Annotated in this window: 51 protein-coding genes, 1 tRNA gene and 1 pseudogene (1 of these 53 running past the window's edge); 23 read left to right on the forward strand and 30 right to left on the reverse strand. The window is 42.8% G+C overall.

Going from position 1 to position 57,671, the window contains the following annotated elements:
- Positions 1-262: 262 nt before the first annotated feature.
- Positions 263-334, reverse strand: a tRNA-Thr gene (locus NWP17_RS07775).
- A gap of 33 nt (positions 335-367) precedes the next feature.
- Between NWP17_RS07775 and NWP17_RS07780 the strand changes: the two genes are divergently transcribed.
- Complete coding sequence (locus NWP17_RS07780) at positions 368-637, forward strand: DUF3493 domain-containing protein (protein ID WP_280654344.1); 270 nt, start codon at positions 368-370, stop codon at positions 635-637.
- 147 nt (positions 638-784) lie between these two features.
- On the opposite strand, the gene NWP17_RS07785 is transcribed toward NWP17_RS07780, so the two are convergent.
- From NWP17_RS07785 to radA, 10 genes are all read right to left on the reverse strand, one after another.
- Entirely contained in the window at positions 785-2,503 is a 1,719-nt protein-coding gene (locus tag NWP17_RS07785; protein WP_280654345.1) for a DUF1565 domain-containing protein, read from the reverse strand.
- 266 nt (positions 2,504-2,769) lie between these two features.
- Positions 2,770-2,967 carry a hypothetical protein gene (locus tag NWP17_RS07790; protein ID WP_280654346.1) on the reverse strand — a complete coding sequence of 66 codons (198 nt, stop codon included), beginning with the start codon at positions 2,965-2,967 and terminating at the stop codon, positions 2,770-2,772.
- Positions 2,968-3,428: 461 nt separating this feature from the next.
- Positions 3,429-6,512: a translation initiation factor IF-2 gene (gene infB, locus NWP17_RS07795; RefSeq protein ID WP_280654347.1), complete on the reverse strand. Its 3,084-nt coding sequence runs from the start codon at positions 6,510-6,512 to the stop codon at positions 3,429-3,431.
- Between the two features lie 138 nt (positions 6,513-6,650).
- Positions 6,651-6,884: a hypothetical protein gene (locus tag NWP17_RS07800; RefSeq protein ID WP_280654348.1), complete on the reverse strand. Its 234-nt coding sequence runs from the start codon at positions 6,882-6,884 to the stop codon at positions 6,651-6,653.
- Between the two features lie 43 nt (positions 6,885-6,927).
- Positions 6,928-7,197, reverse strand: a complete 270-nt coding sequence (locus NWP17_RS07805; protein ID WP_280654349.1) for a YlxR family protein — start codon at positions 7,195-7,197, stop codon at positions 6,928-6,930.
- A 121-nt stretch (positions 7,198-7,318) separates the two neighbouring features.
- The gene (nusA, locus tag NWP17_RS07810; protein ID WP_280654350.1) at positions 7,319-8,593 is read right to left on the reverse strand and encodes a transcription termination factor NusA; all 1,275 of its coding nucleotides are present in this window, start codon (positions 8,591-8,593) and stop codon (positions 7,319-7,321) included.
- A gap of 234 nt (positions 8,594-8,827) precedes the next feature.
- Positions 8,828-9,289, reverse strand: a complete 462-nt coding sequence (gene rimP, locus NWP17_RS07815) for a ribosome maturation factor RimP (RefSeq protein ID WP_280654351.1) — start codon at positions 9,287-9,289, stop codon at positions 8,828-8,830.
- A gap of 213 nt (positions 9,290-9,502) precedes the next feature.
- On the reverse strand, positions 9,503-10,900 hold the full coding sequence (locus NWP17_RS07820) for a hypothetical protein (RefSeq protein ID WP_280654352.1): 1,398 nt from the start codon (positions 10,898-10,900) through the stop codon (positions 9,503-9,505).
- 167 nt (positions 10,901-11,067) lie between these two features.
- Entirely contained in the window at positions 11,068-13,692 is a 2,625-nt protein-coding gene (locus NWP17_RS07825; protein ID WP_342394002.1) for a WD40 domain-containing protein, read from the reverse strand.
- 27 nt (positions 13,693-13,719) lie between these two features.
- Entirely contained in the window at positions 13,720-15,255 is a 1,536-nt protein-coding gene (radA, locus tag NWP17_RS07830; RefSeq protein WP_280654354.1) for a DNA repair protein RadA, read from the reverse strand.
- Positions 15,256-15,410: 155 nt separating this feature from the next.
- On the opposite strand from radA, the gene rpaB reads away from it, so the two are divergent.
- From rpaB to NWP17_RS07850, 4 genes are read left to right on the forward strand one after another with little or no spacing between them, the layout of a single operon-like run.
- On the forward strand, positions 15,411-16,139 hold the full coding sequence (gene rpaB, locus NWP17_RS07835) for a response regulator transcription factor RpaB (protein WP_190409154.1): 729 nt from the start codon (positions 15,411-15,413) through the stop codon (positions 16,137-16,139).
- 34 nt (positions 16,140-16,173) lie between these two features.
- Positions 16,174-16,809 carry a cofactor assembly of complex C subunit B gene (locus tag NWP17_RS07840; protein WP_280654355.1) on the forward strand — a complete coding sequence of 212 codons (636 nt, stop codon included), beginning with the start codon at positions 16,174-16,176 and terminating at the stop codon, positions 16,807-16,809.
- Positions 16,810-16,830: 21 nt separating this feature from the next.
- Positions 16,831-17,472 (forward strand): Uma2 family endonuclease, encoded by a 642-nt coding sequence (locus tag NWP17_RS07845; RefSeq protein ID WP_280654356.1) that lies wholly within the window; start codon positions 16,831-16,833, stop codon positions 17,470-17,472.
- Positions 17,473-17,484: 12 nt separating this feature from the next.
- A complete protein-coding gene (locus tag NWP17_RS07850; protein ID WP_280654357.1) occupies positions 17,485-18,003 on the forward strand; it encodes a DUF456 domain-containing protein in 519 nt (172 codons plus the stop codon).
- A gap of 7 nt (positions 18,004-18,010) precedes the next feature.
- On the opposite strand, the gene nblB is transcribed toward NWP17_RS07850, so the two are convergent.
- The 7 genes from nblB to dpsA all read right to left on the reverse strand — a co-directional run bounded on the left by nblB (position 18,011) and on the right by dpsA (position 26,211).
- A complete protein-coding gene (gene nblB, locus NWP17_RS07855; RefSeq protein ID WP_280654358.1) occupies positions 18,011-18,667 on the reverse strand; it encodes a phycobilisome degradation protein NblB in 657 nt (218 codons plus the stop codon).
- 35 nt (positions 18,668-18,702) lie between these two features.
- A complete protein-coding gene (locus NWP17_RS07860) occupies positions 18,703-19,161 on the reverse strand; it encodes a CBS domain-containing protein (protein ID WP_280654359.1) in 459 nt (152 codons plus the stop codon).
- 56 nt (positions 19,162-19,217) lie between these two features.
- Complete coding sequence (gene mutT, locus NWP17_RS07865; protein ID WP_280654360.1) at positions 19,218-19,661, reverse strand: 8-oxo-dGTP diphosphatase MutT; 444 nt, start codon at positions 19,659-19,661, stop codon at positions 19,218-19,220.
- A 273-nt stretch (positions 19,662-19,934) separates the two neighbouring features.
- Positions 19,935-20,282 carry a DUF760 domain-containing protein gene (locus NWP17_RS07870; protein WP_280654361.1) on the reverse strand — a complete coding sequence of 116 codons (348 nt, stop codon included), beginning with the start codon at positions 20,280-20,282 and terminating at the stop codon, positions 19,935-19,937.
- Between the two features lie 256 nt (positions 20,283-20,538).
- Positions 20,539-21,495: an RNA polymerase sigma factor, RpoD/SigA family gene (locus tag NWP17_RS07875; RefSeq protein WP_280654362.1), complete on the reverse strand. Its 957-nt coding sequence runs from the start codon at positions 21,493-21,495 to the stop codon at positions 20,539-20,541.
- Between the two features lie 418 nt (positions 21,496-21,913).
- Positions 21,914-25,162, reverse strand: coding sequence for a carbamoyl-phosphate synthase large subunit (gene carB / locus NWP17_RS07880; RefSeq protein ID WP_280654363.1), 3,249 nt, complete (start codon positions 25,160-25,162; stop codon positions 21,914-21,916).
- Positions 25,163-25,662: 500 nt separating this feature from the next.
- Positions 25,663-26,211 carry a DNA starvation/stress protection protein DpsA gene (gene dpsA, locus NWP17_RS07885; protein WP_280654364.1) on the reverse strand — a complete coding sequence of 183 codons (549 nt, stop codon included), beginning with the start codon at positions 26,209-26,211 and terminating at the stop codon, positions 25,663-25,665.
- A gap of 530 nt (positions 26,212-26,741) precedes the next feature.
- On the opposite strand from dpsA, the gene NWP17_RS07890 reads away from it, so the two are divergent.
- Together NWP17_RS07890 and NWP17_RS07895 are read left to right on the forward strand one after the other, a co-directional pair.
- The gene (locus NWP17_RS07890) at positions 26,742-26,999 is read left to right on the forward strand and encodes an Asr1405/Asl0597 family protein (RefSeq protein WP_280654365.1); all 258 of its coding nucleotides are present in this window, start codon (positions 26,742-26,744) and stop codon (positions 26,997-26,999) included.
- A gap of 57 nt (positions 27,000-27,056) precedes the next feature.
- Positions 27,057-27,713 carry a (2Fe-2S) ferredoxin domain-containing protein gene (locus NWP17_RS07895; protein ID WP_280654366.1) on the forward strand — a complete coding sequence of 219 codons (657 nt, stop codon included), beginning with the start codon at positions 27,057-27,059 and terminating at the stop codon, positions 27,711-27,713.
- A gap of 204 nt (positions 27,714-27,917) precedes the next feature.
- Here the strand turns inward: NWP17_RS07895 and NWP17_RS07900 are convergent, their stop codons facing one another.
- Positions 27,918-29,045, reverse strand: coding sequence for a Rid family detoxifying hydrolase (locus NWP17_RS07900; RefSeq protein ID WP_280654400.1), 1,128 nt, complete (start codon positions 29,043-29,045; stop codon positions 27,918-27,920).
- Between the two features lie 46 nt (positions 29,046-29,091).
- The gene (locus tag NWP17_RS07905; protein WP_280654401.1) at positions 29,092-29,544 is read right to left on the reverse strand and encodes an NUDIX domain-containing protein; all 453 of its coding nucleotides are present in this window, start codon (positions 29,542-29,544) and stop codon (positions 29,092-29,094) included.
- A 55-nt stretch (positions 29,545-29,599) separates the two neighbouring features.
- On the opposite strand from NWP17_RS07905, the gene malQ reads away from it, so the two are divergent.
- On the forward strand, positions 29,600-31,108 hold the full coding sequence (gene malQ / locus NWP17_RS07910) for a 4-alpha-glucanotransferase (RefSeq protein ID WP_280654367.1): 1,509 nt from the start codon (positions 29,600-29,602) through the stop codon (positions 31,106-31,108).
- A 150-nt stretch (positions 31,109-31,258) separates the two neighbouring features.
- On the opposite strand, the gene NWP17_RS07915 is transcribed toward malQ, so the two are convergent.
- Together NWP17_RS07915 and NWP17_RS07920 are read right to left on the reverse strand one after the other, a co-directional pair.
- The gene (locus NWP17_RS07915) at positions 31,259-32,029 is read right to left on the reverse strand and encodes a helix-turn-helix domain-containing protein (protein ID WP_280654368.1); all 771 of its coding nucleotides are present in this window, start codon (positions 32,027-32,029) and stop codon (positions 31,259-31,261) included.
- Positions 32,026-32,820 (reverse strand): pseudouridine synthase, encoded by a 795-nt coding sequence (locus tag NWP17_RS07920; RefSeq protein ID WP_280654369.1) that lies wholly within the window; start codon positions 32,818-32,820, stop codon positions 32,026-32,028. The genes NWP17_RS07915 and NWP17_RS07920 overlap by 4 nt, the downstream gene beginning before the upstream one ends.
- Before the next feature lie 98 nt (positions 32,821-32,918).
- On the opposite strand from NWP17_RS07920, the gene NWP17_RS07925 reads away from it, so the two are divergent.
- Positions 32,919-33,626, forward strand: a complete 708-nt coding sequence (locus tag NWP17_RS07925; protein WP_280654370.1) for an LmeA family phospholipid-binding protein — start codon at positions 32,919-32,921, stop codon at positions 33,624-33,626.
- An 18-nt stretch (positions 33,627-33,644) separates the two neighbouring features.
- Here NWP17_RS07925 and NWP17_RS07930 read toward each other — a convergent pair whose 3' ends face one another.
- Positions 33,645-34,514: a phosphatidate cytidylyltransferase gene (locus tag NWP17_RS07930; protein ID WP_280654371.1), complete on the reverse strand. Its 870-nt coding sequence runs from the start codon at positions 34,512-34,514 to the stop codon at positions 33,645-33,647.
- Between the two features lie 56 nt (positions 34,515-34,570).
- Positions 34,571-35,173: a precorrin-6Y C5,15-methyltransferase subunit CbiT gene (cbiT, locus tag NWP17_RS07935; protein ID WP_280654372.1), complete on the reverse strand. Its 603-nt coding sequence runs from the start codon at positions 35,171-35,173 to the stop codon at positions 34,571-34,573.
- A gap of 157 nt (positions 35,174-35,330) precedes the next feature.
- On the opposite strand from cbiT, the pseudogene NWP17_RS07940 reads away from it, so the two are divergent.
- Together NWP17_RS07940 and NWP17_RS07945 are read left to right on the forward strand one after the other, a co-directional pair.
- Positions 35,331-35,498: pseudogene (locus NWP17_RS07940) on the forward strand (serine/threonine protein kinase); the annotation flags it as partial.
- Between the two features lie 27 nt (positions 35,499-35,525).
- Positions 35,526-35,699, forward strand: a complete 174-nt coding sequence (locus NWP17_RS07945; RefSeq protein ID WP_280654373.1) for a Sec-independent protein translocase subunit TatA/TatB — start codon at positions 35,526-35,528, stop codon at positions 35,697-35,699.
- Positions 35,700-35,739: 40 nt separating this feature from the next.
- Here the strand turns inward: NWP17_RS07945 and cphA are convergent, their stop codons facing one another.
- Positions 35,740-38,439, reverse strand: coding sequence for a cyanophycin synthetase (cphA, locus tag NWP17_RS07950; RefSeq protein ID WP_280654402.1), 2,700 nt, complete (start codon positions 38,437-38,439; stop codon positions 35,740-35,742).
- Between the two features lie 175 nt (positions 38,440-38,614).
- On the reverse strand, positions 38,615-39,478 hold the full coding sequence (locus NWP17_RS07955) for a cyanophycinase (RefSeq protein ID WP_280654374.1): 864 nt from the start codon (positions 39,476-39,478) through the stop codon (positions 38,615-38,617).
- Positions 39,479-40,108: 630 nt separating this feature from the next.
- Here NWP17_RS07955 and trmD point away from each other — a divergent pair.
- The 6 genes from trmD (at position 40,109) to argH (ending at position 45,955) form a co-directional block, all read left to right on the forward strand.
- Entirely contained in the window at positions 40,109-40,819 is a 711-nt protein-coding gene (gene trmD, locus NWP17_RS07960; protein WP_280654375.1) for a tRNA (guanosine(37)-N1)-methyltransferase TrmD, read from the forward strand.
- 63 nt (positions 40,820-40,882) lie between these two features.
- The gene (gene ispF, locus NWP17_RS07965) at positions 40,883-41,365 is read left to right on the forward strand and encodes a 2-C-methyl-D-erythritol 2,4-cyclodiphosphate synthase (RefSeq protein ID WP_280654376.1); all 483 of its coding nucleotides are present in this window, start codon (positions 40,883-40,885) and stop codon (positions 41,363-41,365) included.
- 152 nt (positions 41,366-41,517) lie between these two features.
- Positions 41,518-43,305 (forward strand): ABC transporter substrate-binding protein, encoded by a 1,788-nt coding sequence (locus tag NWP17_RS07970; RefSeq protein WP_280654377.1) that lies wholly within the window; start codon positions 41,518-41,520, stop codon positions 43,303-43,305.
- 50 nt (positions 43,306-43,355) lie between these two features.
- Entirely contained in the window at positions 43,356-44,129 is a 774-nt protein-coding gene (gene larB / locus NWP17_RS07975) for a nickel pincer cofactor biosynthesis protein LarB (RefSeq protein ID WP_280654378.1), read from the forward strand.
- Between the two features lie 130 nt (positions 44,130-44,259).
- The gene (locus NWP17_RS07980) at positions 44,260-44,466 is read left to right on the forward strand and encodes a hypothetical protein (protein ID WP_280654379.1); all 207 of its coding nucleotides are present in this window, start codon (positions 44,260-44,262) and stop codon (positions 44,464-44,466) included.
- 103 nt (positions 44,467-44,569) lie between these two features.
- Positions 44,570-45,955, forward strand: a complete 1,386-nt coding sequence (gene argH / locus NWP17_RS07985) for an argininosuccinate lyase (protein WP_280654380.1) — start codon at positions 44,570-44,572, stop codon at positions 45,953-45,955.
- Between the two features lie 139 nt (positions 45,956-46,094).
- On the opposite strand, the gene NWP17_RS07990 is transcribed toward argH, so the two are convergent.
- A complete protein-coding gene (locus tag NWP17_RS07990) occupies positions 46,095-46,262 on the reverse strand; it encodes a hypothetical protein (RefSeq protein ID WP_280654381.1) in 168 nt (55 codons plus the stop codon).
- Between the two features lie 474 nt (positions 46,263-46,736).
- On the opposite strand from NWP17_RS07990, the gene NWP17_RS07995 reads away from it, so the two are divergent.
- A complete protein-coding gene (locus NWP17_RS07995) occupies positions 46,737-47,231 on the forward strand; it encodes an NUDIX hydrolase (protein WP_280654403.1) in 495 nt (164 codons plus the stop codon).
- 36 nt (positions 47,232-47,267) lie between these two features.
- Positions 47,268-48,098 (forward strand): alpha/beta fold hydrolase, encoded by an 831-nt coding sequence (locus tag NWP17_RS08000; RefSeq protein ID WP_280654382.1) that lies wholly within the window; start codon positions 47,268-47,270, stop codon positions 48,096-48,098.
- Between the two features lie 98 nt (positions 48,099-48,196).
- On the opposite strand, the gene NWP17_RS08005 is transcribed toward NWP17_RS08000, so the two are convergent.
- Positions 48,197-49,054, reverse strand: a complete 858-nt coding sequence (locus tag NWP17_RS08005) for a pantothenate kinase (RefSeq protein ID WP_280654383.1) — start codon at positions 49,052-49,054, stop codon at positions 48,197-48,199.
- 110 nt (positions 49,055-49,164) lie between these two features.
- Here NWP17_RS08005 and NWP17_RS08010 point away from each other — a divergent pair, with 110 nt between their 5' ends.
- Positions 49,165-50,889, forward strand: coding sequence for a diflavin flavoprotein (locus NWP17_RS08010; RefSeq protein WP_280654384.1), 1,725 nt, complete (start codon positions 49,165-49,167; stop codon positions 50,887-50,889).
- A gap of 92 nt (positions 50,890-50,981) precedes the next feature.
- Positions 50,982-52,691, forward strand: a complete 1,710-nt coding sequence (locus NWP17_RS08015; protein ID WP_280654385.1) for a diflavin flavoprotein — start codon at positions 50,982-50,984, stop codon at positions 52,689-52,691.
- 44 nt (positions 52,692-52,735) lie between these two features.
- Here NWP17_RS08015 and NWP17_RS08020 read toward each other — a convergent pair whose 3' ends face one another.
- Together NWP17_RS08020 and NWP17_RS08025 are read right to left on the reverse strand one after the other, a co-directional pair.
- Entirely contained in the window at positions 52,736-53,320 is a 585-nt protein-coding gene (locus tag NWP17_RS08020; protein ID WP_280654386.1) for a Uma2 family endonuclease, read from the reverse strand.
- Complete coding sequence (locus NWP17_RS08025; protein WP_280654387.1) at positions 53,317-53,862, reverse strand: phycobiliprotein lyase; 546 nt, start codon at positions 53,860-53,862, stop codon at positions 53,317-53,319. Before NWP17_RS08025 ends, NWP17_RS08020 begins: the two co-directional genes overlap by 4 nt.
- A 356-nt stretch (positions 53,863-54,218) precedes the next feature.
- On the opposite strand from NWP17_RS08025, the gene NWP17_RS08030 reads away from it, so the two are divergent.
- Together NWP17_RS08030 and NWP17_RS08035 are read left to right on the forward strand one after the other, a co-directional pair.
- Positions 54,219-55,652, forward strand: coding sequence for an efflux RND transporter periplasmic adaptor subunit (locus NWP17_RS08030; protein ID WP_280654388.1), 1,434 nt, complete (start codon positions 54,219-54,221; stop codon positions 55,650-55,652).
- A gap of 153 nt (positions 55,653-55,805) precedes the next feature.
- Positions 55,806-57,671: the 5' portion of an efflux RND transporter permease subunit gene (locus tag NWP17_RS08035; RefSeq protein ID WP_280654389.1), read on the forward strand. 1,326 nt of this gene lie beyond the right edge of the window; 1,866 of the gene's 3,192 nt are visible here — the first part of the coding sequence; it begins with the start codon at positions 55,806-55,808; its stop codon lies beyond the right edge, outside the window.

Here is a 57,671-nt window from a genome sequence, read left to right on the forward strand (position 1 = left end):
ATAAGAAAATTCTACAACCCTTACTGTATAAGGCTTATAAGGTTTGACCCTCCCTATAAAACGCTGTAACTGTTATACAGTAAGGGTTCTAGCCTCTAATATTATTATGCCATATTTATATCAACTTGTTATAGTACTTATGTACGTATTAAACAAAATTACTTTACGTAGTATGTTGCTTTTTTATAAAAATGGTATAAACTCAGGTTATAGGGTTTTATGGCTATGCCTCTAAATGCCTGTAAGTCTTATAAACCTTATAAGCCGATGACGGGATTTGAACCCGTGGCCTGCTGATTACGAATCAGCTGCTCTACCACTGAGCCACATCGGCGTGTACAGTGAGATATTATAGCATTATTTACTTATGGTAAAACCAAATCGTCAAACTGGTCTGAATTCTGAACAGTATGCCCGCCTGAAAGCGGAAATGGCAGCCCCCTATCGTGGTTTGCGGCAATTTATTTATGTTGGTTTTGGTGCTTCTGCTTTGATTGGTGCATTTATTTTCTTCTTTCAGGTCTTGGCTGGAAGAGATGTTAATGGTACTTTGCCTAATTTGGCTCTTCAACTGGGCATTTTAGCTTTGATGATTGTTCTGTGGCGCAAAGAGCAAAAGGGGCATAAACGTTCTTGACATCTCCCCTGGTGGAGACAAAGGGGGTTTTAAGTAGTCGGTATGGGGCATGGGCAAGACTTTAAACGGATGGGCAGGCAATGTCAAGAATCACCGACCTAGAAGGTCGGTGAGTATGTCAAACCAGAAGGTGTCAAAGCTGAAAATTTACTGAACTTTTACCAAATAAGGAGAGGGAATTGCTTCCACACGTCCGGCATTCACTAGTGCTTGGTAAACAAAGGCAGCAATTTCTGCTCTACTTGCAGGACGGTTGGGGTTGAGTTCTCTGGTGGTGGGGTAGTTAATTACTAATTGCTTGGTAGTTGCAGCCGCCACGGGTTGAATTGCGTAATTAGGAATTTGCTTATTATCGCTGTACACGGAGAGAACACTCTGATCATTAACGGTGAAACCTAGACCGTTAGCTAAAGAAACTAGTGCTTGTACTCGAGGAATTTGTTGCTGTGGTTGAAATCTACCATCGGGATAACCTGCCAGAAATGTGCTGCGGTAGGCAGATTGAATAGCGTCGTAAGCCCAGAAATTATTGGCCACATCTTTAAAATTAAAACCCTGACGTTTAAATAGTGGTGTCAAAGCTTTGGTGATAATGGTAGCAAATTGAGCGCGAGTTACAGGGTCATTAGGTTTGAAAGTACCATCTGGAAAACCCGCAATGATATTCTGCTGTGCTAGGGCTTCTATATAAGCTTTTGCCCAATAACCTTCTGGTACATCTGCAAAAGTGTTTTGACCAGTGGGGAGGTTGGGGGGGTCAACGGTAGCAGCTGCAAAATTTACTTTTCCAGAAATGCGGTTTTTATCAATATCGTTGCCAATAGCGGAAATTGTACCAGATGCGGCATTATTTAGATCATAACGAGTGTTACCGCGAATCAGGTTGCCACCTGGACTGTCATTAGTACCAAGGTCAGGTTGAGCCTGGACGGTGGCAACAATACCATCTCGCTTGTTGTTTTGAATTACATTCTTACGTATGATGGGTTTGGCAGATTCTGAAATATACAGACCATCTTGGTTTTGGATGATTTGGTTAGACTCAACTAGAGGTGTGGAGGTCCCACCGATGGCTAGACCAAAACCTGTATCTTGAAACAAGTTATTGCGAATTTCACCTTGGGCGCTTTTAGTTATGGAAATACCGTTACCTTTGTTTTGGGCAAACAGGTTATTTTCCACTGTGGGCTTACTTGTCCCTGTAACAAAAACACCCTCTCTGGCACTGTTATTAAAAGTATTATTTTTAATGGTTGGGTTGCTAGATTCTACCCACACTGCGGTACCACGCTGATTTTGGTTAGTGACAGTTAAACCTGTGATGGTAGTATTTTCTCCTGCTAAGATGGCAATATTTTGGCTGGCAAAAGTACGACTGATGTAAGCACCACCACCAGTAATTAAGACTCCCTGACCTTTGCTAGATTCATTTCCCCGCAGGGTGACTCCTGGGTTAAGTAACAGAGGAAACTGTTCTCCAGATTCGCTGTTATAGGTTCCCGGTGCTAGTTGAATAATTGTACCTGGTTGAGCTTGTTTGAGAGCAAAAGTAATAGTTTTATAAGGGGTAGCTTCGCTAGTACCTACACCAGGGGTATCTACACCGTTTTGTGGATTAACGTAAATTACCGTTGCAGATGTGGGAACTTGTGCTATTAAATTCAAGGCTGTTGCTTTTTGGTGGCTAACAGGAGTATTGGCCTGAGTACTCGGTAATATAAAACCACCAGATAGAAGTAACAAGGCTGTGAGTCGAAATCCCAGGGATAAGGTAGATTTCCAGGGACTGCTCAACAAAAGGCGAAAATTTTTGGCTGAGAGATGGCGTGGCGCATCTGTGGAAATATGAAGACTGCGATATTTCATTTTATGTTGGTGTTTAGCTGAATTATGGTTAGTTAGCCCGGGTCAAATATAGTAGCTAAGAGCTATGCAAGCCATGGTTAACTATATCGGATGACTGGTAACAAATCAGCTAAGTTTCGCAAAAAAACATAAATAATTATTTTTTTAAGCAGCAGGGGCTGGTGAGGTTAACGGCCCGCTAGGAGTGAGAGGACAGGAGTTGACGGAAAGGGCTGGGAGAATGCTGACCATCAACTTTGCTGCTTACAAGTAGGTTTGCTAAGTTTTTAATAAGCTAAGGTTTCTAAAGTTTCTCTTAAATATATTTGCACCTGTTGTTCTATGTGAAGTTCCTGTAGTTGGCTATAGTGTTCTAATTGCCAGCGTTGAAAACCTGAACTTGTGGCGATGGCGCATTTCAGACCGTACCAAATTTCCGAGTCAGCAGAAAATTGGCGATCGCTAGCGGCTGGAATTTGAACCATAGTACTTTATCCTCCAGTTTTAATTTTAACATTTATGGCAGTTTTCTATTGGATTAAGACTTTACAGGGTCTAGTTTAAGGGTTTGTCCGAGTTTGGGTTAATCTCTCCTTGGTCTGAAAATAGCCAGATCATTGTTTGATTAACCCATAAGCTTAAAATAGTTCAATGCTGCTTAATCTTTTCTCAAGATAATCTTTATATTTGAACAATTCTGTGTGATTGGTCACTAAAATACCGTTACACCCACAGAAGTTTGTTAAAAATGAGTTAATGGTGGACACCTGTTTAAACTAAGGAACCGCAGGGGAGAGAGATAAAAAACTCAAGAGAGATATTTGGCTGAAGTTGATTAAGAAATGGTATGACTGCTGTTGAGTGGGGTGATGAGTTTTGGGTGAAAAAGCCGCAAAACTCATCATTTGTGGTTTTGTGGTGATGGTCCGGCAATTAGTAACCAGCACTATTTCGTTAGTGTGAGTGTACGACGCTTAGTTACCATCTGGAAGGCTTCAATGGTGTCTCCTTCAACCCAGTCATGAAATTTCTCAATGTTGATGCCGCATTCATAACCGGAGTTAACTTCTCGCGCATCTTCTTTCATTCGTTTGAGGGAATCAAGCACGCCTTCGTAGATGACCTTACCGGAGCGACGGACTCGGACTTTACAGTTACGAATCAGTTTGCCCGATTGTACATAGCAGCCGGCAACTGCTCCACGACCAACGGGGAAGACGGCCCGGACTTCGGTTTGTCCCAGGGGTTCTTCCACTAACTCTGGTTCCAGAAGACCTTCTAAGGCTCCTTGGATATCTTCCAAGAGTTTGTAGATGATATTGTATTCCCTGACATCTACTCCCGCTTCGTCGGCGGCTTGTCTAGCGCCACTGGCGTAGGTAGTGTTGAAGCCAATAATTACAGCGCCACTAGCTGCGGCGAGGTCAATATCTGTCTCTGTTATTTCCCCAGCACTAGCCAATAACATCCTAATTTGTACTTCGTTTTGAGGAATTTGTCGGAGAGATCCCACAATGGCTTCCACAGAACCTTGTACATCTGCCTTGAGGATCAAGTTTAGTTCTTTCAACTCGCCTTCTTGTGCTTGAGCCGAGAGAGTTGTCAGAGTAACACGTCCTTGTAGTAGGCGGGATAGACGTTGTTTGTCGGCGCGATCGCCTGCCAGCGCTCTGGCTTCTTTTTCGTTGGTGAAGACTTCAAATTCATCGCCTGCGCCTGGCACATCACTTAAACCGAGTACCTCGACAGCGAAGGAGGGACTAGCAACATCTACTCTTCTGCCTTGGTCATCCACCATAGCCCGCACTTTACCAAATGCCGAGCCTGCTACCAACATATCCCCCACTCGCAAGGTGCCATTCTGAATTAGCAGAGTAGCAACTGCGCCTTTAGCTTTATCCAGATGTGCCTCAATGACTGTTCCTTTAGCAGAGCGATCTGGGTTAGCAGATAATTCTGCTACTTCTGATACCAGCAGAATCATATCTAAGAGGGTATCCAAGTTTTCGCCTTTGATGGCACTGACGGGAACCATGATAGTTTCACCGCCCCATTCTTCTGAGGTGAGACCATACTTAGTCAGTTCTTGTTTAACGCGCTCTGGTTGTGCCCCTTCCTTATCAATTTTGTTGATAGCTACAATAATCGGCACTTCGGCTGCTTGAGCGTGGCTAATAGCTTCTATGGTTTGAGGGCGAACGCCGTCATCAGCGGCCACTACCAAAACGGCAATGTCAGTAACCCTTGTTCCCCGTGCCCGCATGGCTGTAAACGCTTCGTGTCCGGGGGTATCTAAGAAAACTATCTGCTGGGTTTTTCCTTCATGTTGCACATCTACATGGTATGCACCAATGTGCTGGGTAATGCCACCAGCTTCACCAGAGGCTACTTTGGTTTTGCGAATTGAATCGAGCAGAGTTGTTTTACCGTGGTCCACATGACCCATGATTGTCACTACTGGGGGACGGCGCTGGAGTGATTCTAAATCTTCTACATCCAGCATTTCTGTGACTTTCCGGGCTTCTGCTTCTGGTTCGGCAGTTTCCACTGGTACTTCTAGCTCTTTAGCTACCAAAGTAATTGTGGGGAAATCCAAATTCTGGGTGATACTCACCGCCATGCCTTTGAGGAAGAGGATTTTTACAATTTCCGTATCGGCGACAGCTAAAGCATCTGCCAGTTCTTGGACTGTCATTGGTTCCCCTGTGAGCAGTAATTTTTCTGGGCGCTCAGGTTTAGTCTCTACTTCTTGGCGACGGTTATGGTCGCGGCGAGCAAAGGATTTTTTAGCTCTGGTAGTTGGGCTGCTAATAGCTGCGGTTGGTGACTGTGCGGGTCTAGCTGCTTTTGGTTTAGGAGGACGGGCGATAGAAAGACTGACTTGGAGGGTGTCTGGGGAGTTTTCATCGTCCTCGTCCAGTAAATCGTCATCTTCAAAGTCATCTTCAACAATTGGTTTGACCCGCTTACCTTTAATTCCTAATTTGCCGGGCTTTTCTTTGATTTCGTCAATGATTTCTTCTTCTTGACGCTTTTTACCACCTTTAGCTAAACGCGGTGGGATGGGGCGTTTCAAATCCAGTAGTTCGGCTGGGACTTCATCATTGTCCTCTATGTTTCCTTTTGCTGGTGCGCCTAACATTGGTTTAGGCGGGGTGGCAAGTGGCATGGCCGCTACTGGTTCTGAGGGACGTACTGGTCTCCTGGGTTTTGCTCCCTCTGCTGCTGGTGTTGGTGCGCCTGGTCTTCTTCCTTTTGACTCCGATTTTACTGGAGATGGGGTAGGACGGGCTTGTTTTGCCACTGGAGGTTGTGGGCCTTCCTTGGTGGTTGGCTTCACAACCTTGTGCTTGGCTTGATCTCGATCTCGTTTGAGTACCGGTTTCTCTCTTGTAGTAGACTGGTCAGCATCCGCGGGAGAAGTAGCCGCAGAGGGTCTAGCAGGTGGGCCCGCCAGATTGGGTTTTTGCGGTTTTTCTGTTTTTGGTTTGGCTGAAACCGGTTTTTCAGGTTTTCCGGTTACTCTTGTTTCCGATGCCTCTGTCTTAGAAACTTTATCTGCTTGTTTATTTGCAGGTTCTGGTGAGGTCTCAGATTGATTCCGGGGTACAGGTCGAATTGGTGCCGTCGGCTTCATGGGTGAGACTTGTGTATGAAGTTGCTGTGGTGGTGAAGGAGAATTAACTGCGGAAGAAGCAGGTTGGCTATGATTAGCAACTGGGGCTTCTGGGGCTTTGGGTTTAACAATTTCCAAAATTTGCTGTTTGTGTGGTGGGGTTAGTCGGTTGCGAGATCCGGTTGGTGATGAATTTAGTTTATGGCTTGATGTACCTTGTTGCTTTTTGTGCATCCCATTGGTGGCTGCCAGTTTTTCGGCAGTGGTGCGGATGCGTTCTGCTTCAGATTCTGAGATTGTGCTGCTATGGCTTTTGACCGCAATGTTGAGCTGGTCGCAAATTGCTAATAGCTCTTTGTTATCCAAATTCAATTCCTTTGATAATTCGTAGATTCTAACTTTACTGTTGTTCATCCACTCTTCCCCTTTAATTTACAGTTTTTTGGCGGATGGTTGCCTGGTTTTGGACATCTCCATCCTTGGATTACTGTTTTTTGGTTGCCCTTGGTGATTTTGCCGGTGCCTCCAATCAGGAAAGAGAGATGTTTTGGTTTAACTCTGGCATTTCCACCGGAAATGATGGTTAATGCCAAGGTGCGCTTGATCGCTACCAGGTTGCCATTCTTTACTTGTTTGTTTTGCTGATTCTGAGTTTTCCACAACACAATCTAGTAAAACTGGTTGGGAGTATTGTTCTGCTACTTTTGTAGTAAAAAGTTGCAGCTTGCTACACCCATTTACTATTTTGGCATTTACCCCATTAATTGCAGAGTCGGCTTTTAGCACAAGTACTCTGGGGATTACCGCCAGAACTTTTTTTCACCTGATGTTAATTTTGATTTTGGGGATTGGTTTGGGCTAGACGCTGCCACAGTGTTTGATACAGTGCTTCTGGCACTGATGCTTGTAGCGATCGCCCTAGTCGATTTTTTTTCTGAGCTGCTTGCAGGCAACCGGTTTGTGGGCAAATGTAGGCAGAACGCCCCATGCCCTGATCTAATTGTACCTTTCCTGATGGAAAGACGCGGACTATCCTCCAAAAGTCTTGTTTCAAGCCTACTTGGCGACAACTAATACAACGCCGATAATTGGGTTTCATTGGTCTTTTTTGACTACAGGTGAGCAATGGTGAAAATAAAGTTAATTCCTGGTAATCGTTAAGACTTGTAATGTTGTCAATGGTAGCAGAACTCCACAAGAGTAGTCACCAGACTAATAAATTAATCTTGCTCACTGGTCTGCAAAAATTCTTCCTCTTTTAGTTTTTCTTGATTTTCATCATCTAGCCTCTTGACTTCTGGATCATCTTCCTCTAGTCCATGATTAGCCCTGGCGGCAGCAAATTTAGTATCTTCTCCTACATAGTCGTACTTAGCTTTGTCTTTAATGTCGATTTTCCAACCTGTTAAGCGAGCTGCTAAACGGACATTTTGCCCTTCTTTACCAATAGCTAAACTGAGTTGATCTTCTGCCACTAGTACATGGGTTTGCCTGGTTTCTGGGTCCATGAGGCGGACTTCATCGACGCGGGCGGGACTCAAGGCGTTAGCGATATATGTAGATGGATCTGGAGACCAACGAATTACATCTATTTTTTCGCCGCGTAATTCGTTGACTACTACTTGAATCCGGGATCCTCTGGCACCAATACAGGCCCCTACTGGGTCTACATCACGATCTAAGGTATCAACAGCAATTTTAGTTCTCGGTCCTACATGACGGGAAGGGGGATTAGCTTCTCGTGCTACGGCTACAATTCGCACTACTTCATCTTCAATTTCCGGGACTTCGTTGGCAAATAGATAAACTACTAAGCCTGCGTCAGCGCGAGACACTTGCAACTGGGGGCCCCGTTGTTGCCCCTGGGAAACTTTTTTGAGATATACCTTAAAGGTGGCATTTGCGCGATAATTGTCGTTAGGTAGTTGTTCTCGCTTGGGTAATTCAGCTTCGACTTCTGGCTGCCCAAAACCACTGGTTACTGCCAAAATTACTGATTGTCTCTCAAATCGCAAAACTCTGGCTTGCAAAACGGTTCCTTCTAGGTCTTGGAACTCTTCTTGTACCATTTGCCGTTGTTGATCCCGGAGTTTCTGCGCCAGTACTTGCTTGGTTTGCATTGCTGCCATGCGACCGAAGTCACTTTGATCTGGCGTTACATCCAAGACTACGGAATCTCCTAACTGTGCTTCGGGGGCTACTTGTTGTACTTCATCTAAGGAAATTTGATGATCGGAGTTATCCACTGCTTCCACAATGCCTTTAGTGGAAAGAACGCGGAATCCTTCTGCTTCGATGTCAAGTTCTACCTCAAAATTATCAAAATATTCTTCATCAAAGTGTTTTTTTTCTAAGTTTTGGGCGCGACGAAAGCGTTCGTAACCTTTAAGTAATGCTTCTCTAATGGCTGATTGAACTGCTAAACGTGGCAAATTGCGCTCACGACTTATATTTTCAATTAGTTCTTTTAATCCTGGTAAACTAACCATTGACATAAGTAATCTCCTTTAAAATTATGGTCTAAAAAATAGCCATCAGGCAAAGTAGAGACCTGATTGATGCGCCAACAGGTTGCTGGGGTTCCTTTGTTGTAGCGACTAGCGACTGGTTTGTACAAGGGTGTTCTGAGTGATCAATTGGGCATTAAAGATGAGGGATTAGAGGAAAGTTAGACTCTACTCCCTAGCTCTTAGTTTCCAGTCTCTAGCCTTTGGCCTTTGGTTCCTGGTCTAGCGGCGCTCATCTAGCTGCACCCTGGCGATGAGGGTGCGGGGAATTTCGATAACGCGACCTTTTTGGTTTAAGTAAACATTGGTTTCGTCCCGGCGAATCAACTGACCAGTCCACTCTTGCTGTCCTTCGTAGGGTTGGGAGGTGGAGATGCTCACAGGAAATCCTTTAAAGGAAATAAATTCTCTGTCTGTGACTAATTGCCGTGAAATTCCTGGACTAGATACTTCCAAGACGTAGGTATCTGGAATGATCTCTGCCGCATCTAAGGAAGTTTCTAAGGCGCGACTCATCCGCTCACAATCATTCAGTCCAGTGTCCTGCTGGGAATTGCGAATGTCTACCCGTAATACTGGTGGACGCTGGTTGGTGTGAAATACTATGCCAACAACTTCCAAGCCCAGTTCTGCTGCTACTGGTGTTGCTAAATCAATAATTTGTGGAATTAACGGATGAGTCATGGGAAATTTCAATAAAAAAAGTGGGCATCGACCCACTTCCTGCGATAGGGATATCTTCCAAGAAGTCTGATGACGAATCAATCATGGTTCGTCTCTACTCTGAGTTTAGCGCATTTCTTTAATAATCAATAGTCAATAGTCATTGGTGATGAGTGGTTAGTGGATATTTTCTGCCGTTGTTCTTTTCATTTCGTTAATCTATCTCGTGTTTAGCTAATTTTCGTTTTTGAGTGGGAGAACAGTGGTTTTATTTACCAAGGGCTGGACGGATGTTTGTGTTCTGATTTGTCTGGTCTGCTCTATAATCTGGTCTATGTCTTCTTGGGAGAGGCGTTGCACATAGTTGAGCTTGACTTCTTCGAGAAAGTCGAACATTAAGCTTTGTATTTCTGCCAGTACGTGTTTTTGCTGTATTTCTTCCCCTAGGGCTTGGGTGAATTTTTCTGCTAGTTGACTGGAAAGTTTTGCTCCTAGGGGATCTTCCATGGCCGCGGTGACGGCGCTGTAAAGGTTGGTGGTGATTTGATTGGCTAGTTGTTGGCTGAGTTGGTTTTGCATATCTCCCAACCCTGGAATATGGTGCAGGTTACGGTAAACGGGGACTTGACTGATGGTGTTAGCAATATTGTGGCGCAAAATGGCGGTTATTTCGGGTTGAATTTGGGGCAACACTTGATAAACTAATGTTTGCACCAAAATACCTGCGATCGCTTCTACTTCATTGATATTATTAATGTCTATGTATGGTCGCAAGTTTTGTTTTGGCTTGAGCCAGGTGGTGAAGTCACCGCGGCGAATGGAACCCTGAATTTGGTTAATTACTCTGACTACGACTATTTCTGTGAGGTCTTCGGCAAAATTAGCTAGTATTGATTGATTTATTTGTTGCTGTAACGGTTGCAGGTTTAATAACTGGGCTTGGTGTAGGCGAATCATGACGGGTAGGATGCGTAACCATCGCACAAAAGGTAGCAGTAGAAATAGGTCGTACCAGCGCCACAATATGGCATTGACCCAGGTAAAACTAGGATGACGACTGCGTAATATAAAGCAACGCGCCAGTAACTCTACGCTAAATAATAATACAAATGGTAGGTCTAACAGCCAAAAATTATCCAGTAATTCGCCATTTTCTCCGATGCTGCGAAAGTAGTTGGTGGCGATTAAAGGACGAATTTGCCTGTTAAAAAAATTAATTTCTTGGTTCCACCCCTGTTGAGATAAATATTCTTGACTCCAAAATTGAGCAAAAGACTGTTTTGCGGACTCTTTACCTATGTGGTCGCGCATCCGATTTTTGGCTTTTTCAAAGTTACCACTCTTATTTGCTGCTGCAAATGGATTAGAGTCTATCATTTCCGCGCTGAGACGGTCAAGTTCTTTTAATTTGGTTTTAACCTCTGATGACGTTAAACCTGTTTGACTAATCTGTTGTTGGAGTGCGTCTACTTGATTCAAATAATTTTGAGTTTCTCTATGGTGTTCAATTCCCTTAATGGGGTCATAAATGTGGCTGATGAGGGGAAAATTCCGTAAATAGAAATCTCGCCAAGGTACGTAAGTCCAATCAAACAACACTAAGCATAAATTAAGGGTGGCAATGATTGCCATCAATCTCTCAAATACTAGGTTTTGGGGTTTTGGTGATTTTCGTTTGTGTCTCACGTGTTTAAGAAATGTTACATTAATTAATATTTGTTAATTATTTTTAATTTTTTTTTTTTAAATGTCAAACTCCTGTGCCTTTGTGGTTGGTGATTAAACTGTAACTCAGTTAGCTACAGCATTGGGGAAGTTAATCGCCAAATTTTGATATTACCGCTATCATCTCCGGCTACTAGCCAATCTCCGTTGGGGCTAAAGATGACGGAATTAACTGAGTCAAAGTGATTGAGGGTGCAAATTTCTCGTCCTGTTGCTACTTCCCATAATTTGACTGTGTGGTCATGACTAGCACTAGCGAGAATGCGCCCATCACCACTGAAGGCTAGAGAATTAACAGATTGAGAATGACCTATGAGGGTGCGAATTTCTCGCCCTGTTGCTACTTCCCATAATTTGATAGTTCTGTCCAAACTACCACTAGCGAGAATCTGCCCATCACCACTAAAGGCTATTGAATAAACCCAGTTAGAATGACCTATGAGGGTGCGAATTTCTTTCCCGGTGGTGATATCCGAGAGTTTGATGGTGTTGTCTCTAATACCACTAGCGAGAATTTGCCCATTACCACTAAAGGCTACTGAATGAACCCAGCCAAAATGTCGAGTCAGGGTGCGAATTTCTTTCCCGGTGGTTACTGACCAGAGTTTAATAGTTTTGTCAGGACTAGCACTAACTAAAACTTGGCCGTCTCCACTGAAGGCTACAGATTTTACTGATTTAGAGTGACCGGAGAGGGTGTGAATTGCTTTCCCGGTGGTGACATCCCACAGTTTGATGGTGTGGTCATAGCTAGTACTGGCCAGAATCTGTCTGTCATCACTGAAAGCTAGGGAGTGAACCCAGTTAGAATGACCTGAAAGGGTGTGAATTTCTTTCCCGGTGGTGACATCCCACAGTTTGATGGTGTGGTCATAAATACCACTAGCTAGGATTTGCCCATCACTACTGAAGGCTACAGATTTAGGGTAACAAGCGGTGAAGGTGTTAATTGCTTTACCTGTGTTCACCTGCCATAGTTTGATGGTGTAATCATGACTACCACTAGCTAGGATTTGCCCATCACTACTGAAGGCTAGGGAGTTAATTGATTCAGAATGACCGATGAGGGTGTAGATTTCTCTACCTGTTGCTACGTCCCATAATTTAATGGTGTTATCTGAGCTACCACTGGCTAGGATTCGCCCATCAGTGCTAAAGGCGACGGAGTTAATTGATTCAGAATGACTGATGAGGGTGTAGATTTCTCTACCTGTTGCTACGTCCCATAATTTAATGGTGTTATCCGAGCTACCACTGGCTAGGATTCGCCCATCAGTGCTAAAGGCGACGGAGTTAACGGGTTGAGAATGACTGATGAGGGTGTAAATTTCTCTACCTGTGAGCAAATCCCATAGGGTGATGGTGTGGTTATGATGACCACTAGCGAGGATTCGCCCATCAGTACTGAAGGCTAGGGAGTTAACGGTTTGAGAATGGCTGATCAGGGTGTAAATTTCTCTACCTGTTGCTAGGTCCCATAATTTAATACTTTCCCAATTACCACTGGCTAGGATTCGTCCATCATTACTAAAGGCTAGGGAGTTGATTGATTGGGAATGACAGGTGAGGGTGCGAATTTCTCTGCCTGTGGCTACTGACCACAGTTTGATGGTGTTATCATTACTGCGACTGGCTAGGATTTGTCCATCACTACTAAAGGCTAGGGAATTAACTGATGCAGAGTGACTGATGAGGGTGCGGATAAGTTGACCTGTAGTGGCTGATAATAGGTGAATGGCGCTACCAGCTACACTTGCTAGTATATGTTCTTTGGGGCTAAAGGCTACTATTCCGGAATTACCGGGGATGATGCGTACACATTGCCAATGTGGGGGTGTATGGGGATGAGGTGTTTCTGGCTGTGTTGGTGAGATGATTTCCCTATTTAATAAATCCAGCCACTGCTGCACGGTTTGGGGACGAAGTTTGTAATTTAGTGCCATTCCCTCTATAATTGCTTCATTCACCCTGTCGGTAATACTGGGATTTAAACTTTTGGGTGATGGTAGGGTAAAGTTTTGCAGTCTGACTGGTGCTGACATGGGTAATTCGCCGGTTAGCAAGGAATATAATGTGGCGGCTAGGGCGTAAACATCAATATATTCTCCTCGTTCTTCTATGGGTAGATATTGTTCTGGGGGTGCATAACCGGGGGTAAGACTTTCTGTGTGTTGTAAGATTGCGCCGGGAATAAATTGTCTAGCAATGCCAAAATCAATGAGTACGGCTTCGGCTTTACCTGCGCGCATCATGATGTTACTTGGTTTTAAGTCCCGATGCAGTAGGCCTTTTTCATGAACCAAGGTTAAAGCACTACCAATTTGTTGAATATATTTCAGGGCTTCTGCTTCTGGTAATGCTCCTGTTTGATTGATCCGCCTGCTTAAATCTTCCCCTTGGATATATTCCATCGCCATACAGGGTAAGTGGTTGTGATGGAAGACGTTTTCGATTTCTACAATGTGGGGATGGCGACATAAGGCTAGGCGTAATGCTTCTTCTTTGAAGTTTTGCTTGAGTCTATTTTGATCTGTGATCCAAGCCTGATTATTGAGTATTTCTTCTCGCAGGGTTTTAATTACCAGGAGTTTACCTTGTTGATTTCTGGCTAGGTAGGTAATACCAATTCCACCTTCACCTAAGTATTTATCGATGATGTAGCGCCCACCAAATAGTTGCTTTCCTGGATTCCACACGATAGGTAAAAACGGTAGTTTGATTATATTTTATTCGGTTTCGTCTTCACCTAGCTCTAAATCCCTGGCTTCTAGGGTTTGGTGTGGGATGGCGGCAATAATGGCATCTATGACTTTGGAGACTGGTAATATTTCTATGTTATGGTCTGAGTATTTTTGCCCTTTGGGAACGATGGCTCGTTTAAATCCCAGTTTGGCGGCTTCTTTTAGTCGCAGTTCCATTTGGGATACTGAGCGCACTTGTCCCCCTAGGCCGACTTCACCGATTAATACTGTACTGGGATCAACTATGCGATCGCGAAAACTAGCGACGATGGCGATGGCGACTCCTAGGTCTACTGCTGGTTCTGCTACATTCAAGCCACCGGCGGAGGCTACGTAAGAATCTAGTTTAGACATGGGAATCCCTACCCGTTTTTCCAGGACGGCGAGAATTTGCACGAGACGATTATAGTCTATCCCTGTGCCGGCGCGTCGGGGTGAGGGGTAACTGGTGGGACTAACTAAGGCTTGTAATTCGACGACGATGGGGCGAGTACCTTCGCAAGCTACGACAATTGCTGTTCCTGGGGCTGGATCATCACGGTTACCTAAAAATAGCTCTGAAGGGTTGGACACTTCTTGTAGTCCATGTTCGATCATTTCAAAGATACCGATTTCGTGAGTTGCGCCAAAACGGTTTTTAACTGTTCTTAATAACCGATGGGAGGCAAAGCGATCGCCCTCAAAGTATAGTACTGTGTCTACTAGGTGTTCTAAAACTTTTGGTCCGGCGATGGCTCCTTCTTTGGTGACGTGTCCGACGATTAACATGGTAATATCTTCATGCTTGGCTACTTTCATGAGTGCTGCGGTACATTCCCTGACTTGGGCGACTGAACCTGGTGCGGATGTTAGGGCGGGAAAGAATACTGTTTGAATACTATCAATTACTGCTAAGTTGGGTCTGAGGGAGTCTATCTCTCGCAAAATCTCTTCTAAATCTGTTTCTGGCAATACATACAGATCGGCATTTTTACTCTCTTCGCTTTCTGGGGCTATGCTGTTATTTTGTTCCTTTTCCTGATTTTCCTGGGTGGGTAGCTCAGGAATTTTTGACACTCCCAAGCGGGAAGCTCGCAATTTGACTTGTTGTCCTGATTCTTCGCCGGTGATGTAGAGAATGCGGTATTTTTTGGCCAGTTGACTGGAAACTTGTAGTAGTAAGGTAGATTTACCAATACCGGGATCACCACCAATGAGAACCATGGAACCAGGAACAATTCCTCCGCCTAGTACCCGGTCTAGTTCAGAGTAACCAGACTCCCAACGGGCGATTTGGCGATCGCTGATTTGATCAAAGGTGAGGGAAGAGCGTGGTTTTGCTGGTTTTAGAGGGGATTTGTCGTTATTTTGATTGTTTTGCCAGTTGCTAATTCCTCCTCTGGAAGGTATGTCTACTGAGGATTGGATACAAATTTGCTCTTCTAGGGAGTTGTAAGTACCGCAGGTGGGACACTTGCCAAACCATTGAGAAGATTCTGATCCACATTGGTTACAAATGAAGGAGGTTTTTGGCTTTGACATTCTTAAAAAGTTATGAAAAAATCTTTCAGCTAAACTGAGCATCAAAGAATAGTAAAAGATCCGGGTTTTTCTCAATCAATGGAAGGAATGATATCTTAATATTATGGTAATAAAAAATCATAATGAGAAAATTTAGTTAGGGAGCGTTGAGAAACTTGGAAAGCCATAAAGAAAAAATCCTGGTGGTAGACGACGAAGCCAGCATTCGCCGGATTTTGGAAACGCGCCTTTCCATGATTGGCTACGATGTGGTAACGGCTGGAGACGGGGAGGAAGCTTTAGAAACTTTTCGCAAGGCTGAACCTGATTTAGTGGTGTTAGATGTGATGATGCCAAAGCTGGATGGCTACGGTGTGTGTCAAGAATTGCGTAAGGAGTCCGATGTCCCGATCATTATGCTAACAGCCTTGGGGGACGTTGCCGATCGCATCACTGGGTTAGAGTTGGGTGCTGATGATTATGTGGTGAAACCTTTTTCCCCTAAGGAGTTAGAAGCACGGATTCGCTCGGTGTTACGACGAGTGGACAAAACCGGAGCTTCGGGGATTCCTAGCTCTGGGGTGATTCATGTTGGTAATATTAAAATAGATACCAATAAACGGCAAGTTTATAAGGGTGATGAACGTATTCGCTTGACAGGAATGGAGTTTAGCCTTCTGGAGTTGCTGGTTAGCCGTTCTGGAGAGGCTTTTTCCCGTTCGGAAATTTTGCAAGAAGTATGGGGTTATACACCAGAACGTCATGTAGATACCCGTGTGGTAGATGTACATATTTCTCGGCTGCGGGCGAAGTTGGAAGATGATCCTAGTAACCCGGAGTTAATTCTCACAGCTAGGGGTACTGGTTATTTATTTCAAAGGATAATTGAACCCGGTGAAGAATAGGCGGACATGACCAATGACCAATGACTAACGGCTAATGGCTAAATCTGATCCCAATGTAATTGTAAGGCGTTTACCCTTGGCTGTTGGCGGGTTGGGGGCTGTTTTGTTGCTGATTAATCGTTTGCTGACTCCAGAATTAACGGAGTCACAAGCGCGGGGGGATGTGGTAGGGGTAATTTTGAGCGCGGTGTTGATTTTAACGGGTTTAATTTGGCAGCAAGTACAGCCGCGATCGCCTGATACTGTAGAATTAATTGGTAAGGAAGGTTTTGAACTGGCGGCAGATTTGCCGGAAGCTGTTAAAACAGAATTAGCCTGGGCATCCCGTTTATTATTGACTAATACGGTAACGCGATCGCTGGTAGTATATTATCAGGGTCAAGTTTTGTTGCGTCGCGGTATTCTCGGTGCTAAGTCGGAAGTTGTGGCGGGTCCGATCTTAAAACGAGTATTGGAAACACAAAAGCCGGTTTATTTGGTTGCTTTAAAGGTATATCCAGGCAGAATTGAATTTGATTACTTACCGGAGAATACCCAAGGTGTAATTTGTCAACCGATTGGTGATCAAGGGGTTTTGATTTTAGGGGCTAATGCGCCCCGCAGTTACACGAAACAAGATGAAAATTGGATTGCTGGAATTGCTGATAAATTAGCAGTAACATTGAAATAAAATGTTATTTTAATTACTTAAATGCTGACAACAGTATTACTCCCTGAAACAAGAACTTTGCTGAAGAAGATTAGCTGGCGGACTTTCAAAGCCATGCTGACGGATATGGGTAATACACGCCAATCTCGATTAGCTTACGACAATGGTATGGTAGAAATCATGACTCCACTCATGCTGCATGAGAACTCAAACCGGCTGATTGAAGGTTTTATTCTCCTGTTATGTGAGGAGTTGAGCTTAGAAGTAAAAACAACAGGTTCATTGACCTTGAGCCGGGATGATGTGGAGAAAGGGGCGGAACCAGATAGCAGTTATTACATTCACAATGAATTGATTGTCAGAAGTAAAGAAAATATTGATTTAAATCAAGATCCACCACCAGATATTGTATTAGAGATAGATTATTCCCGACCGAAAATAGATAAATTGTCTCTTTATGCTGCTATGGGTATCCCTGAGTTTTGGAGATACGACGGTACTGTTTTACGAATTTACACTCTATCAAACAATCAATACTCAGAAGTTGAGTTTAGCCCTACGTTTGCACCGATAGGGGTGAGGGAAATTCCCAGATTTATAGAAGAAAGCCGGCAAATTGGGGAAATGGCAGCTAAGGGTGCTTTTCGCAGTTGGGTAAAAGAGCAAATCTCTGAAGCAGGTTAAAAATTACCAATTATGCAAGTTATTTATTGGCTATTAATCATGATTATGGTGGTGGGAATCATTGGTTCAGTGGTTCCTGGGCTTCCTGGAAGCAGCTTGATTTTAATTTCTATTATTATTTGGGGTGTTTTGGGTGGTTCCTTGGCGGCGATTAAAATACCACTGACGGTGACAATTATAGTTTTAATTCTCAGTATTGGGGTTGATTTTTTAGCTGGCTACTTGGGTGCAAAAAAAGCTGGTGCTAGCAAGTGGGGGCAAATAGGGGCAATGGTGGGGTTGATACTGGGGTTTGTTGGTTTACTACCGACTTTGCCTTTTGGAGGTCCTTTGTTAGGTATTTTACTAGGACCTCTGTTGGGAGCAATTATTGGTGAATTTATTTATCGCCGTCAATTATGGTTGGCAATTAAGGCTGGTGTAGGAATTATAGTCGGTTCTCTGATTGGCAATTTGATTCAAGGGGTGTTGGCTATTGCTGCGGTGGTGGTTTTTGTGGTGACGACTTGGCCTCAAGTTTATGGAGGTTAATTTAGGTTTAGGCTAAAGATTTTTTAGCTTCATGGGCTACCGCTTCTACTTGGTCTTGGGAGAGAGTTACTAAAATAGTTTGGGCTTCTGCACCACCTAAACGAGTTAAGGCTTGAGCAACTCTATAACGGATTTGCCAGTCAGGGTTGCTGGCGAAGGGCGCTAGTAGGGGAATTGCTTGTATATCTCCTAACTCACCGAGGGAACTAATGGCTGCTGTTTGCACTAATTCATGTTCTGAAAACAGTGCTTGTTTGAGTAGTTCAAATGCTCGCGGATCGCCTAACTCGCCTAATGTGGCAATAATGCTGAATTTTACTAGCCATTCTGGGGTTTGGTGGTAGAGTTGCTGTAGGTCTTCAAAGGCATCATGCAGCTTTAGAGCGCCTAAACAATCGGCTGCTGCGGCTTGGACATCTGGTTCGGGGTCATGGAGTAGACCACGCAATAAATCTAAAGATAATTCTAAATTCTGGTTTCCTAGGGTGTCCATTTGACTTACTGCTGAGTATCTCACTCGCGAGTTAGTATCGCTCATGGCTATTTGGATGATTTCAAAGGCTTTTGCTGGTTCTAAATCACGGGCTTGATTGACGGCACGCAAGCGATCGCCTAAATTGGGAGAACTAAGCATTTGTTGGACGGACTGTGGGGTAGTAGTCATTTGTTTTTCTGGGAAAATTTTTTTCAAGACTAATCTTAACTGGCTGCCATTGCCCGGACAATATCACCACGGGTAAGTATACCAACTACTTGATTCGCGCTGTTAATTACGGGTAAGCGGTGAACATTGCGCTCTTGCATGAGTTGGGCTGCTTGCTTGACGGTTTGTTCTGGGGAAATAGCTATGGGATTTTTACTCATGACTTCACCTACGGTTTGCCCTAAAACTTTGTGTAATTCGCGTTCGTAGGTGGCTGGATTTTGTAGGTAAATGACGCTATCAAGAAACATAATGTAGGCTGGGGGAGTTACGCCGGTTTCTTGCCACATTAGGTCTGTTTCTGAAATAATTCCCACTAATTTACTGCCATCATCCACAACAGGTATGCCACTGATGCGTTTTTCTGCCAGAATTTGGATAGCTTCTTGGAGTGGAGTTTCTTTTTGCACCACAATGGGGTCACGGGTCATGACTTCGGTAACTGTTTTAGGCATTTGCTTGTTGACGCTGTTGATCAAACTCTATGCAATTATTGTATAAAATTTCGGGACTAAAAGTGATTTGGTTCTTGTTTATTGGTGATGACTTGCTGCCTTAAAGCGGCGATAATTTGATGATTAGCTGGGGGGAAGGTAAAATTATCTAGGTCATCTAATTTGACCCAGCAAATCTGATCGCATTGTATGGGTTGAGGAATACCTGTGAGCAGACGACAGTGATGGACAGTTAGAGTGACTGATAAGTGGCTATAAGTGTGATCAATGGTGATTAAATGCTTACCCACTTCAATTTCTATGGCTAGTTCTTCTTTAATTTCCCGTTTAATACATTCTGGGATGGTTTCGCCAGGCTCAAGTTTTCCCCCAGGAAATTCCCATAAACCACCCATTACACCTTCTGGAAGACGGCGATCAATTAAAATTTGTTGGTGGTCGTTCCAAATTACAGCCACACCAATGATTTTGTGGGGTGGTAAGGAAGTATTTGCAGTCATGGATAATACATAGCGAGTTTTAGCCTAATTTGGTACTGTAGCGGGTAAGATGCCGACACTACATTTTATATCGATTTACGCTCGTTGAGGAAAAGCTATATATTCAAGCAAAAATCGGCAGAATAAACTGAGATACTGCCGAGCTTGCTGTTTACTTTTAGAGAAGTTAGGTTACAAAAATCCTGGATGAGATTAAATTTAATGGGTTTATCCATAACATATAACAAAGCATAAACCCAATGTGTTCAATTTTTGAGGGAAAATTGGCAAATGTTACTCAGTTTCGTTGCTGTGATTAGTTTCGCTACCTTGCAAAACAGTTTCAAAATTCATTCTCTGTTCTGCGTTACGCAAAAAGTAACCGCTAATCATTGCTGAAGCAAGTAGTTGACCTAGACTTTCTCTGCTGGTGGTGACTGTGATGTCAAAGTGTTCTGAAGGTAGATTACCTAATAGTCCGATGATATTACGCTCCATCACCTGGAAAACTTCAGAGGAAGTGGGTCTCGATAGCTGGGTAACTGTTTCCGGACTCAGGGATTTAACGTATTGCCATAACATATTAGTGTTTTCTGACTCACCGTTCAAAAATTCTGAGACTTTATTGGACTTGTTACTCATGTTGTACCTCCTGTACTATCACTACTAATTCTAGTGTAGTGTTTGCAACTTTAATCAACTTAAATAGTAAATGCCTGTTGTTTACCAAATCCAACTGGCTATGAACTGTTGTTATTATTTAATTTAACAGTCCTATTGCTGTTTTGAAGTCGGTGGAACCGTACCTCAAGTAGTGTATTTTCTCCTTTCAGTGTAGTGGTGTTTGGCTGTGAACAACAAGCATTTATTGGTTAGAGTGGGTTAATTGGGTTTAAACTTAACTCACCAAATATTCGCTTATGTTGGCTTTTGATTTGCGAAGTTTTGTTAAGGCTTCTCTTTCGATTTGCCTTACTCGTTCTCTGCTGATGTTGAGTACATCGCCTACTTTTGCCAAAGTTAGAGCTTGTCCATCAAGCAACCCAAAGCGTAGTTTAATCACTTCTTGTTGTTGGGGTGTGAGTTCACCCATCAATCGCTCTATGTCAAGAGAGAGAGAAGATTGCATGACAAATTCTTCTGGGGAAGCGCCTGGATCTTCTAACATTTCTCCCAGTTCGGTGTCGTAGTTATCGCCCAACCGCAAATCTAAAGATAGTGGTAAACGCGCTTTTTCTAGATACTCTCGTACCTGCTTTGGTGTCAAGTCTAATTCTTGGGCTAGTTCAGCCGCTGAGGGTGCGCGTCCTAGTTTTTGAGATAAGTGGCGCTGTGCTTTTTTAATTTTATTTAATTTTTCAGTAATGTGAATTGGTAAGCGGATGGTACGAGCTTTTTCGGCTATGGCTCTGGTGATGGCTTGACGTATCCACCAATAAGCGTAGGTGGAAAATCTGTAACCTTTGGTGGGGTCAAATTTCTCTACGCCCCTTTGCATCCCGATACTACCTTCCTGAATCAGGTCCAGAAGATCAACGTTGCGCTTTATGTATTTTTTGGCAACTGATACCACTAGACGCAAATTGGCTTCTACCATCTTGCGTTTAGCAATTTCACCATGGGCGATGGCATTTTGTAACTCTGCTACTTCTAAATTAGCTGTTATAGCCCATTCTTCTAGACTTGGTTCTCGACCTAACTGGTCGATAAGAGAATCCCTGACATCGTGCAGAACACGGGAAAATTGCACCTGTTTGCCATAGTGAATTTCTTCCTCGTGGGTTAGGAGTGGTACACGGCCAATCTCACGCAGGTAAGTCCGCACGAGGTCTGTGGCTGTCTGAGCGGTCTTCATGGGGCTACTGTTTGGTAATGATGGATTTGGCGGTGGGTTCGTTAACTATATAGATGCTCCTGCTGGGTCTTACTCAGTTAGACTGATAACCTATGGTCAGGGTTGCAATTTATGCCTCCGATGTTGTCGGCTGCTCATATTCATCAAATTTAAGGTTTTGACTCTTGGTGGCTACAGTGTTTCCTCATTTTTTTACAACTGTCTAAGGTTGGATAAAACGTAATAAACAAAAAGTTTATGTATCTGAGATTATTAACAATTGTAACCTTTATGAGAAAAAATGAAAAGACCCCCGGCTATATTTTTTTAGTTCAGTAGTTCATGTGATCCGTGTATATGTGATAATTGTTACTAATTTTCTTTGGTCATTATTGAATAATCCAAAATCCAAAATTGAAAATTTAAAGTTTAAAGTTGATTAGCAGTAATCTTGGATTACTTTTACATCTAAAGTTGTATTTTGTAATGATTCGATGGCTGCTACAGTGGCTCTTGCTCCGGCGATGGTGGTAATGATGGGGATTTTGTAGGCTAAGGCTGTGCGTCGGATTAATCTAGCGTCGGTTTGGGCTTCTTCCCCGGAGGGTGTGTTGATGATTAGTTGAATTTTTTGATTTTTAATGGCATCTAGGACATGGGGACGACCTTCATGGAGTTTTAGCACTAATTCCACATCTAACCCATGTTCCCGTAGGACACGACGTGTCCCGGTGGTGGCGATGACTGCAAAGCCTAATCGTATTAGTTCTTTAACTACATTAACGGCTTCGGATTTGTGGCGATCGCTCATGGAAACAAATACGGTTCCTTTGAGGGGCAAATGTTCTCCTGCTGCTAGTTCTGCTTTAGCAAAAGCCTGGCCAAAGTTTTGGTCGATACCCATTACTTCACCTGTAGATCGCATTTCTGGACCGAGTATGGTATCCGTGCCTGGGAATTTATTAAAGGGTAATACTGCTTCTTTGACGGCGATATGAGACGGAATCACTTCTTGGGTAAAGTTTAACTCTTCTAAGGTTTTACCGGACATAATTAAAGATGCTAGTTTTGCCAAGGGTATGCTGGTGGCTTTAGAAACAAAGGGAACTGTGCGGGAGGCGCGGGGGTTGGCTTCGAGAATATAAACTTGGGGAGAATAAGTTTGAGCCCCCACTACTGCAAACTGAATATTCATCAATCCCACCACTGATAAGGCTTGGGCTAGTTGTACTGTCCAGGTACGGATTTGTTGGAGAACGGCTGGTGATAGGGAGATGGATGGTAAGGAACAGGCAGAGTCTCCTGAGTGGATTCCTGCCTGCTCTATGTGTTCCATAATGCCACCAATCACTACTCGTCCTGTATGGTCTGCAATGGCATCTACATCTACTTCGATGGCGTTTTCTAAGAATTTATCAATTAAAATTGGGTGTTCTGGTTCCACTAGGACGGCAAAGGTCATGTAGCGTTCTAACTCGGTATCAGAATAAACGATTTCCATCGCCCTTCCTCCTAATACGTAACTAGGACGCACTACTACGGGGTAGCCAAGGCGTTTAGCAACAATCAGCGCATCTTCGTAACTGCGAGCAATGCCGTTGGGGGGTTGGGAAATGTTCAATTTGGCGAGGATTTTCTCAAATCTTTCCCGATTTTCTGCCATATCAATGGAGTCTGGGGAGGTTCCCCAAATTTTAGTGGGCAAAGAGGGATGATGAGTGAGAAATTCTTGTAGGGGAACTGCCAATTTTAAGGGGGTTTGTCCGCCAAACTGAATAATTACTCCCTGGGGGTTTTCAGCTTCGATAATGTTAATTACATCTTCTTTGGTTAATGGCTCAAAGTACAGGCGATCGCTGGTGTCATAATCTGTGGAGACTGTTTCAGGATTAGAATTGACCATGATGGTTTCAAATCCTGCTTTTTTTAAGGCATAGGCAGCGTGACAACAACAATAGTCAAACTCTATTCCCTGGCCGATGCGGTTGGGACCACCGCCTAAAATCATGACTTTGGGCTTGGTTGTGGGTAATACTTCGGTTTCTGCTTCGTAGGTGGAATAATAGTAGGGGGTAAAGGCTTCAAATTCAGCGGCACAGGTATCTACTGTTTTATATACTGGGACAACTCCTAATTCTTTGCGGTAGTTGCGGACTTCATCTTCGCTGGTTTTTGTGGCAAAGGCAATTTGGCGATCGCTAAAACCATGACCCTTTACCTCATATAACTGCTCTTTTGTCAACTGTTTTAAAGGGGTTCGTTTCAGGAATTTTTCTACATCTAGGAGTTGCTGCATTTTATCTATGAACCACGGGTCAATGGCTGTGAGTTCGTAAATTTCCTCAGTGCTTAACCCTAGTTGTAAAGCATGACGCACGGAGAAGATTCTGTCTGGATGAGGTGTTCGCAGTTGAGCGCGAATTTGTTCTCCACTAGGTAATTTTTCTGCTTGGTCGCAACCCCAACCGGCCCGCCCAGTTTCCAGGGAACGCAATGCCTTTTGGAAGGATTCATTAAATGTCCGCCCAATGGCCATTGCTTCGCCTACTGACTTCATTTGAGTTGTCAGCACTGGTTGGGAACCGGGGAATTTTTCAAAAGCAAAGCGGGGGATTTTGGTGACTACATAGTCAATGGTGGGTTCAAAGGATGCGGGAGTTTGTTTGGTGATATCGTTTTTAATTTCATTTAGGGTGTAACCTACAGCCAGCTTGGCGGCGATTTTGGCAATGGGGAATCCTGTGGCTTTGGAAGCCAAAGCTGAACTACGGGAAACACGGGGATTCATTTCAATAACTACTACATCGCCATTTACAGGATTAACTGCGAATTGGATATTAGAACCCCCGGTTTCTACACCAATCTCGCGGATAATTTTAATTGCCATATCCCGCAGGCGTTGATATTCTTTATCAGTTAGGGTTTGGGCGGGAGCCACAGTAATGGAGTCCCCTGTGTGGATGCCCATGGGGTCTAGGTTTTCGATGGAACAGATAATCACCACGTTATCTGCTAAATCCCGCATTACTTCTAACTCGTATTCTTTCCAGCCCAGTAGAGACTGGTCTATGAGGATTTGGGAAACAGGACTAGCATCAATGCCTACCTGTGCCATTTCTTCAAATTCTTCTTGATTGTAGGCAATACCTCCGCCAGTACCACCCATGGTAAAGGCAGGACGAATAATCAGGGGATAAGTGCCTATTGTTTGGGCGATGGCTTTGGCTTCTGCTAAAGATGAGGCTGTACCACTAGGACAGACTTGTACTCCTATCTTGGCCATAGCCTGATTAAACAGTTGGCGATCTTCTGCTTTTTCAATAGCTGCTAACTTAGCGCCAATTAGTTCCACGTTATACTTATCTAGTGCCCCGTTTTTGGCCAGGGCGACAGCAATATTGAGAGCAGTTTGTCCTCCCATTGTGGGTAGGAGAGCGTCGGGGCGTTCTTTAGCAATTACTTTTTCGACTATATCCGGTGTGAGCGGCTCAATGTAAGTGCGATCGGCGGTTTCCGGATCAGTCATAATGGTTGCTGGGTTAGAATTGACTAATACTACTTCATACCCTTCTTCTCGCAGGGCTTTACAGGCTTGAGTACCGGAATAGTCAAATTCACAAGCTTGTCCAATTACGATGGGGCCTGAGCCTAACAGTAGTATTTTACGGAGGTCTTGACGGCGGGGCATAGTTGTTAAGTTGGAGTACGAGAATACAAATCCTGATTATTTTAAGGGTCTTTGCCCTTACTCACACTATTTATTATTATTTATTATTAAGTTTTCCCTGTTGTTGAGTACCTCACTCCCAGCCCCTGTCCTCCCAGGAGAGGGGGGTAAGGTTGTTTTATTACTCATTAGTCAATGTTGTGGTGCGAGCATCTTGCTCCGTACTGTTGCCAAAAACTTCGCTAAAATCCAAAACTAAAAATCAAAAATCAAAAAATAACCCATGTAATTTGTAAATAAAATGGCAGAGAGTAGTCAAAATACTCCTGCCATATTGATAATTATTGTGGTTAACACTGCAATTTTTAGAGGATGTTTTCAAATTCCTTTTTGATGTATCAAAAAGTTTTCTCTCCCCCTAAATACTCCTTAAAAAGGAGCAACCCTTGGTAAGGGTTCAATCGGGTCTAACATCATAATTAATTAAAAACTTTGGCTAATACCCTATCACAGCACTAATATTAAGCACGTTGGACAAAGCCTAAAGTTAAGCTATCTTTGGCTAAGAAGTGACTTAAATGGTAAGCTCTTTCTTCAGTTTTTAACAGAATTTGCTCATAAAGATAGCGGGTACCACGGTCGCCTAAACTCTCTGCTTGAGCGGCTTGACGACGAATCACGTTAATTATGGCTTGTTCTGCCGCTAGGTCATTTTCTATCATTTGGCGGCAAGAATAAACTCCGTCGCTTTCTGGTTGAAAACAGGTTAATTCTGCTAATTTGCTAAAACTGGCAGCTGGTACACCACCTAATCCGTTTAAGCGTTCGCCAATTTCATGGATGTGATTTTGTACTTGCTCATAGCTGTCACTAAAGAACTCATGCAGGGAATAGAATTCTGCACCTTCTACTACAAAATGATGCTTTTGGTATTGCAGGTATAAGGCTTGAAAGCTGGCTAATACAACGTTAAAACCTTCTGTGACTGGAGCGGTCACACTACGATCTAGTAATACGGGATTATCATAAACCTCGCCAAAAGTTTGCAATAAGGTTTGTGTATCGGACATTGTTCTCCTCGCTTTTTAACAGTGGTGTCTCTTAACTGCTTATATTTTATATGTTAACAAAAAAAATAAAAACATCCATAATTAATGTCAAAAAAATTATAATTTTTTTTGGTTAAAATTGGTATTTTTTCTCATTAGGAGGATGATTTAACTTCTATCATCTAGTGTTTAGTTAGAACTAATGAGAATATTTAGAAATTATTTGCTCAACATTAATACTTTGAAACTCAACTTCCCCCAAGTTTTTGTTTGTATGTCACTAAAAAAGTTAGTTTTGAGACATTTAACTATGGTGTAAGGAGTTTTACTTGTCTCTGAGACCTCATAAACTGCCTAGTCCTGACTACTGACCGCTAGATGAGTAACCGGACATTCAGACAAAGTTTTGATATCTTTTACTAATACAGTTGAGAATTGTTTGCACTTAAGCTATGATGACAAGAAGAGGTTGCACTCCCAATAATTTCTTGGCTTAGGGGGTTGAAACACTGTATTTACCGTAGTTTATTGGCACGATGAGGGCTAGTCTCTTGAAACCGTTCAGTTCAGAAATCGAGAAAAATTTTGTTGTAGGAGTAGACTGGGCAGACCGATGGCAAGTCTATCAACGCTTACAAGAGCTAGATATTCCCTGTTGGTGTGAGGCTAACGAGCCATTAAGGGTTGGCATATCAAACCCTTTAGCAATTGTTCAACTTTGGTCTGTAATGCAGCGATTAACAGCATCTAGGCTAGATTTAATTGGTGGTCTGGAACAATGCTGGAAAAGTAGCTACGGAAAGTTGTGAAGTTTTGCCATATAACAGATGTTCAGACTAGGTTTAGTTAGGAATAGGTTAAAGAAAATGAGTACATCCTATAGTACGGAAGTTTCCGAGTTTTGCTTGGAAGGAAGATTTATCGACTTTGTGATCAAAGATGGTTACAAGCTCAAGGGCTTATTGCTGAGAACTGCTGAGGGAGAATGCTATGTTAAACTAGCTAAACATTTACGGGCAGCTTTTGATTTGCGTTTACCACCGGATACTTTGCTGCAAGTTGTCGGTTATAAAAAGCATGATCTAAAGAAGGATAAAGTTACCTTAAAGGCGGAGCGTGTCATGGCTGCACGTTCTCCTGTGGGGAAAGTTGGCGATTTTACCCCCGTACAGGAAGATTCTATAACAAAGACTACTAATACCAAACCAGGTAAAAGTAAATACACTATTTTGGTGTGTCAAAAGTCTGACTGTATGAAACTTGGTGGTAAGGCAGTTTGTCAAGCTTTGGAGGCTGCTTTAAGTAATGGGGGTTTGGAAGACCAAGTGGTTATTAAGGGTACTGGCTGCATGAAAAAATGTAAGGCTGGACCGAATATAGTTATGCCGGACAAAACCCACTATAGCCGCATTCAAGCGGCTGAGGTGGCGGCAATTATGGATAAGCACTTTGGCCAGGAGAGGGGACAACAGCAACCTGACCATTGCTCAGAGGTGGTAGTGCGTCCGAATGGGTTTTGGTAAAACTGCTGCTTAAGTTGTGATTTTTGATAAAAAAAATTTAATTTTCCCAATTTTTCCTAAGAGTCTTAAATACAGCGATCGCCTAAATTTTGCTATAGTTTCTGTGGTGATCGGTTAATGCCATTAACCATCTTTGGTATAATTTTGTAGAGAGGTTCCATGGAACATCTCTACATTCTTGCTGAGAGATGATTGGATTTTGCTTTATGAGATTACGGCAATACAATCAATTTCTACTAAAACATCTTTTGGCAACCGAGAAACCTGGACGCAAGCACGGGCTGGGGCTGTTTCTTCGGGGAAGTATTTAGCATAAACTGCATTGACTGCGGCAAAATCATTCATATCAGCTAAAAATACTGTGGTTTTGACCACGTTGGCAAAACTGGCACCAGAGGCTGTGAGAATAGCTTGTAAATTAGCCATGACCTGCTCTGTTTGCTTTTTCACATCATCTGTGTAAACAATATCACCTATCCGAGGATCAATGGCAATTTGTCCAGCTACAAATATCATCTGACCAGAAGCGGCGATCGCTTGATTATAAGGACCCACGGGAGCGGGTGCGTTATCAGTACGAATTACTTGACGAGTCATATATGTCACTTTTTCTAATAGTGTTTCTTCCTTGCCAACTTCCTCCTCAGAGGTTGTTGCTTGGTAAACTTCCCCATCGGGCATTATCGCACCGGTGAGGTCAGCATTTTTAAAGGTAGCACCGTAAATATTTGCCCCGGTTAAATCTGCTCTTCTCAGATTTGCACCATCTAGATTTGCTTTCATTAAATTTACATTTCGCAAATCCGCTTTATCTAAATTTATTCCTTGAAGAATGGCATTTCTAAAATTTACCCCATTGAGGTTAGCTGCTCCCAAATCAGCCTCAGCAAGATTCGTTCCAGAAAAATCTCTTCCAGTTAAATCAACTGCCCCAAACTTGGCTAGATGTAAGTTAGCATTTTTGAAGTAAAGACTACTTATAATTGCTTTGCTGAAATTAGCCTGAAACAAATTAGCTCCAATAAAGTTAGCCTGATTCAGCATCGCCTGACTTAAATCAGCACCACTCAAATCTGCTAAACTGAAATTTGCAGACTGACTGTCTTGTACATTTGTTAAATTTGCCCCTCTCAACGATGCTCTAGTAAAGTTTGTCCCTGTTAGATACGCTTTGCTCAGGTTAACATCATTTAGTTCAGCCCCTGTCAAGTCGGCATTTTCTAGGATTATTCCACTTAAATCAGCACCTTCAAGGTTTATTCCTCTTAAACTTGCCTTTTGAAATTTCCGAACACCCTGTGCATATTGTTTTAACAATTCCTCAGCATCCATAACCAAGCTCCCCAAAATACCACTTAACCCAGTATAATCGCCAAAATTATCTCTTTTCTCCCGACTGAAAACCAAACCGGGGACGCAGGCCATAATGGCGATACCGCCAATAATCCTGCAAAATCTGGTCATGGTCAAAACATAAATTACTAGGTACACGCCAAGGCTCAAAAATGCCTACATCCTTAGCATCATCACCGGCTATTGGTTCTCCGGTGGCAGTTGCTAAAAACACAATACTAATGGTATGCTGACGGCGATCGCGGCTGGGGTCAGAATAAACTAAAAATTGTTCAATTAACTCTACGTGCAACCCTGTTTCTTCCTCAGCTTCCCGCCTGGCTGCTACTTCCACAGGTTCACCATAATCTACAAACCCACCGGGTATAGCCCAACCCAAGGGTGAGTTATGTCGTTCAATTAAAACTATCGGTCGATGTGGGCGATCTACCAACTCAATAATGATGTCAACCGTGGGTGCGGGATTTTGATAACTTATAGTCATAATATGATAGATTCGATGGGATGACTTGTTTCTATGTTTGAATTTAGATATGCCTTTTCCAAGATCCAGTGGTATTTTGTTGCATCCTACATCTTTTCCCAGTCGATTTGGTATTGGTGATTTGGGATTAGAGGCCTACAAGTTTATTGATTTTCTCAGAGACAGTTACCAGCAATATTGGCAAGTCCTACCTTTAGGACCCACTGGATACGGTAATTCTCCTTATGCTGCTTATTCAGCAATGGCGGGAAACCCCATGCTGATCAGTCCAGAACAACTACAGGAACAGGGTTTATTAGCGGAGGAGGACTTTGTTAATATACCAGTATTTGACCAATGTCAGGTAGATTATGAGCAAGTCAAAGCGGTGAAAATTCCCTTGCTCAAAACAGCTTGCCAGAATTTTAAAGTTAAGGCAACACCTTTGCAAAAAAAGGAATTTGCGGGTTTTTGTGAGAGTAAAGCTTATTGGCTCGACGATTACGCTTTATTCATGGCACTAAAAGATGCCCATAATGATACCAGCTGGCATACTTGGGAGAAGGAATTGGTGAAGCGGGAACCCGCAGCAATAGAGCAAGCTAAACAGCAGTTAGCCTCGGAAATTTTTTATTATCAGTTTATCCAGTTTGAATTTTTCCGCCAATGGTCTGAACTGAAATCTTATGCCAATATGAGCGGGGTTTACATTATTGGGGATATCCCTATTTATGTTGCTCAAGATAGCGCTGATGTCTGGGCGCACCCGCATATCTTTTGTTTGGATGAAGAAACCAGAGAACCGGCTTTAATGGCAGGAGTTCCACCAGATTATTTTAGTGAAACTGGTCAATTGTGGGGTAATCCTGTTTATGACTGGGAAGAATTACAAAAACAAGATTTTAAATGGTGGGTTGGTCGCTTTGAAGCAATGCTGGATTATATAGATGTAATTCGCATCGACCATTTCCGGGGTTTTGAGGCTTATTGGGCTGTGGAACAAGGGGAAGTCACTGCTATGAATGGGGAATGGATGAAAGCACCGGGCGAGGAATTATTTGATGCCATTAAAGATAAACTGGGTACACTACCTGTTTTAGCGGAGGATTTGGGGGTAATTACCCCAGAGGTGGAGGCTTTGCGGGATAAGTATGACTTTCCGGGGATGAAAGTTTTGCAGTTTGCTTTTGGTTCTGATCCCGGTAATCCTTTTTTACCGTTTAACTACACACGCAATGCTGTAGTTTATACGGGAACTCACGATAATGATACAACTGTAGGCTGGTTCAATCAAGCTAATGATTGGGAAAAGCGTAATTTATTAATGTATTTGGGTTGTATTAGTTCTGAAGGTGTCCACTGGGATGTCATTCGACTAGCATTGAGTTCCATTGCTAATCAAGCAATTATTCCTTTGCAAGATGTGTTGGGTTTGGGAAGCGAAGGGCGAATGAACTTTCCCAGTACAGCTGAGGGTAACTGGGGTTGGCGTTATCAGCAGCCAATGTTAACTAAAGAACTGAGCGATCGCCTGAAAAATCTGACTCAATTGTATGGACGCGCTCCCCAGGAGAAATGAAACAGCGGGGTTAGATATGATTATTTATACATCTAACCTTGTATAGCGTTTCTTAAACATAGGCGATAACAAATACGAATCTTAGAAATTTTGTAGTGCGGGCATACTTAGACTAGTCTCAGTAAAAGTCTTGCCCGCTCATTTACAAAATTAAAACCTAGGTTTAGCGCCTATCTTGATTTCTTTTTCTTTCCCTGGTTCTCCCAGGGCTTGGGCTGGTTGTTGATTGATAGTCATCAACAAACTGCCTGCATTATCAGTTTTTACTGTAAGTTCCTTTTTGGCTTTCCAGGTGCGCTGAGTTCCTTCCGGGAGAATCCCCTCAAACTCAATTTTGCCATCAGCCACTACACGAATCCAAGACGATGCTTTCAGCGTGACACCAACATTTACTGACTGACTGTCGTTGATGTGATTATGGTGATTTAATTGATCTAATTGCGGTTTTAAAACTGTTTTTTTCCTTAAATTTTGACCGCTTTCGCTGACAGTTGCGTTATTTAGTAATTGAGATAGGCTACTTACAGAACATACAATGACAAATATGTAAAGAAAGTAAAGGTGAAGAGGACGCAGTGCAATAATTGACTGATGTTTTAGAGTAGTTGTTAAACTCACTGTGGGAGAACCTATAGGAAAATTCCTGGAAAATTCTACTCCATTTAAGCTTAATGCGTCGGCAAATTGCCTGATTAAACCCTGAATATAAACTGGTTCCGGCAATTCGTCTAACTTACCTTGTTCGATTGCCTGTAACAACCGTTGAGGAATTTTCGTCAAAACTACCATTTCTTCCATTGACAAACCCCGTTCTTGACGAGAAGCCCACAGACGACCGCCAAGTTCTGCCAATTTTTCCGATTGTTGTTGTTTTAACGAAACCTTCGGCTGATATTGGTCTTTACTTTTTAGCCATTTCATGCTTTTGTTTCGCTCCTGACATCAAATGAATTTTTAACAGGTAGATGCTTAATACACTCTTGCAAAAAGCGAATTTCAGCATCTTTAAGTAAACGATATTTACCCTCGGTTAAAAAGGGTAATTTTGGCGTTTTTAATTGGATCGGGCCTATGGAAGTACGATGTAGCTTAATTACTGGATATCCCAACTGTTGGGCTACACGGCGAATTTGTCTGTTTCTCCCCTCTTTTAAAATTATTTCTAAATGTGTATTTTTGGCAAGACTTTCTATTAAAGTCACTTGAGCGGGAAGTGTTTTTTTTCCGTCCAAGACCACGCCTTCACGCCAATTCTCCAGCACTGCTAGGCTGGGATGTCCCTTAATCAACACCTGATATGTCTTAGGAATACTGTGACTAGGATGGGTGAGTCCAAAAGTCAGGTTACCATCGTTAGTTAAAATTAATGCTCCTGTTGATTCTGCATCCAAACGACCCACTGGGTGCAGACCTGAACCTAACCGTAATTGAGTAGGAAGTAAATCCAAAACGGTTTTTCTTCCTTGAGGGTCGTAGCAGGTGGAAACTACCCCGGCTGGTTTGTGTAGTAATAAGTATATTAAGCGCGGTCGCTGTTGCGGCGATAGTTGCTTACCATCTACTGAAATTTTGTCTCTTTGTGGGTCAACTTTTTGACCTAAATGGGCTACTATACCGTTGATGCAGACACGCGATCGGCGGATCATTTCTTCAGCCTCACGGCGTGAGGCAATACCCCATTGAGCTAAAATTTTTTGTAACCGTTCCTCCATGTGTGAATTACTTTGTATACTCTAAACGTTATGTTTGGTGCTGACTGTCCATCAATGTTAAATTAAAGGCTTATTTGATTTGAGTTAGTGATAGTTCTATGGAAAAGCTCCCAACTAAAAATTCATACAACATTCGCATTGTTACTAATATCCTCACAAAAGCCCTGAAGCTGTGGTTGAAATCCCAGGTCAGCCAAGTATCTCAGTTAGAAGTTGAGATCAAAGCCAGCGATGGGCAAATTCTTTCAGGTTGTATTCCCCGGGTTTCTATTACTGCTAGTGATGCTGTGTATCAAGGTCTTAATATTACACGCATTCAACTTGCCGCAGAAAATATTCAGGTGAATATAGGTTCCATACTCAAAGGTAAACAACTAAAATTATTACAAACAGTACCAGTGTTTGGTGATCTCGTTGTTGATGAGCAGGATCTCAACAGTTCTTTATCATCAGAACTGTTATCTAGGGCTTTAGGTGAAGCAATGTTGAAAATATTACCAGAACCATGCTTAACGTTAAATAATCTCTCTTGGCAAAAAATAAGACTTGATGAAAATCAGATCATACTCAATACCATTTTATCACCTGGAAGTCAACCCCAGTCGCTGGAAATTTATTTAAATTTAAACTTAATTAGCAACCATGAGTTAAAGCTAGAAAATATCCAAGTGATGGAAAATAAAGTACCACTCTTGCAGCATGAGCATGGTGACACTTTGGATCTTGGCTCGGATGTGGATATTCAAGAATTGAGTTTACTTCCCGGTCAGCTAGTGTGCCGAGGAAGAATCAACGTCAATCCATGAAAAAGGCGGAGTGCTGACTTAGATATTTGCTATCAAAGGCAACAAGAGCGTAACAAAATAGTAGACTAACGGAGCCGTAAAAATGTAACTATCCGTGCGGTCTAAGATGCCACCGTGACCGGGGATCAGCTGGCCTGAATCCTTAACCCCTGCATCACGCTTGAGCATAGATTCTGTGAGGTCACCTAAAATACTGGAAATACCAATCAGCGATCCTAATGCCAAACCAGTCAATAAAACTTTTGGCAAATGTAAATAATAAGTTCCTGCTAAGGCCACGGCAATGCTGGCTGTGACTCCAAAAACTGCACCTTCAACAGTTTTTTTAGGGCTGATGTCAGACAAACGGGTTTTACCAAAAAATTTACCGACAACGTAAGCGCCAATATCAGATGCCCAGATACATAAAAAAGTAAGCACTGTTAGGGTTAATCCTGTTTGTTGCCAAATATTAGCCCAATCTGTAGGCCAGTAACCAGCTAAGGGAAGGTTACTGTTAGCTAAACTACCGAGATTGCGTAACCGCACCCAGTAACTCGATAAATAACCAACATAAAATAATCCCATAATGGAGGCGGAAATATCGGAAATGGTGGCCATTTTCGGCTGAAACAACAGGTAAAAACAAATCATTGTCCCAGCGATAGGCATGACAGCATCAGCTAAACTACCGTCAACCATACAAATCACTAATAAAACTTGGCTGACAAACATGGTGGTTTTAGCTGCAGGAAATATACCCCTAACTCGCACCAAATTAAAATATTCTTCTTGACCTAAAAATACCATTACCGCAATGGCAATGGTAAAGTACCATCCACCCAATAGGGTGGTTACCAAAGCAAGGGCGATGGCAATAATTCCACTAATAATGCGAGACCAAGGCATAGAAGTTAGTGTGAGGTGTTATTTATCCTTTATCCCTCAGTTTTCATCCTGGGAATCTAGTCTAGTTTCTCACCACTCAGGATAAAAATGGGATCAACAGCTGCAAAAGTTTGAGAAAAGCCCCGGGTCTCCAAGCGGTTAACGGCTGATTGGACAACTTCAATATTTCTGGCTCGCAACATAGAGAAGCTTTGAGAAATAGCATACAAGCCTTCTAAATTAGCGGCTGTGGCTACAACTCTACCTGATGGGGGTAAATAATTCCATACTGCCGGCAAGATATTTTGTATGGGTTTCCCTCCCTCAATGCAAACCCGGTCAGGGGTTACTTTAAGATTACGCAAACACTCAGGAGCGCTACCTTCAATTACTTCTACATTTTTCACTTCAAAGCGATCGCAATTGTGCCTAATTAAATTAGCTACTTCTTCGTCCCGTTCCACGGCAATAATCTGTCCGTGGGGACAAAGTAGCCCGGCTTCTACGGGAATTGTCCCGGTCCCCGCGCCAATATCCCACAATACTGAATCAGGTTTTAGCCGCAGTTGAGAAATCAATAATAACCGAAGTTCTCGCTGGCTCAAGGGAATACCAGGCAAATTTTCAAACAATTCATCGGGAATACCAGGGGTAACATAAGGCCAAAGTTGGGACGGCATAGAAATACAGATTTATACTAAAGATATGAGCTTGTTCAGTGTGACTGAACCGAGTTTAGAACGACGGCCAAGTTCTGCTGTGGAGGTTCTCCAAGGTTTGAATCGATCGCCTTTGCAGCAGCCCCGGACCATTAATATTATCAATATCAAACCTGCCTCTGAAGGTGATAAAACTTCTGTACCGGCACAATTAGAAATTTGGGCAGGAGTACATAAATACACCCTTAGTGTGAATTCGGGATCTATTAAATGTGAAGCAGAACTAGAATGGTTAGCCCATGAATTAAGTGATTGGTTGGGTATGGAAATAAGTGTTTATAGTTAATGAAGACGGTTCAACAGGAGAAAGATAATGTTTGGATTGGGATGGCCAGAAGTAGTGATAATTGCTATAGTGGCTTTAGTAGTTTTTGGTCCTAAAAAAATTCCTGAGTTGGGAAATGCACTAGGTAAAACCTTAAGGGGTTTTAAGGAAGAATTAAATTCTGATCATGATGAGGGCAATGCTGAAAAAGAACAGCAATAGTGGATGGTAGAGACGGGATCACCTCGTCTCTACTGTGTGACTAGGGAAAAGTGTTGATCACGGAAGATTTGACCCCTTGGCTATCTGTAATTGTTGTAGAGGTGTTTTGTGGCTCTACTTCCTCTATGACTAAACCGCGCACCTTGATTAACTTGATGGCTCGACTGACGCTTTCTGGCAAAATTACCACCAGACTGTTATCGGGAGCCATATCTAAGGCTTTATTAATGGCTGCGGTTTCGTCTAAGACTGACTCATAACGACAGTTGGGATTAACTTGGGTTATCCCTCTGATAATCAAATCAGCAGCCGAACCCCGTGACCTTCCCCTGGTGTCATCATCTTCTTTGACGATAATGTAGTCAAAAATCTCTGCTGACAATTTACCCAAGGTAACGAAATCTTCATCACGGCGATCGCCTGGTCCACCAACTACGCCAATGCGTTGGCCTGTGTTCCAGTTGCGGACAAAAGAACCCAAGGCTTCATAACTGGCGGGATTGTGAGCATAATCTACTAAGGCGTGGTATTGGCCTAAGTTAAATAAATTCATCCGTCCTGGGGTTTGACTTACGGAAGCGCGGAAGGTCTTTAAGCCAGCACGAATTTGCTCAATTGTGACATTTTGGACAAAGGCTGCCAAGCTGGCGGCTAAAGCATTGGCAATCATGAACGGCGCACGTCCACTCATGGTCAAGGGAATATTTTCTGCCCTTTCGATTCGGTGGGTCCAATCACCTTTGACGACTGACAGATAACCATTTTCGTAAACTGCGGCTACTCCTCCTTTTTCTACGTGCTTCCGCACTAATTCTGAATCAGGATTCATAGTAAAGTAGGCTACATTGGCTTTTGTTTTTTCTGCCATGGCTGCAACACGGTGGTCATCAGCGTTTAACACTGCATAACCATCGGGAAATACTGCTTCTGCCACTACACTCTTTAAATTAGCTAACTGTTCAATAGTATCTATATCACCTATACCCAGATGATCAGCAGATACATTTAACACTACACCCACATTAGCATTGGCAAAACCTACCCCTGATCGGAGAATACCACCACGAGCCGTTTCTAGCACTGCTACTTCTACAGTGGGGTCTTCTAGAATCAGATGGGCACTTTGCGGTCCGGTGTTGTCTCCAGATTCAACTAAATAATCACCGATGTAAGTTCCATCTGTAGTTGTATAACCTACTACTTTTCCTGTTTGTTTATAAATATGTGCTAACAGTCGAGTGGTAGTGGTTTTACCATTAGTACCTGTGACACTTAAGATAGGAATCAGGCTGGAGTGTTCGTTGGGAAACAGCATATCCAGAACTGCTCCTGCAACGTTGCGGGGAGTGCCAACACTGGGGGCAACGTGCATCCTGAAACCAGGAGCGGCGTTAACTTCTACCACCACGCCGTCCATTTCTCGGATGGGACGACTAATATCTGTGGTGACAATATCCATGCCGGCGATATCCAAGCCAATAATTTTGACTATCCTTTCTGCCAGCCACACATTTTCTGGGTGGATTTCATCGGTACGATCTATGGCAATACCACCTGTGCTTAAGTTAGCCGTTGCACGCAGGTAACAAGTTGCTCCCTTTGGTGGTATACTTTTGAGGGTGTAGCCTTGTCGTTCTAGGAGTTGGTAGCTGTTGTGGTCTAGTTCAATTTTGGTGAGGATTTTATCATGACCTTCACCGCGATTTGGGTCTTGGTTGGTTTCGGTAATCAGTTCGCTAATGGTGGATCTGCCATTACCAACTACGTGAGCGGGCACACGTTCGGCTACTGCTACTACTTTGCCGTTGATAACTAGCACCCGATGGTCTCGCCCTGGGTAATAGCGCTCAACAATAATTGAGCGGGAAACAAGTCTGGCTGCGTCGTAAGCGGCTTCAGCTTCATCCGAGTTTCTAATATCAATGGTAATGCCACGTCCGTGGTTACCATCTGATGGTTTGATGACTATGGGGTAGCCGCCCACATATTCAATAGCTTCTTCTAGGTCATCCAAAAAGTTGATCACAGTACCTTTTGGTACTGGCGCTCCAGCAGCAGCAAGAATGCGTTTAGTTGCTTCTTTGTCGCAAGCTAGTTCTACACCTAAAATGCCGGTGTGATTGGTCATGGTGGCTTGCAGGCGCTTTTGATTTACACCATAGCCAAGTTGAATTAAGAAGCGAGCGCTTAACTGCGTCCAGGGAATACCTCTTTTTTCGGCTTCTTTGACAATGGCTTCTGTGGAAGGACCCAAGGAAGATTCACGCCATAGGTCTTTCAGGTCTAAGATGTCTTGCTCCAGTTCTGCTTTTGGATAACGACCTCTATCAACGATACTTTGGCACAGCCGCACAGCTGCTCGTCCAGCGTAGCGTCCCGCTTCCTCATTCAGGTACTCGAACACTACCTGGAAAACTCCAGGGGTGGCGGTTTCGCGGGTGCGCCCAAAGCCGACGGACATTCCAGCTAATTCCTGAAGTTCTAAGGCTACGTGTTCCACGATATGGCCCATCATGGTACCTTCCTTGACTCGCATCAGAAAACCACCGCGACAGCCCGGCGAGCAGTAGTGACCTTCCAAACTTGGCAGCGCTTCTACCAATCCTTCATAAAAGCTGGGGATTTCATTTGACGGGATATCGGCAAGTTTTTCTAAATCAAGGCGCATGACGATCAGTTTATGGCGTCGAATGCTCCAGTAGTTTGGGCCGCGTAAGGTTTGGATCTTGAGGATTCTCATGGGAATAGGTAGATGGAGATTCGGAACCAAAATTCTAGTTTCTTACTGAAATTGACCGCTAAACTGTTTATTATGAACAGTTTTTTCTATTTTTATGGTATGCTTATAGTTTTTTACAAAAACAAAGCAACCAAGGCGGCGATCAATACAGTGTCACCGTTAATACGCTATTCTTTCAGTTGGAGATGCGATGCACGGCAGGCAACACAGTGCGCTGATACAAGTGATAGCGATCGCCATAACTGAGAATGTGGAGTCGTAAATTATGTACAGTTAGGGGTTCATTAGCACCGACGTGGGGTTCATTGGTATGAGTAACCTCTATGGGATCGACAATGGTGACACTGCCTTTGCCCACAACTTGTAACCAACCATCACGTTCAAAGACAGCACAGGTGTCTTCATCAATGCCAATACCGAGACGGTCTGGATGGGATGCGATGGCACTAATCAAGCGCCCCATGCGATTGCGATTATGAAAATGCTGGTCAACAATCACTTCAGGGATAAAACCCAAGCCCGTTGCCATATCGACCAAGGAACGATTTGGAGTTTCACCACTACCACCGCCTGCAATCATGTGATGTCCCATGACAGCAGCCCCGGCACTTGTTCCTGCTAGGGTCAGCTGTCCGGCTCGCACCCGTTGTCGGATAATTTCCATGGCTGGCGTATCTGACAGTACGCCACAAAGGCGTAATTGATCGCCTCCGGTCAGAAATACCCCCGTACAGGCTGATAGGGATTCTTTGACAGAAGATGTTTCACACTGTTCTCGCTCACGGATATCTAAAATTTCGACCTTTTCAGCACCCATTTCTTCAAATAGGCGAATATATCTACCACCGATGATAGCGGGTTCGCGAGATGCCGATGGGATAATTGTAATATAGGCCTTACTAGCACCGGCACGACCGAAAAAAGTTCTCAGGATATCGCGTCCATGAACTTTATCTTCTGCGCCTCCGATGACCATTACGGCGGTTTTAGTTGCTTGTGGTGTCCTCATTTCCAGCGATTTAGCTTTTAGTTGCGGCATTATGTTTCTCCTGTCAACAACTTCAGGTGAATTTACAAGGTAAGGTCATGGCTACACAAGCTGTTAGTAGGACTGAGCATTGATGGCGATGGCCACGCAAGCTATCACACTTTGCTTTTTTGAGTAGAAACCTATCTGAAGTTAACATTGGGGTTAATTGCCAATTTAACTTCTGGCTAGATTCACATGATATTGGTTTAACTTTCATGTGTTCTTTGCTGTTCCTTAAAGCCAGTGCCTTGTTTTTCACCTGTACACTTTTTCCAGACTGGCAAAATAATGCTTGGGAGACTAGATATGACACTTTTGCGCTGGGGTTTCCCCTTTGGAAAAAAATGTCTGTTTTACCTCTGGTATTCGGGCAAGCAGGTTTTAACACGCTTTTTTTGAGGCTAGGCCTGTGCATCCTGGAAGTTGTTAACTTGGTGAGATTATTAATTTAAATGTACTTGTGACAATATTTAAACACAAATTAAGTAATTACAAAAACTTTTGCTCCTACCTAAAATCAATAGTTCTGGTATTTTTAGTCACTATTGATTAAACTTATCTGTAGTTCTATCCTACATTGACTGATGGTGTTTGCTAGACATTCAAATTTAAGATTAGTGTTCTCGAATACGAATTACTGTGCGCTTTGATATAGTTACACTTTTTCCTGACTGTTTTACCTCAGTTTTAAGTTCTGGACTGTTGGCTAAAGCTTTGTCTAAACAGATTGCCCAGGTGAATTTGGTTAATCCTAGGGATTTTACCACGGATAAGCACCATAAGGCCGATGATGAACCCTATGGGGGTGGGGTGGGGATGCTGATGAAGCCAGAACCCATTTTTGCTGCTGTGGAGTCTCTGCCCAGTCTACCCCGCCGAGAGGTGATTTTAATGAGTCCCCAAGGTCAAACTATCAATCAACCTCTCTTGAAAGAGTTAGCGACGAATTATGACCAGCTAGTAGTCATCTGTGGACATTATGAAGGAGTAGATGACAGGGTGCTGTATTTGGTCACACGTGAGGTTTCTTTAGGCGATTTTATTCTGACTGGGGGGGAAATTCCTTCAATGGCATTACTCAATGGCGTGGTCAGGCTACTACCAGGAACTGTGGGTAAGGTGGAATCTCTCGAGGCTGAAAGTTTTGAAGAGGGGTTACTGGATTATCCCCAGTACACTCGCCCTGCTAATTTTCGCGGTTGGAAAGTCCCTGATGTCTTGCTATCTGGGAATCATGCCGCAATTGCCCGATGGCGACGTGAACAGCAAATCAAAAGAACAGGCGATCGCCGTCCCGATTTGCTGGAAAAATGGCAACAAAAGATCAAAAAAATGGAAAATAAGGATTAGAAAGTTGGGGGTTGAAAAACAAACCCTTAACCAATAACTCATCCCCTATCACTAACAAGGACTATGAACATTCGTATTGGTAACGGCTACGACATCCACAGATTAGTCAGCGATCGCTCTTTAATCTTGGGAGGAATCACCATTCCTCACGCACTGGGTTTGTTGGGGCATAGTGATGCTGATGTCCTCACTCATGCCATTATGGATGCCATGTTAGGGGCATTGTCTCTGGGGGATATTGGTCATTATTTTCCTCCTAGTGACCCTCAATGGGCTGGGGCGGATAGTTTGGTGCTATTAGCTCAAGTACATCAGCTGATTAAAACCCAAGGTTGGCACATAGGTAACATTGACTCAGTGGTGGTGGCGGAACGTCCCAAATTGAAACCGTATATTGAAAAAATGCGTGCTAAGTTGGCAACGGTTTTAGAATTATCGCCGCATCAAATTGGCATCAAAGCCACCACTAACGAAAAATTAGGTCCTGTTGGTCGAGAAGAAGGTATATGTGCTTATGCTGTGATTTTATTACTAGCTAGTGATTGATACATCCATAACAAGTAATGAATATCCCGATTTATATTGAAACCAACTTTTCAATGGCTATTGCGAAGATGAAGCAGGGATTAGATATTTCACTATGACACAACATTTTCTTGACTGGTTTAACTCTAGTCCATAAAAGTAAACGAAAAATTATGATATTAACTAACAAACTCTCTACTTGCATAAAACCTTTTTGGCTAGTAATAACTGTAATTGCCTTGATAGCAGCGGTTACAATCACCGGTTGCCATCCGTCTAAATTTAAAACTAAATCTGCTCAAGTACCGCAATTAGTTAACAGCATTCTTAGTGATCCTAAAACTTTTAACTATGCCCTTAGTTCAGAAGTACCCAATATTTTTAGTTTAACTTATGAGGGTTTAACTATCCAAAATCCCATGACTGGTGAAATAGAGCCAGACTTAGCAGAATCTTGGGAAACCACAGATGATAATTTGGGATTTATTTTTACTCTGAGAGCGGGTTTAAAATGGTCTGATGGGAAACCGTTAACGGTAGATGATGTTATTTTTACTTACAATGATATTTACCTCAATGAAGAAATTCCCACAGATACTAGAGATATTCTCAGAATTGGTGAAAGTCGGGCATTACCTAGGGTGGAAAAGATTGATAATCGGCGGGTTAAATTCACAACTCCAGAACCATTTGCACCTTTTTTAGGCAGTCTACAAATACCAATTTTACCAGCCCATAGTTTGGAAGAATCTGTCAAAATAAAAGATAAGGAAGGTAAGCCAATATTTCTGACTAAGTGGGGGGTGGATACTCCGGTAAATGAGATTATTGTTAATGGTCCTTACAAACTAGAGCGTTATGACACAAGTCAACGGGTGATTTTTCAGCTTAACCCCTACTATTGGCGTAAAAGCCCCCTAGGAGAATCTCAACCCTACATTGAACGGGTGGTATGGCCTATTGTGGAATCCACAGACACGGGATTACTGCAATTTCGTTCTGGTGGTTTGGATGTTGTGGGAGTGACACCAGATTACTTTTCTTTGTTAAAAAGGCAGGAAAAACAAGGTAATTTCACTATCTACAACGGGGGACCTGCTACGGGAACTTCTTTTGTTTTATTTAATCTTAATAAGGGGAAAAGAGATGGCAAACCGCTGGTAGATCCGGTGAAATCACGTTGGTTTAATACAGTTGAATTTCGCCAAGCTGTAGCTTATGCTATTGACCGACAAACCATGATTAATAATACTTTTCGGGGGTTGGGTCAAACCCAAGATTCACCAATTACGGTGCAGAGTCCTTTTTATCTTTCTCCAGAGGAAGGACTAAAAACCTATGATTATAATCCTGAAAAGGCTAAGGAATTGCTGAGAAAAGCTGGGTTTAAATACAATGCTCAAGGTAAACTATTAGATGGGGAAGGGAACCGGGTTCGGTTTACTTTACTTACCAATGCAGGAAACAGAATCCGCGAAGCAATGGGGGCGCAAATTAAACAAGATTTAGGTAAAATCGGGATGCAGGTTGATTTCACCCCCTTGGCATGGAACACTTACACAGATAAACTAGCTAATACTCTAGACTGGGATGCTTCTTTACTAGGATTGACTGGTGGTTTAGAACCTAATAATGGCGCTAATGTTTGGTCACCAGAGGGGGGATTACATATGTTTAATCAAAAACCCCAAGCTGGACAAAAGCCGATCACGGGGTGGGAGGTTGCTCCTTGGGAGGCGAGAATTGGTGAACTTTACATCCAGGCGGCTCAAGAGTTAGACCCAGCTAAACGCAAGGTAATTTATGCTGAAACTCAGAAGATTACACAGGAAAATTTACCTTTTATTTACTTAGTTAATCCTTATTCATTGTCAGCAGTGCGTAATAAATTCGCGGGTATTCAATACTCGGCTTTAGGCGGCGCATTTTGGAACATTTATGAAATAAAAATTATCAATTAGGGGAATAGGTCCCTAAGTACTTGATTCTATAACCCTATAAACAAATTACCGTGACTCACCCAGAAATTTTGCGATCGCTCATTCAATCAGTCGCCAGTGGTAAACTTACCCCTGATGAAGCCCTAGATTCTCTTAAGGATTTAACTTATGAATCTGTGGGGGAGTTTGCTAAAATTGACCACCATCGTCAACTTAGAACTGGTTTTCCTGAAGTAATTTGGGGTCCGGGTAAAACTCCCGAACAAATTGCTCAAATTATGGAGGTGATGCGCCTCCGTAACCCGGTAGTAATGGCAACCCGCATCGAACCAGCAGTTTACACTGCATTGCAACTGAAAATTAAGGATTTGCAGTATTACGAACTAGCGCGAATTTGTGCTATTAATCCCGCCGGGATGGAACCAAAAATTGGCGGATTAATTGGTATTCTCTCCGCGGGTACTGCTGACCTGGCTGTGGCTGAGGAAGCTGCTGTGACAGCAGAGTTGTCTGGCTTTCGTGTCCAGCGTCTTTGGGATGTGGGTGTGGCGGGGATTCATCGCTTGCTGAGTAATCGCCACGTGATTGAATCATCGTCGGTTCTGATTGTCGTCGCTGGAATGGAAGGTGCTTTACCCAGTGTGGTCGCGGGTTTGGCAGATTGTCCTGTTATTGCTGTTCCTACTAGTATTGGTTATGGCGCGAGTTTTAGCGGGTTGGCCCCTCTGTTAACAATGCTCAACTCCTGTGCTGCTGGTGTAGGTGTGGTGAATATTGATAATGGGTTTGGTGCTGCTGTTTTGGCGGGGCAAATTTTGCGAACAGCCGAGAAATTACGGGTGTGATATAGTACAATTTGAGTTGACCTGTCAAGCTATCGTAAGATTTTTATGGGTAGTCGGTGTTTGTGGGTTAAAATTCCTAAACTCGCTACCAAGGAAAACTTGCGGCTGTTCACCCATATATTACCAGGCCATGAACTATTTCAGTGATACGATATCTCAGTTAGTTTGGCATCTGCCGATCAATTTGATGATGTTAGCGCAAATTATTAAAGACCCAGATGTTTTAGGTCAGATGCAACAAGCTTGGAATAATTTTGTACAAACAGGACAAGTGTGGGCACTTTTGATTGGTTTGATCATGGGTTATATTTTCCGGAGTCTTACAAGTTACGGTTAATTTAGGCAGTGAATAGGGACAAAGAATGGGGACAAAATATCGGAAATAGTGATAAATTCCTCTGGTATTCTTAAACAACTACTCCCCATTCTCCTAATCGTCTATGAGCAAAGAAAAAACTTGGAGTCAACGATTTGAGTCAGCATTGCATCCCGCGATCGCTGGTTTTAACGCTAGTATCAGTTTCGATATTGAGTTAATCGAATACGACTTGACTGGATCTCAAGCTCATGCTAAGATGCTTGCTCACACAGGTATTATTTCTCCATCTGAGGGTGAACACCTGGTGGCAGGTTTAGAACAAATTCGCCAAGAATACCGCCAGGGGAAATTCCAGCCGGGGATTGATGCGGAGGATGTACATTTTGCGGTGGAACGGCGTTTAATAGAAATTGTTGGTGACGTGGGGAAAAAACTCCATACTGCGCGATCGCGCAATGATCAAGTAGGCACTGATACACGACTTTATCTCCGCGACCAAATTACAGCGATCCGCGGCCAATTGCGTGAATTTCAAAATGTATTGCTGGATATAGCCGAACAGCACGTTGAAACTTTAATTCCTGGTTACACTCACCTACAACGGGCCCAACCATTGAGTTTAGCTCATCACTTGTTAGCCTATTTCCACATGGTGCAACGAGACTGGGAACGTCTGAGAGATATAACTCCACGGGTGAATATTTCCCCCCTGGGATGTGGTGCATTGGCGGGTACAACTTTCCCCATTGACAGACATTACACAGCTGAACTGTTGAAGTTTGATCACATTTATGCTAATAGTTTGGATGGGGTAAGCGATCGCGACTTTATAATTGAGTTTCTTTGTGCTGGGAGCTTAATCATGGTTCATCTCAGCCGTCTTGCGGAGGAAATCATCCTCTGGTCATCGGAGGAGTTTGGTTTTGTCACTCTTAAAGACAACTGTGCCACAGGTTCCAGTATTATGCCGCAAAAGAAAAACCCAGATGTACCAGAATTAGTCCGGGGTAAAACTGGGCGGGTGTTTGGTCATCTGCAAGCAATGCTGGTAATTATGAAAGGGCTACCCCTGGCATATAACAAAGACCTGCAAGAAGATAAAGAAGGTTTATTTGATGGCGTTAACACCATCAAAGGCTGTCTACAGGCGATGACAATATTATTGCGGGAGGGCTTAGAATTTCGCACCCAGCGTTTAGCAGCGGCCGTGGATGAGGATTTCTCTAATGCTACCGATGTAGCAGATTATTTAGCAGGTAAGGGTGTACCCTTCCGAGAAGCTTATAATCTGGTAGGTAAAGTAGTAAAAACTAGTATTGCCGCAGGTAAGTTGTTAAAAGATTTAACTTTAGAAGAGTGGCAACAACTGCACCCAGCATTTGCCGAAGATATCTACACAGCTATTTCACCCCGTCAAGTTGTAGCAGCGCGGAACAGTTACGGTGGAACAGGTTTTGCACAGGTGAATCAGGCGATTGGTGCAGCCCGCGATCAAATGAGGGAATAAAAAATGTGAGAAGGAAATAGGGAGATGGTTATTGATCTGCCTTATTTCCTTTCATAATCATCACCACTAAATCAGGGCACCCACACATCATACACCCTGAAGTTGAAAAACATAAAGAACAGCGATTTCAACAGAGGGCTTATTCAGTATCAGCTGCTGTTGTTGTGTCTTCTTCTTCTTCACTCTTCGGCGATCTTTGTTGGAACCTTCTCTGCATTCTTCCTGTGGTAGTTCGTTTACGAAACTTTCTGGCATAAGCCTGGTTCCGTAGCGCCTTTTCTTTTTTCGGGTTACGGCGCTTGGCCATGTTCACCTCATTTAATAAACAACAAAAAAACTGCAACTAGGAATCACGTAAACCATATCAGTTACTTATGTCATTGATATACTTTTGGCCTAGTTTTAGTAGTCTAGATATTTAACAGTATGCTAGTCTACCATATTTAATTGATTTCTGTCAACACCAGTCAAAATTCTTAATCCATTCCCAAGGTGCTGCTGATTGAGCGTTACTTCATTCCATCCCTAGACCAGATTTGGTTGGCTGTGTGGAAAATATGAAAATAGTGTTTCAGTATAATTTAGTATAAAAAAGCATCTAAAGAAACCAAAATTTCTTGGCAACCCATAGGAACATTGATATACTATACGAAAGTCATTGATTAATAATCTATCTTCAAGTACAAGTATATTTGTGTTAAAAAAAAATCCAACCTACAAAGATGGTTTTTATCTAAGTGATGGGAAATTACAAGACACAACACCCACACACAAGCTAAGTTTGAATATTATCGCTTTTTTTGCCACAGTTGCGGAGTCCACACGTAACTTATGGCGTGTAGGACAAACAGTACTGGGTATAATTTTCCGTCATCCCATTACTGGTGCTAGTATTATTCCCATTTTACCGGATGGGCGAATTGTATTGATTAAGCGGCGGGATGATGGCTGCTGGTCATTACCAGGGGGTATGGTGGACTGGGGAGAAGACATTGCTCAAACAGTTGACCGAGAATTGACGGAAGAAACTGGGCTGGAGTTGGTGAAAATTACTCGTTTGGTAGGAGTATACTCTTCTCCTGACCGTGATCCTCGTATTCATTCAATTTGTGTTGTGGTGGAAGCACAAGTTGAGGGACAAATGGAAATTCAAGACGGCTTAGAAGTTATGGAAATACAAGCTTTTACCCTTGACTCGTTACCTCCAGGAAAAATGTCTCATGACCACACTCGACAGCTACAAGACTACTTAAATGGCTTAACCACACTGGCGTAAAACTAATTTAGATTTGAGGTTTAACATTAAATTAAAATGGATACCCTATTCCGTAATTCCCGGAGGAAACTCTCCCAAGGGCTGATATTTTGGCGCGAAGCTGGCGCAGGGATTCCTATAGTTTTTTTACATGGTGCTTGGAATGATAGCAGTCAGTGGGTATCAGTGATTGATTCATTATCTGATAATTTCCATTGCTTATCACCAGATTTATTGGGGTTTGGTGAGTCAGAAAATGCTGATGTTCATTACTCGGTTGATTTACAGGTAGAGTGTATTGCTGAGTTTCTTAAAGCTGTACGATTGGAGAAAGTATACTTAGTAGGCTATTCTCTGGGCGGTTGGATTGCGGCTAGCTATGCTTTAAAACATCCAAACCAAGTTAGTGGTTTAGTTTTACTAGCCCCAGAAGGTGTTGGTACAGAAGGACAGGAAAAATATGTGCGGAAAATGCGAAAATTAATCAGCAGTCCACCAATACTATGGCAAGTTTTCAAGTTATTTCCACTTTTAAAGAAAATTCCTGGCTGGAAGGACAAAATTGACCAAAATTTTAGTCTGCGTCAGAAGTTGTTAGAAAATCCCACAGCTTGTCAATTACTATTCCAAAGGCGGAATTCAGAAATTGAAGCAGAATTACTGCATGAAAAATTGCCTTTGATGCAGGTTCCAGTTTTAATTTTGCAAGGGGGTCAAGACTTATTAGATGCTGTGGTTAAAAGTCAAACTTATACTAAACTACTACCTCAAGTGGAGTTAAAAATTATTGCCCACGCTGGTAATGATTTACCTGGTGTTTGTGCTGGAATTGTGGCTAGAGATATTCAGAATTTTATCATGGCTAATTCTAATTTTTGGAGCGGTTAATTGTGGTTTTTCCCTGGGGAATATTTTTAGTGGTAGTTATAGGTAATTTTGCCGAAATTTGATACAGTAGCTGGCAAGATGCCTACACTACAAGATTGCTATTTTTTATATTTATAATGGCACTGGGGATGATCAATTAAACTAACTATTTCTGCTATTCCCCAAAAGGTTAAATTGGGTTCAACAATTAAACCGGACGCAATTTCAGGAAACTGAAGTTGGAGAAGGTGTAATAATAACATGGCATCGCCCCCTTTAATGACAATTAAAGTTTTAGGATATAACTGCCACCAAGCGGTAGTAAAGTCTTTGATACTGGCTAATAAGGTGTAAATAATGCCACTTTTAATCGCGTCTTGTGTATTCATGGCAAAGCGTGGAGGTAATGACATTGTTGGTGTTTTTATCTGGGGTAACTGTCCGGTTTTTTCATTGAGAGTGGTAAATTGTAAACCCAGTCCTGGGAGAATTGCGCCGCCAACTAAACAGTGATGAGTATCTGCACCTGTAAAAGTGAGTGCAGTACCAGCATCAATTACCAGCATAGGAAAGCCCCATTTTTTTCCAGCCCCGCACAAGGCCAGGGCCCGGTCAATTCCCAAGGTTGGATACATATTCAATAGGGGGATGTGTTCTAAGGTAATCACACGCACATGAGGATGAGTTTGCCAAAGTTCCGTTTGCTGAGGAACAACAGAGGCTAAAAAAATGGGGGTATGAGGAAATTTTTTTTTGCTTATTTCTTTGCTGACACCGGGAGGAAAAAATTTAGATGGTAAATCCTGGATGTTTTGACATTTAGCTAGTTGCTGTGTGGTTGAATCCGGAAAATGGTCACTATCCCAAGTGGAGTCAAGGTTTTTACCTCTAAATAACCCCCAGTGCAGCCGGGAGTTACCAATTTCCAAAGCTAACCAAGGACTGTCTCGGTGTCTTCTGTGTCTCTGTGGTTTCACAGTTTTAATCTTTTAGGTACAGGATAATTTTTTCTGATCAAACTTAAGGATGAAGACGTGTCACAATAAGAGCAGAGGAAAAAATACTCATTGTGTCAAGGAGGCCAGCTATGGTAGCACTGGGGGAAAAAACAGCAAAACGGCTGACCATAGAGACTGTGAAAATTGCTCAAGAAACTACGGCAATTCGTTCTTTAGACTGGGATCGCGATCGCTTTGATATAGAATTTGGGCTGCAAAACGGTACCACTTATAATTCTTTTCTGATTCGCGGTGAGCAAACTGCTTTAGTTGACACTTCTCACGCCAAGTTTCGCCAGTTATATTTTGATACTCTGGCAGGGTTAATCAACCCCCAAGAAATTGATTACTTGATTGTTAGCCACACAGAGCCTGATCATAGCGGCTTAGTCAAAGACTTGCTGCAAATGGCTCCTGAAATTACAGTGGTGGCTTCTAAAGTGGCAATCCAATTTCTAGAAAGTTTAGTACATCAGCCATTCAATCGGCAAATAGTTAAAAATGGCGATCGCCTGGATTTGGGTAACGGTCACGAGTTGGAATTTGTCATTGCCCCTAATTTACATTGGCCGGATACCATATTTAGTTTTGATCATCAGACCAAAATTCTTTACACTTGTGATGCTTTTGGGCTGCATTATTGCTCGGATAGCACTTTTGACGAAGATTTAGCCAAAATAGAAGCGGATTTTAAATATTACTACGACTGCTTAATGGGTCCCAATGCCAGATCGGTTTTGTCCGCACTGAAGCGCATGGCTGAACTGAAAACCATCAATATGATCGCCACTGGTCATGGACCGTTGTTATCCTATCATGTGGAGGAATTAACTAAACGTTACTGCACTTGGAGTCAAAGCCAAACGAAGCCGGAAAACTCTGTGGGGATATTTTATGTTTCGGAATATGGTTATGGGGATGGACTAGCCCAAGCAATTGCCAAGGGTATCGGTAAAACTGATGTAGCAGTGGAAATGGTAGACTTAGGCGCTGGGGTAGATTTACAAGAACTGCGGGAATTAGTCAGCCGTTGTACAGGAATTGTGGTTGGTACGCCTCCTGTGAGCAGTAATGGCAATATTCAAGCAGCACTCAGCACGATTTTAGGATCTGTCAAAGAAAAACAAGCTATAGGTATATTTGAAACAGGTGGTGGAGATGACGAACCTATAGACACCCTACTCAATAAATTCCGTAACTTGGGATTAATGACGGTTTTACCGGCGATTCGCATTAAACAAAACCCAACGGAAAATACTTACCAACTTTGTGAGGAAGCCGGCACAGATTTGGGACAATGGGTAACACGCGATCGCAATATCAAGGCTATGAAATCCCTTGGTGCGGACCTAGATAAAGCATTAGGGAGAATCAGTGGCGGACTATATATTATTACTGCCAAAAAAGGCGAGGTTTCCAGTGCTATGTTAGCTTCTTGGGTTTCTCAAGCGAGCCTTAAACCCCTGGGGTTGTCTATAGCGGTGGCTAAGGACCGGGCTATTGAATCACTGATGCAGGTGGGCGATCGTTTTGTGTTGAATGTGTTAGAAGAAGGTAATTACCAAAAACTGATGAGACACTTTTTAAAGCGGTTCGCCCCTGGTGCTGACCGGTTTCAAGGTGTGAAAACTCAACCAGCCCAAAATGGCGCTCCCATCCTCACCGATGCTTTGGCCTACATAGAATGTGAGGTTATTAGTAGGATGGATTGCGGCGATCATTGGGTGGTGTATAGCAATGTTTACGAAGGACGAGTTTCTAAACCAGATTCCCTCACGGCTGTCCATCATCGTAAGGTCGGTAACCATTATTAAGGGAGTGTGTGGGGTTTGCTATGACACCCCACTCCTAGCCCCCTCCGCTTGCAGGGGGGGATAAGCATTATAAGACATAAAGGAACAAGGCTATGTCAATAAATAAACCCCGGGATGTTCAAATTCTTCCTGTTGCTACACATACTACAGTGGTGCGATCGCGTAGTTGGTCTAGACTGAGATTTGAAGTTGAGTATGCTCTGGCTAAAGGGACAACTGCAAATTCTTATATAATTCAAGCTGATAAAATTGCTGTGATTGATCCCCCTGGGGAAACATTTACTGAAATTTATTTAGGGGCTTTGCAGCAACGTATTAACTTAAAAACTATTGATTATTTAATTCTGGGTCACGTCAATCCTAACCGCGCTGCTACTATCAAAGCTTTGTGGGAAAGGTATCCGCAAATAACTTTTGTTGGTTCTAATCCCGGGGCGAAAAATTTACGCACTACTTTAGAAACAGAAGATTTACCAATTATGGTGATGCGGGGGGAAGAAACTCTGGATTTAGGTCAAGGCCATGAGTTACAGTTTATTCCTACTCCTAACCCACGTTATCCAGACTTGCTTTGTACCTACGACCCACAAACAGAAATTCTCTACTCAGATAAGCTGTTTGGTGCGCATATTTGTGGCGACCAAGTATTTGATGAGGGATGGCAAAGCATTAACGAAGACCGACGCTATTACTTTGATTGTGTCATGGCTCCCCACTCGCGTCAAATAGAAACAGCACTAGATAAAATCGCCGATTTACCTATGAGGATGTATGCCACGGGACATGGGCCTATAGTCCGGTATGGTTTAATGGAACTCACCCAGGCTTATTACCAATGGATTTCTTCTGGTGCATCTGATTTGACAGTGGCTTTGATTTATGCTTCGGCTTATGGCAACACGGCTACTCTAGCACAGGCGATCGCTCACGGTATCACTAAAGCAGGGGTAGCAGTAGAATCAATTAACTGTGAATTTACAGAACCAGAAGAAATTCGCGCAGCGGTGGAAAAATCTGCTGGATTTATTATCGGTTCACCCACCCTTGGCGGTCACGCCCCGACTCCAGTACAAACAGCACTGGGAATAGTCCTTTCTACCGCCAGTAGTAATCAACTTGCAGGTGTGTTTGGTTCCTTTGGCTGGAGTGGAGAAGCGGTTGATTTAATAGAAAACAAACTTAAAGACGCTGGCTATAGATTCGGGTTTGATGCTATTAGAGTTAAGTTCAAGCCTAACGATGTCACTTTACAAATGTGTGAAGAAGCCGGAACTGACTTTGCCCAAGCACTGAGAAAAGCTAAAAAAGTCCGTGTCCCTAGCCTTCCTGCTACAAATGTAGAACAAGCAGTTGGTCGTATTGTTGGTTCTCTGTGTGTAGTCACAGCCAAGGAAGGGGACATATCCAGCGCCATGTTAGCTTCTTGGGTTTCCCAGGCCAGTTTTAACCCACCTGGTTTAACTATAGCGGTGGCTAAGGACCGCGCTTTGGAAATGCTCATGCACTCAGGTAATAAATTTGTCCTCAATATCCTCAAGGAAGGGGCTCACATCGGCTTAATGAAACACTTTCTCAAACCTTTTGCCCCTGGAGAGGATCGATTTGCCAATGTTAGCATTGAATCGGCTGCCAATGGCGCTTTTGTTCTCACAGATGCTTTAGCATATTTAGAATGTTCTGTTCAAACTCGAATGGAATCTGGTGATCACTGGCTGGTTTATGCAACTGTGGACGGTGGTAAAGTATTAAAGTCGGATGGTGTGACAGCAGTACATCAACGCAAAACCGGAACTCATTATTAAGTTTTTGATACTGTATGTTTGGGTTATTTTATTTGTGTTTTTGCCTAAGTCCCGTTCAGAGTTTTGGGAAAAACGACATCTTCATAAATGTCAGAGATGGAACAGGAGAAATTCAGGCTGGTAAAGTGTACTTCTTGATTTTCTCCATAACTGTAAAGCTCCCATCTGCGCTCTGGATTACGCCTAAAACAATCAACACGGCGACGGTTTTGACTGATTAAAACATATTCTTGTAATGTTTCTAATTCTTGATAGTCAATGAACTTATCACCCCTGTCTAATGCTTCAGTGGAGGGTGATATAACTTCAATGATTAAACTGGGATAGCGTTTGAAATATTCAAATTTGGTATCTCGTTGGTCGCAAGTTACCATCACATCAGGATAGTAAAAAGTATCTAGAGATTCAATGCGTGCTTTCATATCAGCAACGTAAACACGACACCCGCTCCCGCGAATGTGATTTCTCAGCAGGGTAACTAAGTTAGCAGTAATTGTGACATGGGTATCACTAGCCCCTACCATTGCGTAAATCTGCCCCTGGATATATTCATGTTTAATCGGGCTGGACTTTTCATTTTCTAGGTATTCTTCTGGCGAAAGATAGGGGTGAGATGGGCTGAGAGTCATACAACTAAAATTCTTTTTTCCAAATATTGACCAATCATCAACTGCTCGCCAGCACGAGAAATAATTGTCTGTCTGGTGCGATATTTACTACCAATCAATTTTAACTCTTCCTCAAATACTGAACCGTTGTACTCAGTTCGCAAACATAGGGTTTGACTGTGGGAGAAGTAATATCTGGCGGTGACTGGTTTGGATGTGGCAAAACCGCGATCGCGATATAAGGTATTTCCTAAAACCCCGAATAATGTGGAACCTTGAGACTGTTTTTTCCCCTTGACCACATCTTTACTGTCCCAGGTGACTTGTGCGCCACAGACTAAACTCACTGAATCCGGTAAATGGTGCATCTGACTTAGATTTTGCAATTCATCACATCTTGATTCTAAAAACCGGATGGTGATCAAACTTTCCATCTCTTTTGTTTCACCCTCTGGCAAAGTGTAGTAGCGTCTTTCAGAACTCCAGTCACCAACTGATGCTCTGAAAAATTCGGCAATCTGGGACTCATCAAGGGTTTGTGCAAGTTGTAGCTGTGGTGTCACTTTTTATCTTCCTCGCCTGAGCAAAAATTACAGTTATCTCTATAATACCTCGAAACAAAACACAATGTTTAGTTATAAATCTTAATGTTATCTGAAATATGTACATTTATGTAAGAATAATTTTTACCTGCCAATACTTGTTTTATATTCTACCGTGAGTAAAACTAGAGAAAGTAGCTAACTATACAAAGATTTGATTTTAGTAAATGTTCAGAAAATATTTACTTGTTGCATAGTGAATGGTAAATATTTTATCGAGAAATCTAATCAATAAAAAGGCCGAAGAAACTACCATAAATTAGTAATAGAATACTCTGGAATTTACCACCAATAACTTCCTATTAGGAGCATAATAAATGATTTTGGAGAAAAAAACGCCTAATAAACAAGCACAATTACCAAGCTATAATGGCTGCTTAAATCAGGTAATTAATTGCCAATTACAAACAACAGCAACAGCTAATCGTTCTCTATCTATACCTATACTATTTATTACGTCTTTACTTGGTATTGGTTTACTAACTGCAAGTTGTGGATCAATACCCAAAGAATCTGCTCAAGCCCAATCTCAGCAACGCGGTAAAAAAGCACGGGGGGAGAAAGCAACAGCAGTAGATGCAGCCATCGCCCGCACTGGTTTATTGCGATTGCAACCAACCTACACCGGGAACACTACGCCATATCGTACTGTATCCCTGCGATCGCAAGTAGAAGCGAGGTTATTGGCTTTAAACTTAGATGTGGGTGACAAAGTGAACAAAGGGCAAAAAGTCGGACTGTTAGATGATGCCCTGTTATTAAAATCATTAAAACAGTCAGAGGCGGAACTAGCAGCGCTGAAGTCAGAAGTAACTAGGGCAGAAACTCAAGTCAGTAATGCCCGCGCAGAAGTTGAAAGAGCGCGACTAGAATTAATCCAAGCCCAGGCAGACTCAAAACGGCTACAAGAACTTGTCAAGGTGGGAGCCATCCCCCAACAAACGGCAGAACAAGCACGCACAAGGGCAAAAACAGCAGCCCAGTCACTCCGAGCATCGGAAGAACGAGTGCGTACAGAACAGCAGGTGGTAGCCTCTGCCCAAGGTAGAGTAGTAGCTCAACAAGCGCTAGTAGCTCAATTTCAAGAACGCAGATCCTACGCTCGCTTAATCTCCCCCATTACTGGTGTCATTACACAAAGAGTTACGGAACCGGGTAATCTCCTGCAACCTGGTAACGAAGTATTGCAAATTGCCGACTTTAGCCGCATCAAAGTATTAGTGCAGGTTTCGGAATTGGAACTGTCTCAAATTCAAGTAGGACAGTCTGTACAAGTTACCTTAGATGCTTTCCCCAATGAATCATTAATTGGCAGAGTCACACGGATTTCACCAGCTGCTGATGCCATCGCCCGCTTAATTCCGGTAGAAATAGTAATTCCCAATAACGACAACAAAATAGGTAGTGGACTGTTAGCCAGAGTTAAATTTGAAATCCAAACATCACAGCGAGTCATAGTACCCCAAACAGCGATTCAAAAAGCACCAGACAATCACGATAATTTGGCCGACAGCACGGCAACTAACACTGAGTCAGAAAATAATAGTGGTAAAGTTTTCATAGTTACAGATACAGAAGGTAAAATCAGGGTGACAGCCCGTGTGGTCACTTTAGGTAACAAAGCTGACGGTAAAGTAGAAATTGTCTCTGGCTTGCAAGCTGGGGAAGCCTATGTAGTCCGTAGTAGTAGATTATTAAAAGATGGTGATTCTGTAGTTCTTTCGGCTTTATCAGAAAAAATTAGTGATTAGCGTTGTTGGCATACCCACAAACCTAGAAGGTCGGTGATTCTTGGCGGTTCACTGCAACTTGCTACCGGAGTAGTCTGACAGTCGCTCCCGGTCCGTAGAAACCAGACTAACATTAACTAAAAATAACTAAAAATAACTAAAAATAACTAATAGATGCAGCAAACACAACAGGGCGAAGGATTTAGTATTACCACCATTTCCATCCGCCGACACATCGGCACACTGATGCTAACTTTGGCAGTGTTGGTAATGGGTATATTTTTTATTTTCAAAATACCTGTAGATTTACTACCATCAATTACTTATCCCCGAATTGGTGTGCGGATAGACGCACCGGGAATTTCTCCAGAAGTAGCTATTGATGAAATCACAAGACCATTAGAATCAGCTTTTTCCGCCACTGAAGGGGTGCTACAGATTTTTTCTCAAACTCGTGAAGGCCAGATAAGTTTGGATCTTTATTTTGCACCGGGGGGAAACATTGACCAAGCCTTAAACGATGCTTCAGCATCTTTGAATAGAGTAAGAAATAATTTACCAGATGCTATTGAAACACCCCGGCTATTTAAATTTGATCCTTCCCAGTTGCCGGTTTACGAATTTGCGTTAACTTCACCTTCTTTAGACAGCCTTGATTTACGTGTTTTTGCGGAAGAAGAACTAGCCAGAGAACTAAATGTTGTTTCCGGTGTGGCGGGGGTGGAGGTATCAGGAGGAGTAAAAGAAGAAGTTAGGGTGAATTTAGATTTAGATCGTTTACAAGCATTGGGTTTGAGTATAACTGATGTCCTGGATGAACTAAGAGACCGCAATCAAGATGTTTCTGGTGGTCGGCTTTTAGGGTCAAACTTGGAACCATTAACTAGGACGGTGGGACGTTTCCAAAATGCTGATGAAATTAAAAATCTGTCTTTTGAAGTTACTTCTTTCCCGGTTTCCAACAGCCAAACCCCAAACCCTAATCGCCGGGTTTATTTGCGAGATTTTGCTGAAGTTATTGATGGATCGGAAAGACAGCGTATTTATGTTTTACTGAATGGGGAAGCAGCAGTCAAAGTCAGTATTCAAAAACAGCCGGATGCTAACACAGTTAAGGTTGTGGATGATGTGAAAAAACGTCTGGTACAATTACAAGGGTCTGGTGTAGTTCCTGAAGGAACAATACTGACACCAACACTAGATGAGTCGCGGTTTATCCGCAATTCCATTGCTAATGTTACTACCTCTGGGTTAATTGGAACAGGACTAGCTGCTGTTGCGGTTTTATTATTTCTGGGTTCTGTGCGACAAACCTTGATTATTATTATTGCTATTCCATTAGCCAGTTTAACTGCCATTATTTTGATGGGAATGTTTGGCTTGTCTCTAAATATATTCAGCTTAGGGGGTTTAGCTTTAGGGGTGGGTATTGTGGTGGATAACTCCATCGTCATGTTAGAAAACATTGCCGAGGGTGCGGGTATAACTCCAGGGAAAAATAACAAAACTAGCCTCAATAGCAAACAACTGATTCAACAAGCTGAAAAAAGTAGTCAAGAAGTGGAATCAGCTTTAATTGCTTCTACTAGCACTAATTTAGTGGCAGTAATCCCATTTTTGCTCATTGGCGGCTTTATTTCACTATTGTTTAATGAGCTAATTCTGACTATTACTTTTTCTGTCACAGCTTCCATTGTCATCGCTCTTACCGTTGTGCCCATGCTTACTTCCCGGACTTTGGCATGGAAATTTTCTACGGGGTTGAGTAGGTTTTGGCTGTTACAAGCATTTAACCGTCGGTTTAATGCAGCCACAAATACCTACAGCCGTTGTTTGGCTATTGTGTTACGGTGGCGATTTTTAACGGTGGCGATCGCTATTATTTTACTTGGCGGTGGTAGTTTGTGGATGGCTCCCCAAATTCCTCAAGAAATCTTGCCTAGAATTAGTACTGGACAAGCCAGATTATCTGCTCAGTTTCCCCCCGGTACACCTCTAGAAACAAACCAAAAAGTTATGGCCATGGTGGATGAAATACTT

Source organism: Chrysosporum bergii ANA360D, from assembly GCF_029891735.1.
In the GTDB taxonomy this organism is placed as follows: Bacteria; Cyanobacteriota; Cyanobacteriia; order Cyanobacteriales; family Nostocaceae; genus Umezakia; species Umezakia bergii.

Bases quoted from the DNA above. Each gene is read 5' to 3' on its own strand.
- NWP17_RS07990 (WP_280654381.1), bottom strand. From the start codon at position 46,262: ATGGCCAAGCGCCGTAACCCGAAAAAAGAAAAGGCGCTACGGAACCAG.
- NWP17_RS07850 (WP_280654357.1), top strand. From the start codon at position 17,485: ATGCAAGTTATTTATTGGCTATTAATCATGATTATGGTGGTGGGAATC.
- argH (WP_280654380.1), top strand. From the start codon at position 44,570: ATGAGCAAAGAAAAAACTTGGAGTCAACGATTTGAGTCAGCATTGCAT.
- NWP17_RS08000 (WP_280654382.1), top strand. From the start codon at position 47,268: ATGGATACCCTATTCCGTAATTCCCGGAGGAAACTCTCCCAAGGGCTG.
- NWP17_RS07895 (WP_280654366.1), top strand. From the start codon at position 27,057: ATGAGTACATCCTATAGTACGGAAGTTTCCGAGTTTTGCTTGGAAGGA.
- NWP17_RS07845 (WP_280654356.1), top strand. From the start codon at position 16,831: ATGCTGACAACAGTATTACTCCCTGAAACAAGAACTTTGCTGAAGAAG.
- cbiT (WP_280654372.1), bottom strand. From the start codon at position 35,173: ATGCCGTCCCAACTTTGGCCTTATGTTACCCCTGGTATTCCCGATGAA.
- mutT (WP_280654360.1), bottom strand. From the start codon at position 19,661: ATGACTGCAAATACTTCCTTACCACCCCACAAAATCATTGGTGTGGCT.
- NWP17_RS07920 (WP_280654369.1), bottom strand. From the start codon at position 32,820: ATGGAGGAACGGTTACAAAAAATTTTAGCTCAATGGGGTATTGCCTCA.
- rimP (WP_280654351.1), bottom strand. From the start codon at position 9,289: ATGACTCATCCGTTAATTCCACAAATTATTGATTTAGCAACACCAGTA.
- NWP17_RS07900 (WP_280654400.1), bottom strand. From the start codon at position 29,045: ATGGATGCTGAGGAATTGTTAAAACAATATGCACAGGGTGTTCGGAAA.
- NWP17_RS07945 (WP_280654373.1), top strand. From the start codon at position 35,526: ATGTTTGGATTGGGATGGCCAGAAGTAGTGATAATTGCTATAGTGGCT.
- malQ (WP_280654367.1), top strand. From the start codon at position 29,600: ATGCCTTTTCCAAGATCCAGTGGTATTTTGTTGCATCCTACATCTTTT.
- NWP17_RS08015 (WP_280654385.1), top strand. From the start codon at position 50,982: ATGTCAATAAATAAACCCCGGGATGTTCAAATTCTTCCTGTTGCTACA.
- NWP17_RS07970 (WP_280654377.1), top strand. From the start codon at position 41,518: ATGATATTAACTAACAAACTCTCTACTTGCATAAAACCTTTTTGGCTA.
- NWP17_RS07955 (WP_280654374.1), bottom strand. From the start codon at position 39,478: ATGCCGCAACTAAAAGCTAAATCGCTGGAAATGAGGACACCACAAGCA.
- nusA (WP_280654350.1), bottom strand. From the start codon at position 8,593: ATGTCAATGGTTAGTTTACCAGGATTAAAAGAACTAATTGAAAATATA.
- carB (WP_280654363.1), bottom strand. From the start codon at position 25,162: ATGCCCCGCCGTCAAGACCTCCGTAAAATACTACTGTTAGGCTCAGGC.
- NWP17_RS07875 (WP_280654362.1), bottom strand. From the start codon at position 21,495: ATGAAGACCGCTCAGACAGCCACAGACCTCGTGCGGACTTACCTGCGT.
- NWP17_RS07925 (WP_280654370.1), top strand. From the start codon at position 32,919: ATGGAAAAGCTCCCAACTAAAAATTCATACAACATTCGCATTGTTACT.
- NWP17_RS07790 (WP_280654346.1), bottom strand. From the start codon at position 2,967: ATGGTTCAAATTCCAGCCGCTAGCGATCGCCAATTTTCTGCTGACTCG.
- NWP17_RS07820 (WP_280654352.1), bottom strand. From the start codon at position 10,900: ATGGCAATCATTGCCACCCTTAATTTATGCTTAGTGTTGTTTGATTGG.
- NWP17_RS07785 (WP_280654345.1), bottom strand. From the start codon at position 2,503: ATGAAATATCGCAGTCTTCATATTTCCACAGATGCGCCACGCCATCTC.
- NWP17_RS08010 (WP_280654384.1), top strand. From the start codon at position 49,165: ATGGTAGCACTGGGGGAAAAAACAGCAAAACGGCTGACCATAGAGACT.
- NWP17_RS07805 (WP_280654349.1), bottom strand. From the start codon at position 7,197: ATGAAACCCAATTATCGGCGTTGTATTAGTTGTCGCCAAGTAGGCTTG.
- NWP17_RS07930 (WP_280654371.1), bottom strand. From the start codon at position 34,514: ATGCCTTGGTCTCGCATTATTAGTGGAATTATTGCCATCGCCCTTGCT.
- nblB (WP_280654358.1), bottom strand. From the start codon at position 18,667: ATGACTACTACCCCACAGTCCGTCCAACAAATGCTTAGTTCTCCCAAT.
- infB (WP_280654347.1), bottom strand. From the start codon at position 6,512: ATGAACAACAGTAAAGTTAGAATCTACGAATTATCAAAGGAATTGAAT.
- NWP17_RS07980 (WP_280654379.1), top strand. From the start codon at position 44,260: ATGAACTATTTCAGTGATACGATATCTCAGTTAGTTTGGCATCTGCCG.
- cphA (WP_280654402.1), bottom strand. From the start codon at position 38,439: ATGAGAATCCTCAAGATCCAAACCTTACGCGGCCCAAACTACTGGAGC.
- NWP17_RS08030 (WP_280654388.1), top strand. From the start codon at position 54,219: ATGATTTTGGAGAAAAAAACGCCTAATAAACAAGCACAATTACCAAGC.
- NWP17_RS08020 (WP_280654386.1), bottom strand. From the start codon at position 53,320: ATGACTCTCAGCCCATCTCACCCCTATCTTTCGCCAGAAGAATACCTA.
- radA (WP_280654354.1), bottom strand. From the start codon at position 15,255: ATGTCAAAGCCAAAAACCTCCTTCATTTGTAACCAATGTGGATCAGAA.
- NWP17_RS07780 (WP_280654344.1), top strand. From the start codon at position 368: ATGGTAAAACCAAATCGTCAAACTGGTCTGAATTCTGAACAGTATGCC.
- NWP17_RS07870 (WP_280654361.1), bottom strand. From the start codon at position 20,282: ATGAGTAACAAGTCCAATAAAGTCTCAGAATTTTTGAACGGTGAGTCA.
- NWP17_RS07860 (WP_280654359.1), bottom strand. From the start codon at position 19,161: ATGCCTAAAACAGTTACCGAAGTCATGACCCGTGACCCCATTGTGGTG.
- ispF (WP_280654376.1), top strand. From the start codon at position 40,883: ATGAACATTCGTATTGGTAACGGCTACGACATCCACAGATTAGTCAGC.
- NWP17_RS07915 (WP_280654368.1), bottom strand. From the start codon at position 32,029: ATGAAATGGCTAAAAAGTAAAGACCAATATCAGCCGAAGGTTTCGTTA.
- dpsA (WP_280654364.1), bottom strand. From the start codon at position 26,211: ATGTCCGATACACAAACCTTATTGCAAACTTTTGGCGAGGTTTATGAT.
- NWP17_RS07840 (WP_280654355.1), top strand. From the start codon at position 16,174: ATGGCTAAATCTGATCCCAATGTAATTGTAAGGCGTTTACCCTTGGCT.